This window comes from Puniceicoccus vermicola (assembly GCF_014230055.1).
Lineage (GTDB): Bacteria > Verrucomicrobiota > Verrucomicrobiia > Opitutales > Puniceicoccaceae > Puniceicoccus > Puniceicoccus vermicola.
The window spans coordinates 1-55864 of the sequence record NZ_JACHVA010000082.1; the positions used below are offsets into that span (position 1 = coordinate 1).

The window sequence follows — 55864 nt, forward strand, 5'->3', positions numbered from 1 at the left end:
ACTCGCTCATCACTTCACGGGCCTTTGCCGTGAGATTGCTCCCGAGATTACCCGCAACAGCGGACTCCTGGCGATCCTGCGAACCCGACCCGGGCGCCTCTCGCAAAAACAGATCCGACGCCGTCAGGAACTCTTCGACAAGCACCCAACCCTCGAGCCCCTCTATCTCAAACGATGGCAAATCCACTCCCTTCTCTGCCAGAAGTCCTGCACAGCAAAGAAGTGTCGATCAAATGCCAAAGAGCTCTATCGACATATCGAAGAACTACAACAACAGGGCTTTGCACAACTCAAAACCCTCGCCAAGACCCTCCAACAATGGATCGAGCCCATCGCCACCATGTGGCGATTTACCAAAAACAATGCCATCACCGAAGGCTTCCACAGAAAAATGAAACTCATCCAAAGAAGAGCCTTCGGCTTCAGAAACTTTGAAAATTACCGACTGCGCGTCCTCGCTCAGTGCCAATGAACACACACAATAATCCTAAAGAAAAATAATCACAAATTATGCCCGGTCCCCAAACTTTGGAGTAGACCCACCCCCGGTCCCCACACTTTGGAGTAGACCCAGCATGGTGCGGGCGGAGGGAGTCGAACCCTCGTCTCAACCTTGGGAAGGTCACATAATAGCCGTTATACGACGCCCGCTTTAACTTGCTGATTTTCAGCTACTTACGAAACTATTCTTTTGGAAATTGCTCAAAATTGAGCAGAATTTAGCCAATATTTTCCAGTTTTTAGCACTTGTAGCACTTGGAGTAGCACTCCAGTTTGGGACCAATGAAAGCGACGATCCCAAAGATTCAGAAGAAGAAATATCCAAGTGGAAAACCATATTGGCTAGTGTCCTTTTCCGCAGATGGGAAGCAAGTCAGAAAAAAGTTCACGGATCAAAATTCAGCCGATGAATTCAAGCGAAATCAAGTTAGGCGCTATCATGGAGGTCTGAGTTTGGGCGCTCAGGATGAGGCGAGGGAGGGATACGAGATATTTCGGGCGAAATGGGGGGTTCACCCAAGTTTGGAGAATCTGGGATTTGCCGATTTTGTGCGTCAGGCGCTGGAAACATATCAGCCGCCCAAGGGGGATCTGGAGGAGATAGTACGGGAATTTCTGAGAATCAAAAAAACTCAGGGGCTAAGAACTATCACTTTGGAGCAAATCGAAAGGTATATGTTCTGCTTCTTGGATGCGTTTCGAGGTGTAGACCTTGCCCGAATCTCCAAGGCTGATCTTGAGGACTATTTATTTCAGCCAAACGCCGCAGGGAAAAAGAAACCAAATCAGAATGAGATCGACACGATACGGAGCTTTTTCAATTGGGCCACGGGCGAATCTCCAAAGACCCCGATTGAGAAACCTATTCTTACAAATAATCCTTTTCGGGGCTGGGTATCGAGGCGAAAGGACAAAGAAGCCCTGATCGCCGTTCATGACTATGAGGAGTGCCAATTGCTACTTGAGGAGGCGACAAATTGCGGGGGGCAGAAAATGGTTGCGTGGATGCTTCATACGGGAATGCGGCCAACGGAATCGGTCAAGTTTTGGAAGGTGTACAGCTGGGCGAATATCGACAGAAAAAATGGGCTTATCCATGTGCCAGGAGCGGTGAGTAAAACAAGGAGGCCCCGCGAGATCGTTATTAGCCCCGCATTAGCGGCATGGTTGGACTTCTACGACGGGGAAAAGTTTTTCACGTTTAAAAATGAAAAAACTTGGGCATGGCACTATGTCCAAATCCGAAAGGTTATTCCCGAGAAAAAGCGGGCTAAGGATACGCTGAGGCATACCAAGATATCAGTTATGATCCGTGAGGGGGTGCCCATCGATGTTGTTGCAGCGCAAATGGGCAATAGCAGGGAGATTATTCAGAATCATTATTTGCGCCTTATGAGCGAGGAGGAGGCCGAAAAAATTGCAAACCTCACTCCCGAGCAAGTTCCCGCTCACGATCCCCGCAAGCGGAAATAACGTTCCAGTTGTCCGGTCTCCCAGCGTAAGATCTTTCTTCCCGCGCCGATTTGATCTGCCCCAAGGAGGGGTGGGGGAAGCTGGCCACGGCGGCGCATTCGGTCCACCGTTGAAGATGAAACCCCTAGCATCTGTGCTAGATCATCTTTAGTGAGGAGTTCCATTGCGGATGCGTTCAATTCTTTCCAGTTCTTGTTCGTACGCTGCCTTCTTGGCTATTGTTAGCTGCTTTTCTTTTTTGATATACTTCAAAAAGCTGTTGTAAATTGTTGAATAAAAATATGATACGGGGTTTTTCCTTGTGTTTATATCAAACTTTTTCGTAGCTACTGCATTGATACAACGCTCCAGCGCGTATCCCTTCATTTCGTCTAAATACGAATAATCTTTGAAATTCTTCCGGCTCCCAGTCTTTCCAATCAAATCGGTAATGATGACTCCAAGGCAGGGGGAGAATACGTCATTCTCATAATATCGGCGAAGTTCGCCCAAAAATTCACGGTTTGAGATCCTCATGAGACTTTTAGTTGGGGTTCAATACCCGTTGTTTCGAAGCACTCGTTCCAAAGGTATTGAGTGGTTAGGCCGATAGACGAAGATCCAACTCGAATGGAATCATGGATCGTCAGGCAGGGGATGTTGAGTTGGCGCAATTTCTCGACCACCGAAAAGATTATCTGGGACTCCTTTTTCTGAAGCAGACAGGCGAAATAGCTATTTCCCGTCTTTTCCTCGCCCTTCCCGTTGGGGTTAGCTTCTTTGAGGTCGAAAATAATTTGCCATAGTTCAGGGAGTTTTTCTTTCAGTTTTTTGCCATAGGAGCCGTTCATATATTTCGCTGCTCCAAACAGGATAGATCGGTAGGCTTTCTTTTTGACCTCATCCCGAGATTCGTCCTCGCCGAAAATATCAATGTAAAAATCTCCCTTTTGAATGAGGAGAATATATTTCTCCTTCTCCGTGGAATTCGCCGGATAAAGGGTGGCGAGCAAGTAGGGTTGACAGCAAGCTATGTCTACTTCTTGCGTCTTTTCGCCCCCGAGAAGGGCTTGTGAGCGGATCGAGGAGGGTTGGAGCGCAAAAGGGTAGTAAAGCCTTCCTGTGGGGCTCAGGGTGTGATCAAAACACTTAGCTAAGGTGTGGTAGTCCTCGCAGTTCAGTTCCAACACGTCCAATGAGCCTAGAACATGCTGGTATCGGGACCGGGTGTCTGGTCCTCGTTTGACCTTGCAAGAATAAGCCGCCTTCCGGGATAGGGTTGAAGCGCCCCGCAGTTTTTCGATCTTTTTTGAAATTTTCCCCCTAGGGTCTAGCTCGTGAGGAGCCATTTTTGCCGAAGCGTAGGGTTCGCACAGTTCATAATGATAGCATTTTTTTCCTTTTTTGTAGCTTCCATCGTTTTTTATTATCTTATTTTTCTTTAAATAGCTCATTGCTGGCCCGTATTGGCGGGTTCCAAGCATTTTAACTAGGGAGGAGCTAGGCAGGTAGACATACTCATTTTTATAAATTCGTTTAAAAAATAGAATTTGATGAACGACGTAGGCGCAATGGTCAATTAGGCCAGTCGGACAGCCTTCATAGGAAAGGTTTTTTGGTTTTAATAACTTCATACCCGGTATTACACTTTTTTAGTGCCTTCGTGACGCAAAATTTGAACTTTTTTCTTCATTTTTCTAATTATCAAGGCGAGGTCCGGATTTTTCATCGATTTTTTGAAGAAATTTCCATAAATTCTGCAAAGTGTTGATAATTAGCAAAATAAAGAACATTTATTTTTTGAGCGAAAAAGCCCTTATAATTTCGTAAATGCTTAAGCCCAAGGGCTTTATTCCCGAAGGGAATACAAAATGTCTATTATTATGTTATTGTTAAGTATATATATTTGTACTGTTATAGTATAAGTATTGTTATCATATTATTATATTATTAAGTATGTTAGTATTGTTGTTTTGTATTTTTTAAGTAGTAAAAAAGTAGCCGGATTTTCTTTGAGTTATTTAAATTTTACGGAAAAACTGGTCTTCGATAACAGAAACTCAATTATTTTTAATTATTTTCGGAAATCCCTTCACAAAATTTTTCGTAAGTGTAATAACTTATATGGCACTTCGAAAAATTAATTCAAATTACTCCGCCGATTACTGGCAAAAAACAAAAGCTTGGGCTGACCGTTTTACTCCCGCTGCGAAACGAATTTTGGGCGAATACCTTATTTCCGATTCCTCGTTCGACGACGACATGAAAAAAGGTTTCGACCTTGAGGTGAAGTCTGCGACATTCGCGCTCCGAGTGCGGAAGCATTCCTATTTTGCTAACCCCAGAACGCGAGGTGACATCACCATTCGAACCTCGTGCAACGCGACTGAAACTGAGATCGATAAGCTCAAGACGGGCCGATGCGCTGATTACTATTTTCTTGGCTATGCAGCTAAAGAAGGGGCGGATCTCGCAGAATGGGTGATTTTGGATACCCGAAAGCTCGCTGATTTTCTCGTGAAGCACGAGGCCGATTATCAGCCCATCCGTTCTTCTGCCAATGGAACCAGCTTCATCTGCATCAACGTTCGAGATCTGCCCGGAGAAGCCATTTTTGCCGCATCGGAGGGGTTGTCATGGAGCTGATTGTTGCTGGTTTTTTCCTGTCTTTGGGATTGGGCTTGGTTTTCGCGCTCGGACAAAGCCGAAAGGAGAAACGATTTTTGTTTCTTCTTCTACTATTGGGGATATGGGCAGGAGGTCTGATATGAGCGAGCTCTACGATCCAATTTTGCAGCTTTTCGAATGGATTGGGGAGAACGAGGGGAAAGAAGTTCCGCTGAGGTTTGAATGCGTGTGCCAGTTCCTTTTTCCCGCCTTGGCAACCTATGAGTTGGATTTGCCAGCGGAACTGACAGACAAATTCCAGAAAAAATTTAATCTGAAAAAACGGAAATCCAGGAACAGGACAAAGGAAGCGAGAATTATTCAACTGGTTGGCTTGCTGGATCGGGCTATCCAGAAAAATGAAGGGGAGGTGCCTGAGCCCGTGTTGACGACGCTAAAGCGATTGTCAGGAGGTAGGAGGCTGAGATGCAGCTATCCGGGTTCCTGCGAGGGGTAAATATTTCCAATGTATGGACATTGGGATATATCCGAAGTGGGGGAGTTTGATCCGGCCAATTTCTTTGGATTTGTCTACCAAATCAGTTTGTGGATCGGTGGGGAAACCTTCGTCTACATTGGACGTAAGGCTTTTTCCTCCTCTCCAAAGTGGCAAAACTACAAATCCTCCTCCTCCAGCGTCAAAAATCTGAGGAGGGAAGCTGAGAAAGTGGAATATACGATTCTTGAGCTTGCAAAGACCAAGCGGGAACTAACCTATCTGGAAGCCAAATATCTGTTTACGAATAACGTTTTGGAGAGTGACCGATTTTTGAATCGAAATATTCTCGGGCGGTTCTTTTCGCAAAAATAGTAAGGTAGATTTATTTCTTATATTTTGCTCGCTTGTTTATCTTTCTTGCAGCTTCTAGGTCAGTCACAAACGATCTTAATTCTTCTACGTTTGGAGGGGTGCTCATTCGCAGGAATGATTTTATGTTTTGATCGAAAAATATTTCGATTTCGTCATGTGCCGAAGTAAAGAACGATAGTAATTCATCTGTGTAATGGTCTTGTTTTTCGGAGATCAAAACAAATTCCGGGGAAGGGAGGAGATGGTGTACTAGCCAATTTCGCTTGGATGAAAGCTTGTTTAGAAGTTCGTTTCGGATTCCCTTCTTTTTGAGTTCTCGAAATTCTTCAATTAGCTCCCCCATTGATTTATTTCGGCATTTGGCAAGTTCGTCGGTGATTTTTTGGGAATTGTATTCTTTTGAGTATTTGTAGAAGCATACTGTTATTGCTAGTTTTAACTCAATTAATTGGCAAACAAATAAGCATCTACCTATGTTTTCAAAGAAACGACGGTTGTGTTCGTTGTCTTCGTTAGGTTTTTGGTTGGTCTCCATAAGGTTTTGTGGGTTTTAAATCTTTTCGGTGTATTCCTCTCCGATGATATTCTCGAATTTGCAGGTGAATAGAATTTTCTCTCCTTCTTTAATGTCGAAATGAGGGTAAATTTCTTCTCCCATGGGGTGCCAGCATGGTTCTTTATCAGGAAAGGATTCTCGTCTTCCCCATCTTTTATGCTTGTAGCCTTGGTTGTCGGATAATTTAAACAGATAGTCTGACTCTGATAACTTTACGACTGCGACGTATTCAGTATCTTTTTCGCCGAAAATGTTATCATAATCAGATTCAATTTGGATTTTTTTAAATCCATACTTTTTTTCTTCTTTTGATATTTCTGATGAGTAAATGGGATTCATGGAAGTTGATTGTTGGTGATTGGGTTTTGATTTATTCTGTCGAGGTTGTATTTATGGTTAGCGAGAATATATGTAAAAGAATTGTCTAAACAGAATTCTTTTTGTGTCGATAGATATTTGGATGCGGCTCCAATGTACTGTTTTCTTTTTTCTTCAAAATACTCTCCCATGGGATTGAGGTCTTTTGTGTCCTGCATTCTTGCGGTATGATATTTTCCGCTAGGGTAGATGTGGTAGATTAGATCTTTCTCCTTTTTCGCTATTTCTTTTAGTTCTTCTGTGTCGAATAGATTGGGTTTACTTTCTTCAATTCTGGGAATAAGGTTGTCTATTGGCCCTTCTATAAGGGTGGTGAAAGTGGAATTAGCTAGTTTCTTATCCGTTATGTCTTCGTTCTCGCATACTATCAATGTCGCGATACAAGATTTAATTGCTTGGAGGTTTATGAGTGAGCGACCAATAATTTGATCAATTTCGATTTTGTAGTTCATGGCGATTTCCTGTTGGAGTTGTTGGGGAGTCATGTTTAAGTATATGTATTGTTCTAGGAGATGAATATATGCAAATAAATAAATAATTCTCAATTTCTTGGATAGTGGAAAATATATGGGGAGGGGTCTAGTAGGCTTCTAATATACAGGAGGAGGAAGTAATATTTAACGGGTCCTTTCTGGGCGGAAATAGGTCCACAGGTGATTCGAGCAGGCCGTCGTTTTTGAAAATTTTTCGCTCAGGTAAATAGGTTTACATGAGTAAACCCCAGAAACTTTCGCAAAGCCAGATCGCAAGCGCCCTTGGAGTCAGTCGCCAGTATGTCAACAAATTGAAGAAGCAAGGCATGCCTGTTGACAGTGTTGACGCGGCGAAGGCATGGCGTGATGAAAACTCCCAAAGGGGAACGGGCTTTCGATCCGGGTCCAATACCGATGAAATTTCCATTCCTGAAGACGAATTGGATACTTCGCCTCAAGCCGCATTGAAACGCGCTGAGGTGGCAGAAGCAAAGATTGGTTGGATTCTGGATTCGGCCATCAAGAAGGGCGACACGGGAAAGATTCAATCCCTTCTGCGTCTTCACTCCCAAGCAACAGCTTCACTGACAGCGGCAAAAAAGCAATTTCTAGAAATCCAGGAACAGGAATCGCGTCTCATTGGGTTCGAGAAAGTAGCGATAATAGCGGAGCAAACCCTTTCAACCCTGATTGTTTTACTTGATGCATTGCCAGACGAATCAGCCGCGTTGATCGCTCCAGACGAACCGGAACCCGTTCGGAAGGTCATTGCCGATAAGGTCTCGAAGCTCAAAAAGACGATTCGCGCTCAACTGGAAGAAGTGGGGAAGGGGGAACCCGAAGATTAATCCAGCCGCTTCGATCTTTGCGCGATACTTTGAAGAACCAGAAATAATCCAACCTTCGGAATTCGCCGATAAGTATTTGTATCTTGCAGGACCGCAAGAACGCCAACAGGGGAAGCTCAGTTTAGATTTTTCTCCCTACTTGCGGGGAATGCTGGATCTAGCCGCTGATCCCCAATACCGCGAAACATGGGCTGTATGCGGTTCCCAGATTGGGAAGACCCTATTTTTGCGCGTTCTGATGGCTTATTATGCCTATTTCTACGGCGGGCCGCAACTAACTGTTTTTCCTACCCTGCAAAATGCGTTGGAATTCTCCGAGCACCGTTGGCAAACGCTCGTTGAAGCTTCGCCGGTTCTTCGTGAGCTAGTTCCCGAAGCCCGTTCAGATTATAAAAAGCTTTCCCAGATTCTAGGAAGGGCAAAGATCAATTTTACGGGTGGGGGCTCATCTGCGAATCTCCGTTCCCTTTCAATTCGTTGGCTGTTTCTGGATGAAATAGAAGCTTTTTCAGATGGCTTCAGTCTGGAGAAAGAAGGGGAAACCACACCGCTTGAACTAATCCGTGATCGTGTTAAAGCCTTTGGGAACTTCGCGAAGCAGTTCTACGCGAGCACCCCAAAAACGGACGATGGCCCAAGTTGGAGGGGTTATTGCCGGGGAACACAGCACCAATATTTTGTTTCTTCTCCCTATGCGCTCGATGAAGAAAAATTTCTGTTGGAAACTCCAATGGTTAAATGCGATCCCCGCGCAAAGGTCGAAAACGGTTATGATTGGAAGCGGTTGAAGGAAAATAACGCCGTCTGGATTGAATGCCCCTATACGAAAAAGCCGATCTATAGCGCCCAAAGAAACGAAATGCTTCACGGTGGGGAATGGAGGCAGACGAATCCTGACGCGGAACCAGATATTCTTTCTTTGAATATTTCTTCGCTGTATTCGCCGACAGTTTCCCTCAACAGCTACTTCATCAAGTTTTTGAAGGGGCAGGACAGCCCAGCGGCCATGCAAGCTTTCTGTAACGGGTATGAAGCGCAACCTTTCAGCTTAGACTATAAATCTCAGCGAAAAGAAGAAATCCAGAATTGTATTCTTCCGTATTCGAGGGGTGAACACGAAGACGCGAAGTACAGAATTATCACGATAGATGTTCAGAAGGATTGGTTCTATTTCGTCTGCCGTGGCTATGGCCGAAACGGATCTTACCTGTTGGATTATGGGAAGCTCTATACCCATGCGGATATAGATGATTTGATAGAAAAGTATCAGCCGATCATGACGGGCATAGACAACAACTATGCTCAACGATCCAATGAGATGAACAAATTCGTCTATGATCGAATCTCCAAGGGGCGAAAGATTTGTACGCTCAGGGGTTGGGAGTCGATCAAGTCAGGGAAACCTTTCGAGGAAAAATATCTGAATCCGTTCGTCGGCACCTCAAAGCAGAAATGGACGAAGAAGATTCTGAATATTTGGATCAACAACGATATTTGGAAATCTGAGGTCCACAATGCCAGAAGCGGAAACAGCAACCGTTGGTTTGTGTTTGATGGGGTAGGAGACGATTACGTTGACATGTTGTTTGCTGAGTCTCCGCGTGAGATATTCGACAAGAACGGAAAGAAAAAAATCGTTTGGAAGCAGCGTCGAAAACGAAACGAAGCCTTCGACGTGGAGTGCTACAATGCGGCATTAGCCCTTTACTGTGGGGTTGAGAAGACGATTCAGCGGGAAATTACCTTGGCGAAATCTCAGGAGCCCGAAGAAATTTTAGAATCCGTTCCCGAGCCGGAACCGAAGAAAAAGATCACCCTGCCGCCGCTCGTTGGAGCTGGTAAATACTGACATGCTCGAATTTGAAAAAATAGATATGTCCCAGTTTAATCGCTATGCGAAGGACTTGGCAGCGCGTTTGAATGTCGAGATTCCAGACGCAATCAAGGCTGAGGCAGCTTCTGTTTTGAAGGTCGCAGGGGGAATGCAGTTTCGAGAATCCGCAAAACCAAAGCAGATTCGAACAGATACCCGTTGGCGCGAAATGAAAAGTCTGGAATCCGATGGGCTCAAAATCACGGCTTCGAAGAAGAATGGCAAAATCTGGGGGAGTATGGACAAGATTAATTGGATCCTTCTTGGTCATCATTCCTTGGAGAAGAATTTTAAATTCTCAAAAGACGGGCACAAAATCGCCAAGAAGGATTGGCAACGATTCTGGAAGCTGTGGCAGTCAAGTAGCAAAGATACCCGCGAAAAGATTCGGAAGGCGCTCGGATCAAGGGGGCTTGGTGCAAAGTCGTGGTTTGATCTTGTCGAGTTGCTGGGATTTGACGCTGAAAGCTTGTCGCCGAAGCAGCGCGGAGTTTCCAAGGCACTAGACGCCAAAACCCGCAAAGGAAGCAATCCCCCGCGAATGGGATTCGTCTATGACTCAGGGCAAAACGGAAAATATAAGCTCACCGTTGGAAATACGTCTGTAATTGCCGTGAATCAGAAGGGAAAAAACCATATTCAGGCAGCTATCAGAAGGCGGGCCGCTGCATTCAGAAACAACGTAAAGAACGATATTTTTAAAGACGCTGATCAGGTCGCGGCGCGTTATCCTGGTATCCGGTCCCGCTTGTCTCCCTAGCGGTAAATAGGGGTATGGATATATCCCAAATCGAAGAATTACTAGCGGAGATCGAAGAAGAAATTACGCTCATCAAGCGCAGGTTCAATATTGCCCATTCGCTGGGGGATTCAAACAGCGCCAAGGGCATTTCAGCTACCTTTTCTGATCAGCAATTTTGGCGTAAGGAGCTTCAGAAGCTTCGAGCACGAAAACGCTACTATACCCAACTTAAAGCTTTCAGGGAGGGTGCAGGACCAGCGCCGTTTAACCCATCAACCCTTTCAACCAACATCGTATGAAGGGGCTAGTTTTAGATCAGTTCGGCAAAACGGCTTCGTTTTCGCGCATCAACCCTGTTCAGCCTTCGTATGACAATGCGTTTAGGGGCGGATATCATCCATACACGGATACGGAGCAATTTCCATATAACAACCGAATCAAGGTAATCTCCTATCTTCGCGAGGAAGCAAAGACCAATGCCATCCTGGCAGGTATTATCAATGCTTGGGTGAATACTGTTGGGGTTCCCGCCTTTAAATCAGTGTCTTCGAGCAAGGAATACAATGAGGAGAAGGAAGAATTTTTGGAATCCAGATTTTCTAACCTTTGCAAAACCTACGATTTCAGAACCTTTGTTCGCCTAATCTGCAATGAGTATGTTCTGACGGGAGAAGTATTCGTGTATTTCTTGAAGGATGGGCACGTAAAATTGCTTCCAGCGGAACTTATCGGATCAGACCCGAAAAACGAAGATCCCAACGAAGTAGATGGAATAATCTTTTCTGCGAACGGCTATGTTGAGGGTTACAGGCTTGGAAAGCGTATCAAAAACAAGATTTCATTCTCGAAAGAAGATTCTCAGGTCATTCCGGCCAACTTCGTGAATCATCTTTGCCGAAGAACGCGAATCGAACAGGTGCGCGGCGATATACCTATGATGCCCGCGATTCAGGCAATTCAAGACCTTTCGGAAATTACGAAAGCAAAGGTCAAAAGCATCAAGATTCAGTCATCCCTTTCCTACGCGATCATCAAGAACAATGCTCAGGAGTATATTGAGATGCTCCAAGCCGCTGTTTCTGAAGGTTCGGTAGATGCCCAAGATGCTTTGAATTGGACTACAGCGCGTTCCAGCTACTCCAGAAATGCAGTTCAGGACATTGAGCGCGGTTCGATGCTGTATCTTGAGAACGGAGAAGACGCCAAACCGCTTTCTACGAACTTCCAATCTGGTGATTTTTCGGCATTCGAACTGATGACCATCAAGCGGATCTGTGGGACTATAGCAGTTCCGCAGCAAGAAATACTTGGGTATGACCAAAGCAATTATTCTTCTTCCCGCGCTGAAAAACTGAAGTTCGCCGCATTCGTCAAAGAATTCCGCAAGGATGCAGTTCAAACGATTCTTCTTCCCCTTCAATCATGGCTGGTTCGTAGGGCAGTATTGTTTGGAGACTTCATTGCCGGACCAGAAGGTGAGGATAATAAGGTAGAATATATCTTTCCCGCCTTTGCCACAATCGACGAGAACAAGGCAGTTCAAGCTGCTTCTGAACGATTGGCTGAAGGATTGACTTCGAAATCGCAGGAAATCGCGGCCATTGGAGGCCAAGCTGATCAGGTTCTTCGGGATCGCATTCAGTATGCCGCGAAACAAGCCCAGTTGATCAAGGAAATGGCAGTGGAATCCGGTCTGACGGAAGAAGAAATCAGAACCGAGTTGGAGGCGGGTAAATAGTGCAAATGAATAGCTTCAAATTTGAAAAAACGGTCGAAGATACCCGCATCGACAAGGAGAACGGTATTTTAAAAGGAGTTACCCTGATGCAGGTTGGCGAAGCCAAAGGGCATGGGGTGAGAATTACCAAGAAAACCTTCGGCAAAGACTGGATTGGAAAAAGTTACAAATGCTTTATCTCCCATGACGAAATTTCCCGCGATGTGACCGAGTGTATTGGTGTTTGCTACGGGCTTCGGCTCGAAGAAGACGGGACGAAGCTCCGCGCTGATTTCAAATTCTTAGATTCTTTCAAACTTAACCACAAAGGGGACTATGAAACGCTATTGGAACTTGCTGAAACCGCACCTGAGCTATTGGGCATTAGCCTTACTACAAAAGGATCTTTACAAGAAGAAGATGGGGAAGACCTTCCTTTCTTTATTCTGGAGGAAATCTACTCCGCTGATTTTGTCGGGCATCCGGCAGCGACTACGACCCTTTTCGAAGAAGGCAAAGAAGATGATCCAGAATCTGAAGATAAGCCTTCTTCTGAAGAAAAAGAAGATCCCGAGCCCGATGAAGCGGAAAAGGAAGTGGAAGTAGAAATTCTTCCCCGAGTAGAAGCCCTTGAAGCGCAAATTGCTGAAATTCTAGAAAAGCTCGATTCCTTGCAATCTGAGAAGGAAGACGCCGAAACCGCCAAGGAAGAAGCCGAAAAGAAAACCGAGGAACTTACCGAGGAGAACAAAGAACTAGCCGAAGCCGTGAATAAAGCCAAGAAGCTGGCAGAAATTGGAGGCGATGAAGTGACCTTCGGTGAGAAACCCAGCGGAAAAGAAGGCGAGGATCTTCGAAAGCAGATGAACGCAATTCCTGACTTTGCCGAACGTTTGAAGTTTTTCCGTGAACACAAAGCGGAACTGAAGAAGTTTGAATCGGGTAGGGGGTAAATAGTAGCACTATGGCAAATACTTTTTACACTAATACCGAGTTCTTCGATAAAGGCTTATCCGCTTTCGCAGGGGAGATGAGCTTCATTGAAGGATTTTCTACGAAATTTGAAGTTTCTGACATTGCTGGTTCCAGCGTGTCCGTTCCCCTTATCGACGCAGGTTCTGCCGGAGTCTTTTCCGGTGTGTATCAAAACGATTCTGATACTATGACGGAAATTGATGTTGGGGTTACCCACGTTTACAAGAAGTTCTCGGTGAACGTAACCGAAGCTTCTACCAACGCCGCTGCTACCCTTGAGAATCTTTACGTTTCCAATATGCGTAGTTTTGCCGCGAAAGTCTCAGAAACGATCTTGGCTGATGTTGCAAATTACACTGATGCAGTGACGGGGCTTTCTGTTGGATCTTTCGATTTCGACGACGTTAAGTCCGCAAGTATTGAGTTGGATGATAATGGGGTTCCTATGGCGAACAGGAGCCTTGTTCTCAGCCCTTCGTTCAATACTGCCCTGCTTCCTTCAACCAGTGATAATCTAAAGCTCACCCCTGAAGACTATGGCTTTGCTTCATACCGCAATGCGTATCTCCCAAGTGGAGTTCACGGGATCGCGACTCACGCGGGATCTTATGCCTGTGCCGTTGCCCTTCCAAAGAATCCGCTGATTGGTAGTTCTGCATTGATCGACCATGAAGTAATTATTGAACCCACCCTTGGAATTCCGGTTCAAATGCTTGTTTATGGCGAACCGAACGGCGGAAAAATCAGCGCAGTTTTTGAAGCCCTTGTAGGTGGAAAAGTCGCTCAAGACAAAGGCGTGAAACTTACCGCTTAAACCTAACCTTAACTAATCTCATGAAAGATCCTGCCTCGTTCTGGGGTGGGATTTTTCTTCTTGGAAATGGGGTAAATAACTACGTGAGCTTTCCTATCTATGCCGCCGATATTCGGAAGGAACAATTTGTTCTGAATCTTTCCTACAAGCCAACTGACGCAATCTTTCGAGGGGAAGAAGTTTCAGTGCGCATAGATGAGCCTTCGTTTTCCAAAAAACTTCAAACCTACGGATATGAGGGCATCTCGGAAGAAATTGAATGCATGATCTTTACGACCGGCGTTCGGCCAGAAAGTAGGGAGGATACCCTAACGATTGGAGGGATCGGGTATGACATTAGCGAAGTCAGCGATGATCCCGGTTCAGGCTGTTACAACCTGACATTGCGCAAAAGAAGGGCGGTAAAATAGTGGCTGCATACAATACAGAATTTCTAGCGAAGGTTTTTAACTTTCAGGAAAACTTTGAGAATTCTTTCGCTGACTATTTTGACGGGCTAGACGGGCTAAGATGCTTCACAACCTTTGCGGATGAGGAATTGCCGGAAAACTTTCTTGCGGTTCAGTTCGCGTTGGGTGGGGCCAATGGAGGGGAATCTACGGCGTTGCTGAACTACGACAACGGCCAATTAGAAGAAGATATCTTCAATGGGGAACTTACGGTTCAGATTGTTACGCGCAGAAATGATGCGGAAGACCTGAATGAAAACCCTTTACCTTCGATCATACGCTTTCATTCGCAATTGCGGGCAAAGGTTATGGCTAGAATGCTTCGCGGCCAGCTTCACGGGGTGAATCTCCCTTCCTTCTATTCGATTGTGACGCTGAATCATGCGGGGGTTGGCGTATCCATCGAAGAAGACAATTGGGTAGATATCAGCGCGGTCCAATATAACCTTCAGTTCCAGATTCGCCAATGGGACGAGTAGGTTTCCAGAATTACAGCCGATCCCGTCAAATTCCGGGGACTTGGCGCACAGAACAGATTCTGAATGACACAGTGTATTTTGTTGAATCTGAGGAGATTCGAAGGGGCATTGAAGATTTCTTTGTTCTTCTCGAAAAGCTGAAGGTTGACGGAAAATATTTCATGCCTTTACCCCTTTGGTTTGAGTTTGAAGGCCGAAAGCTAACAGTTTGGGGAGGATTTAAAACAGACTATGCGTCTATACCCCGTGGTTTGTGGTTCCTTCTAGCGCCAAGGCAGATTCGTAGGGCGGCAATTCTCCATGATGCGGGATATCGAATACTGGGATTTTTGCGTGATCAAAAAATAATCACAAATAGGCAGTTTTCTATTTTTCGCGAAACCTTCGATGATCTTTTCTTCGAGGCAATGGGCCATGTGGACCCATCGATTTCGGCCTTTAAACGTTGTGCCGCCTTTCGCTCCGTTCGGGCCTTCGGTTGGATGCGAGGCGCGGGACTGAATGACGCAACGATTATCCAGAATAATTTTCCGGTAGTGGATCGTATAATTTCTCCGTTCTGAAAGTCTATTCAGTGGCGGGGTAAATAAGGGTATTATGACCTATAATCCCGAAAGCGCTATCGTCCATACATCTCCCTTGGTTGTGGATACTGATTCCTACGTTGTAACTGATTTCTCCTACGACCTTGGGGCTCAAGTTATCCCCATTAAAGATTCTACAGATAAGGTTACTTCCTATTATATTGATGAAACCAACGAAAACGCTGGTTCCATCACGATTGAACTGAAAGACGGTGAAACCGGAATTTTCGCGATAGGCGACGAATTTACCTATGAATCGAAAGATTGGATTGTAGCTGGCCACGGCCAATCAAGAAGCCGAGGTTCCCAAGCTACTGCTACCTACACAATCAACGAAAAAATCTACAGTGCTTCATAGGTCCTATACTGAAATCCCAGGATTTCAGGAGGATTACCAAGAAGCCCAAGAAAAGCAGCGACTACAGCGCGATTCGTCCTTTTTCTCAGAAGTCCCCCTAGAAATTCTAAGGGGGATTTTTGTTTCTCCGCTGACCCTTCGAAAGGTCACGTTGCTCCAAATTGTGGGCAATCCGTATATTTGTGGCGGTCCTGTTACGCGGGAAGATTCCATTTCGTTTTTATGGATAATTTCCAGCGAGCACGTTCCCAACAATCCGCGATTAAAAAAGGAATTCTTCAAGAAGACCCGTTCTCATTCATCTGAGACTTTGGACGGCGCAATCTGCCAGTATTTGGAAGATCAATGGATGGAACTTGAGGATTCCGCGCCTTCGGATTCGAAAGGAGTCAGACGTTCCATTCCGCTTGATCAAGCTTCGACCGCCGCTTCCTACGTGCATCTACTCGCAAGCAAGTATGGTTGGGGGGAGCAATACATTCTGAATATGCCGATTTCCCGAATTCTTCAGTATCGGAACCTAATTATTTCGGAGATCGATCCACAGCACAAACCCGCAAGTTTGGCGATGAATGTAATTCGGGAATACAATGAGCGATTCAGTCGGATGCTGAAAGAAAGTAAATAGTTTCATGCTGAAGAATGCGATAACTATGTATTTCGGAGCCGATACAAAAGGAGTCGAAACCAAGATGGGGAAACTCAAAAGTTCCATCAAATCTTTTGCTGTATCTATGGGCCTAGTTTTATCGGTCGCCTCAGTCAAAAAGTATATCGATCACCTGACCGAGTTGGGCGAAACCGCGCAAACCCTCAACATGAACGTGGAGGAGTATCAGCGTTACATTTATGCGGCAAAACAGTCAGGTGTTGAAACCGCTGCTTTGAATGACGGCCTTCTTGAGATGCAAAAAAGGTTTGGTGAAGCCATGGAGGGAACGGGCCAGATGTATGAGGTCATGAAAAAGTACAATCTTTCCATGGAGGATTCTGAGGGAAAATTGAAAACCAATGATCAGCTTTTGGGCGAACTTGCTGATCTATATTCTTCGCTACCCAATTCGATTGAAAAGGCTCGAATGGCTGATCAGGCATTTGGCGGATCTGCAAAGGAAATGGTTCGTCTACTAGATGAAGGGGCCGAAGGGTTTGCCCGTTTGAAAAAGGAAGCGGACGAATACGGCGCGATTGTAGAAGAAAGGGTGATTCGAGCCGCTGAAGAAACTAGCTACAAACTAGAAAAGGCAATGTCTCGAATTGGAGCGTTTGGAACGAGTATCGCGTCGGGTGTATATGACGCCATGGACGCTACTGGAAACGCGGTTGGGTCTTTCTTCTATGGAACTGAGGCCGCAGCTGATGCTTATAACGAATCCCAGTCCCAAATGGAGGAGGCGATTACCAAAAAGCAGCAAGCCGAAGCCAAAAAACGCCAAGCTCAGTTTGAGGCCGCGCAGGAAAAACGCCGCAAAACCATCGAAGAAGCCAATCAGAAGATTTTGGATTTGGAGGAAGATTTTCGCTTCAACCAACTTTCTGCCATAGGTCAGCTACTCCAGAAGGAGAAGGAACTAGCCAAACTTCGCGGAGAATACGTCACAGGGCGCGTACAGGGCGATTTCTCCGAGCTTGAGGGGCTGGATAAGAAAAAGGAGATAGCATCCCTAGAAATCGATGTGGCAAAACGCCGCGCCGAAATCGATAAGGCCGCCGCAGCGGAGCAAATGCGTTGGGAGGAGAAGAAAGCCAAAATGCTCCGAGATCATGAGTTTTCGCAAATGAAAACGACTCAGGAAAAGATCGATTTTTTGCAGGCTGAAATGAACGCCATTGAGAAAAAGGCGACCAAGGAAAAACTATCATACATTGAGCGCGAAAAATGGCTCACGAAGGCCATTGAAGTTGAGGATCTACTTGCTGAAAAGAAGCAGAAGATCCGAGACGACGAACAAGATGCAGTCGATAAGCGGAAAGAAACCGAGGAGGATATTCTAGATTTGCGCAAGAAAGCAGCAAATATCAAAAGCTCAGATTCAGGGTCAGATTACGAAGGGCGCGGCCAAGCTTCCTTATCCGAACTGGTTGCCGGAACTCGCGGTTCATCCAATGATCAGCGCAAAGCCCGAAGGGTACAAAGGTTTGAGGAGCGAGCGAAGGAAGCGGCAGACCGAGGCAACTACGAAAAGCGAGATGAATTGTTCGGTAAAGCCGACAAGCTCCGTTCCGAAATTGGAAACCTCAAAGAATCAGACCGGATTCTCCGCAAGCAGGAAGAACTCCAAAAAAAGCAGTTCGAGGAACTGGAGGAGATCAAAAAACAAATTACGAAACTAAACGAGGACTTAGCAGATGAATCCTAACCTTAGAACGCCAGTGCCCAATGGTCCCGCGAATGTGTCTTATCCTTTGTGGTCGAAAAATGACACCGAACATATGGAGATCGCACAAAAATATATTGTCGCGAAAAATGAATATAGCCGTGAACCGATAGATACTCGGATAGATCTAAACGCCGTGAACCTTACGGATACCTACATTTACAACGGGATTGGAAATGCCTATCTTGTCGAAGAAACTCCACCCGTGGAACTTGGCTTTAATCTGGTCGAATTCACGAGGCGATGGGTAACGAATCCGAAGGATAGAACGGAGTATAGTTCCTTTTCATATGTCTTTCCAGGAAGGGAGGATGATACGGATTTCTTTTCATATTTTATTTCTCCCGCAAATCAAAGTTTTGAGTTCAGAACCGCGAATGGGAATGTTGTCCGCATTTCCGGGAGTTTTGACCAAATTGACGAAGGAACCAGAATCAAAGTTTACGTTTCGAATTCTAACATCGATTACTACTACAGAACAACTGTACTTGCGAAAACCGCGAGCTATATAGACATACCGCTTTCGGTGAACTCGACGATATCTAAGATAGTTGGAGAAGCTCCGCTTATTGCTCCGCGATCAAGCACGGTTGGAGCAAGGGTATTTCTCCAATATTTCAACACTTTAGACCCATCGACGATTCCGATTCAGGGAGTTTTCACCGTTGTTGATGGTGCTAGCGGGACCGTTACGGAAATTCTTACCAATACTTCGACACCAACTATTGCTGAATATGAGGCTTTGGAAAATATCTGTGTGTCTCCGACAGTTATAAAGCCTTATCGCGGCTGGCATAACCTGTGGGAAGCTTCCACAACCTATGTTACTCCTGAATAGCGGGGTAAATAGGGGTAGTGATTACATTACCCATACAGTTAGACGAGCCGAACAAGAAAAATACCCTTGTTCGATCAATTGCGGATCAGAATAACCGAGGTAGCTTGCCCTCGTTTGTTTTGGGAAACAAGATTGGAATCAAAGTTGTTCTTCTGGATTCGACGGGCGCGATTGCAGACGAATCGGGCAATGAAGATTACCGCCTTGAAATGGCGGTTGGACGTATCGAGAATGCGCCAACAAGCGGAACATTCACCCTTTCTTATGGCGGGAATACCACTTCAAGCCTTGCCTATGATGCTTCAACTTTGGACGTTGAAACAGCGTTGAACGCCCTTTCATCTGTTTCCAGCGGGGGCGGCGTTGATGTTTACGGTTCAGCGGGTCTTTATTCCGTCAATTGGCGCTCAAACGGTGCTAGAACCGAGATTTCGGCGACTAACGATCTAAACCCGAAGTCGGGAATCTCAATTATTGAAGCGAGGGAAGGGGACGGGAGCACTGCTTCGATTTCATTGGTTCGTTTTGGACGTGTTGCAGCGGCATATTCGGGATTGGGAGATTGGACTGAAATTTCAAGCGGCGAAGCGGGTTGGACCACTGAACTAGATCTGGATACAGACCAAGCGGCACTTTATGTCGGAAACAGCAAATCTGTTTCGGCAGATTGCGAAATTGCCCTGATTGATAGTAGTGGAAACTATACTACACTATACCAAGGATCTACCAATATTTTCAAAAATCTCATCAATGATGCGGTTTTAGGGAGTATCAATCTTCCTTCTGTTGCTACCCAGCAACAAATTGAAGCAGACCTTGCAGCGGCTGAATCCGATATTGACGATCTTGAAGCCAACAAGTCAGACGTTGGGCATGGCCATGTGATTTCGGACACTACAGGATTGCAGGCGGAGTTAGATGGAAAACTTGCCCAATCCAGTAACCTTTCTGACGTGGAAAACGCTTCAACCGCGTTCGGAAACATCAAGCAAACAGCAACGGAGGCTGCTACAGGTGTAACAGAATGGGCAACCGAAACCGAAGTTCTTCGGGCTTCTAATGTGAATTCGGTTGTGCGAGCAAAACACTTACGTTTGAAGATTGAATCTAACGGGGCCGTGATTGTCGGAGACCTTACCGGAAATTCAAGGGGTATAAACGGCTTGGACCTTCAAAGTAGTCGAGGCGCAGCAAATCAGGTTGCAAGTGGGACTAGTTCGACTGCTGTTGGTCTTAGTAATACTGCGAGTGGATCTGAATCCACTGCTGTTGGTTATAATAATGCGGCAACCCAAGGTGGCGCTACCGCTATCGGGCACAATAATACTGCCAGTGGAGGAAATTCTTCTGCTATAGGATACGGGGCAAAAACAACCACCGCCAATACGTTTGAAGCTGGTTATTGGTCAGGCTCAACAACTCGATCTTCTGCAATTCGTATGCATCCTAACGGACAAGTTGCGATGACAATCGCAGATTCTGCTTCCGCACCAACAGACGGCGGGGCAACAGCGGGAAGCGAAGCAGATGGAACATTGGCTAGAGAAATGGTTTCTATCAGACGAGATGGAGACGACGTATACATCGATGTAAATATTGGTGGAACAGTTAAGACAGTATCATTGGGAACAGCGGTATAATATGGCACAAGTAAGAAAAGAAACAACAGGAACAAATGTACCTTTGAATGGGGAAATTGTTGAATATAACGGGTATCAATGCGTTGGAGACGGAAGTACAAAAGTTCAGAATCTAGGAACTTTAACTCCGAAAGTACCCATAGAAGTTGGTCAAAACTCTGATAAGCTTGCACTTACGGATCTATCCGCAGGACAACGAGTCCTCGTTACTGATGAGGCGAATCGCGTCGAAGAATATCTTGGTGACATTGCGGATAACGAAAGCATCACACGAGTCCAATTAAGCGGTGCTGGAACGATTGGGTTTGATGGGTTTTACGAAAAGGCTAGTCCGGCTAACGGGAAAGATACTTTTTACGGCATAACTACAGGTCAAGAAATCACTTGGACCGGGACTCACTGGCAGGTCTATGATTTTGGATTATTCGATTGGGCTTACCGTTCTTCTGATGACACGGCATATCCTTGGCAGGCTACGACCTGGGAAGCGAATACCGGATACGGTGCCGTCCCGGATGTCGAGAAGGTTAGTGCGTCTGCGAATGACAATTGGGCGATTATTGGGCCGAACACGTTCGAGCTGACCGTGACGAACAACGAAGCGAGTAGCATTACCGTAAATGGAGTCTCGGTCGGAGCTTCTGCAACGGTAAATGTTGGTTGGGTTAGAAATAAGTTCACTCACTCAAATCCAAACTTCTATGAATCATATTACCGAGTTCTGCACTTAGACATACCTTCATCGGCGCGAGTTTATCCGAGCGACGAAAACGGTATCTATTGGCCCAACTTCGGAGGGAGTGGTTCCCACATTTTCATACCAATAGTAATTCCAGACCGGGGCGCAGCTTATATTGGAACTTTCGGTGGATTCTAGAATTCAATAATACTATGGACCCCATCGAAAAACAGAAGAAAGCCCTTGTCGCGGCAACGGCTAAACTGAATGAGGTAATCGAGGCGGTGAATCCGCTTTTGGATATACAGGTAAAATTTGTTCCGGATATTACGTCGCCGAAAGTTGAATACTCCGAGAAAAATCTTCTTATTTCGATTCCTAAATCGATAGGAGGTGCGGAAGAACTTGAACTTTATATTTGTGAGAACGGGGTGCCTGTTCAGAAAACATTTTTTGTTTCTTCTTCGGACGAGGAGACCGAATAATGCCCCTAGCTTCGCCATTCAAGGCACTTGGTAAAGGCAACGGGTTTCCCTTTTGTGTGAATCAGTTGGATGTGTCCGATCTTGACGATTGGCTAACGCTCGGAGGAGTCCGCAAGGGTGATGATCCTACAGACATGGAAATTGCTGACTCACATCGTAATGCTATGAAGTTATTCTGGAATCTTTCGGGCATTGATATTTCCGCATCATCATACGGTGTCAGCGTAGACGGGTTGGAGATCGAGACGGAACCCCGTTTGCGTGTTTGTGCAGGTAGTTCGGATGAATATTCTGTTGATAAGTCCGAAACAGACACGGTTTCGGCTAGTATCGCGTGTACGATCTATCTTTATCGATATTTCGAAGATGGAATTTTCGTAGGTTATGGTATTGGGGGCGGTTTTCCTTTGGAATCCTTTTTGGTCGCAGATGCATTGGGAATGGATAGGGAGGCTACTTGGATAACCAACGCCTTAAATGGGATCTATCCTGTTGGGTCGGTAGTGACCGAAACAACGCTGAACGATATTCCGTTTCTAAAGGTCCGTTTGGAAGCCTCCGATAGCAATGTTTCAGCGGGAATCAACGGTCTTGGCTTCTACACCTACGAGTAAATAAAAGTATGACCAAGTTTCTAAAGTTTATCCCGATTCTGATATACTGCCTTACCCTGCTAGTGGGCGCTATTTCCTATGCATTTGTTTACGGGGCATACACGGAGGGGATAGACAACGAAATCGCGGCTCACGAGAAGCGGCTGGAGAAGGTGGAAATCTTTGTGGTGGATGCTAGAGGCGAGCTTCGTAGCTTGGACAAAAGCAACGCCGAAACCGCCGAAAAGCTGAACTCGATATATCAGCTTATGGAGCGTCAGGAGAAAAGTTTGACGCGCATCGAAGACCTGCTTCTGGAACGTCCCTGAATTTTTTTGTAAATAATATCGAATCAGACTGGCATTCAGTCGTGTTCCCGTCGTAGCCTAGATATCGTCAAGGAAGGCTCCTTACTTATTATCTTGAATATCTAGTTATGAAATCAATCACGGAAATTGTAGATGAACTATGTGTCTTGGCTTTGGGTATTGCCCATGAAGGCGCGGTCTCGAAAAAAGGAACATATATATGTTGGCGAGTCGAAAAGGAGGGCTGGTTCTCGGGTAGGTGTATCGGGGTATCCGAAGAAAGCCGGGACTGTATCAGATTTACCACAGGAGAAGGGGTTTCTTTCCCTAAGAAGATCTTTCCGTTCCGTATTACCTATTCCGATCCTTTAGAAAAAGTTAAAGTGATAATCCATCAGGATGAAGTTGATAGAAATATGCTGAGCTTGATTCTAGCCGCTGCTGAGAATTCGCATTTGAAATTTGATTCAGAAGTGTTTGAGCCGCCTTACAATATTCCGAGTGATGCTTGGAGCAGGAAAGCTTTGCAGCAGCGAGAAGCCAACCAAATGAAAGGAGGGGCATAGAAAATGTCATCAGAAATCATAGGTGCTTTGATTCTTGCTGGTGGAGCGTTACTGGGAATTCTTCTCAAGTATCGGTTGGACAATCAGAAGACGTCAAAAGTGCCGAGTGCAGTTAGCGCACAAAAAGATGAGTTCGTAACATCCAAGCCTTTGACGGAGGAGCCTATTCCTGAGCCTGTATCGGTAGACGCCCAACGTTGTTTTCTTTCCCATTCCGAAATAGTGCAGGCTATTGAATCCCAGGCTCCTTATCAGGAGCAAAGTGTTCATGATAGCTTTGTCGGGCATCAGATTACTTGGAGTTCAACCCTTCAATCGATATCGCGTCATGGCGATTCTGTGACCGTTATGGGGAGTATTCCGGTTGAAGGTCATGGATGCTTGTTTTGTAAAACGAGCAAGAAAGAAGCGCAGATTTTCAACTTGGTTCCAAAGAAAACTTCTTTTCTAGTGACAGGAACCATTGAAAGGATAAATAGGTTCGAAGTGGATTTGAACGATTGCACCTTTGAAATCCGAACGTCTGCGGAGGCAGAATAGGCAGCGGAATGCACCATCCAGACGATCCAGATTGGCCAGAAGTTGAACGCGCTTGTTCGGACGGGTCTATTTACGATGCCGATTTAGAAACGCTTCGGAAGTATGCGCGGGTAACCAGTAGGATTCCGCCTAGCCACAATCCGGCTTTTCACGCAAAATACGCTCAATACTGTTCAACCATTCGCCACAGGATCGAACTTCTCGAAACGGAAAAATCTGAGAAAAGGATGGTATTTTGGGCGAAAGTTGCGGCTGTGGTCGCAGGAATTGCGGCGCTGCTTTCGTTGCTTCAATGGTTATTTCCGAGGAGTTAGGGCGGAGATGACCGGAATCCGGCAGAAAGGTTGAGTTATGTTTTCCAGCTTACGTACAGTCTCAACGGAGTTTGAACTGTACTGGCAATCTACTGTTACTACGCTCGTACGGGCCGATAGAACGAAAAATCGGTACAAATGGCATTCTTGACTTTCACGTACAAACCACTAGATTTTTTTAATAAGTTAAGAATTTTGAAAATTTGGAGCAAGTGGGAATCGAACCCAAGGAGGGAGGTCTAAAGGCTCCCTTGGAAGACCACTTCCGCTTGCCCCGAAAAAAAGATAGTCCCCCCGACAAAGCTGCGCCTAGTAAACAACGCTTGGAAGGGGGATTATTTTTGTTTGCGCCAAGACTATCAGATGGCGCTTTGTGTTCTTCTTGGAATCATGAGTTTTCCTTTCGCGTTAGTGGGCTAGGGGATCGGATAATGTTTAGCCCGCGGAGACTGTAGGCCCGAGCTTTTTGAAGCTTGATGGAATCCTGCCGGTACCAGTTTTGGTTTTCTCGATCATAGTGCCTTCGTCTGCAAGCTCCGACAGATAGGAACTGATATTTGATCGGTTGGCGTCTACATCTATATAGTCGGAAATTTCATTCATAATGTCGGTGCTCGTGAATTCGGAATCCATTCTGTGGATTGCCATGACGATTCGTTCCTTTAGGGTTATCCTTGTCCTGTTTCGAACGCGAACTCGGGGCAGGGAAGAAGTAGTTGGAGGAGGGGGTGGTTTTGGTGTTAGTCGTGGTGGTGGTCCATATGAGGAGACTGTTTTTGGGAGGCTAGCTTTAGTGAAGTCATCCGATGAAATCCTGATAACCCTTTCAACCGCCTGAAGGTCTTCGGTCAGCGACTTAATTTGCTGGATCAGCTCGTCTCGTAGCGTTTCTAAATCCTCGTTCATGTTTTGCAGTAAAAACAACACTACAGGATCGTGTCAAACGAGAAGTGGGCTTTTTGTGTCAATAAACTTTGGCTTTTGTGTTTTTTTTAATGTTCTTTGATTCTACTTCACAAAAGTCGATTTTCTGGCTTTATCGCTAGGTCGATTGCGGGGTCTTCTGTGCGCATTGATCTATAGTATCGGTATTCATTCTGTTTCTGCGCGGATTCTAAACCAGTAAAATCAAAGGCCAGAAACGAAAATCCCTAGCACTTTTTTAGCACTCAACTTCTGTAAGTCGTTGAATGATAACGTGTAAACGGTTCCGAAGGTCACATAATAGCCGTTATACGACGCCCGCGAAATCGTTTCCCGATTCTGAGGTTGGAGATCAGAATCGGGAACGGGAGGTTCGTCAAGGGGGAAGAGCTCCCCCGTCGACGATTAGGCTTTGGCGATGACCGCCTCGAGCTTTTCGCCGAACTCGAATACGGGTTCGGGGAGGCCTTCCGCGCGGTGGGGAACTACTTTCCAGAAGTGGGAGACGGTGGTCTTCCATTTCTTCAAGAGGGCCTTGGCGTGCGGACTTTCGGTGAGGGAGGCGTGGAGCTCGATGAGCTTCTTGAGGGCCGTAATCTCGTCATTCTTGTCGAGACGGGCGGGAGTCACCATTTCCGGGTTGTAGGATTGCTCGAATTTCTTGTCTGGATCGTAGATGAACGCGAGTCCGCCGCTCATTCCAGCGCCGAAGTTTGTGCCGGTTTCGCCGAGGACCACGACCGTTCCGCCGGTCATGTACTCACAACCGTGGTCTCCAATTCCTTCGACCACGGCCGTGCCACCGCTATTGCGGACGGCAAAGCGCTCACCGGCCAGGCCGGCGGCGAAGAGGAATCCACCGGTGGAACCGTAGAGGCAGGTGTTTCCGACGATGATGTTGTCTTTCCAGACGAAGCTTTCGCGATCCTGTGGGCGAACGATGATTTCACCGCCATTCATTCCCTTCCCGACGTAGTCATTGGCTTCTCCCATGAGGGTGAGGCGGACGCCTTGAACGAGGAAGGTTCCGAAGCTCTGACCCGCGCTGCCGATGAATTTGAGGTCCATGGTCCCCGCCGGCATGCCGTTGTTTCCGTGCATGTAGGCGATTTCTCCAGAGAGGTGCGTCCCGATGTTGCGGTGAACATTCTTCACCTTGTAGGTCTGGGAGAACTTCGGAGTCAGGTGGGTGACGGTCTCGATGGCTTCCTGGAGGATTTGGTCGTCAATCGATCCCTCACCACCGATGCGGTCGTTGCGCTCACGGGTGTGAATGCGGGAGAGGACTCCGCTTGGATCCGGGTTGTGAAGGATGCCGGCGAAGTTGATCGTTGCGGTCTTCGGATTCTTCGGATCCTGGATTTGCTCCAAGAGGTCGGTGCGGCCCACGAGTTCGTCAATGGTGGCTACCCCGAGGTTGGCCATGATCCTGCGCACGTCTTCGGCGACAGCGTTGAAGTAGTTGATGAGGTTCTCGGGCTTGCCCTTGAACTTCTTGCGAAGGTCTTCCCGCTGGGTCGCAACGCCGACCGGGCAGGTGTTCTTGTGGCAGACCCGGAACATCGCGCAACCGGCAGCGATCAGAGCACCCGTGCCGAAGTTGAATTCCTCGGCACCGAGGATGGCTGCGATGACGATATCACGGCCAGTCTTCATGCCCCCGTCGGTGCGGAGGACGACGCGACTGCGGAGGTCGTTCATCATCAGGACTTGGTGGGCTTCGGCGAGGCCGATTTCCCACGCCGATCCTGCGTGCTTGATCGAGGAAATCGGAGAGGCCCCGGTTCCCCCGTCGTGTCCGGAGATCAGAATCACGTCGGCATAGGCTTTCGCCACCCCGGCGGCAATCGTTCCGACTCCCGAGGAGGAGACGAGTTTCACGCAGACCTTGGCGCGTGGGTTGACCTGCTTGAGGTCGTAAATCAGCTGGGCCAGATCCTCGATTGAGTAAATGTCGTGGTGCGGCGGCGGCGAGATCAGAGTGACGCCGGGAACGCTGAAACGGAGGGTGGCGATGAGGTCGGTGACTTTGTGGCCAGGGAGCTGTCCGCCCTCACCGGGCTTTGCCCCTTGGGCGACCTTGATCTCAATCTCACGGGCATTTGCCAAGTAGGCTGCGGTGACCCCGAAGCGACCCGAGGCGACTTGCTTGATGGCGCTGTTGGCACTGGTGCCGTCCGGACGGATGCGGAAGCGCTTTGGATCTTCGCCCCCTTCGCCGGAGTTCGACTTCCCGCCGATGCTGTTCATGGCGATGGCCAAAGCCTCGTGGGTTTCGGGCGAGATGGCTCCGAGAGACATCCCAGCCGTGGTGAAGCGGCGGCGGATCTCGTCGATCGGCTCGACGTTCTCCAGAGAGATCGGCTTTGTCAGGTAGCGGAACTTCAATAGATCGCGCACCGACATGGACTGGTGGTTTTCACTGGCTTCCTTGAACGGTAGGAAGCGGTCAAACTTCTTGGAGTCGCCGCGGAAGATCTTGTTCATTCCTCCGACAACCTTGGAATTCCAACCGTGGAACTCTGCAGCACCACGCTTGACGACGCTGTAGTACCCTTCGTCCCAGAGTTCGGCGGGTTCCTTGCCGTATGCTTTCTGGTGGCGGGCCAGGGTCTCGTCGCAGATCTGCGGATAGCCGATTCCTCCGATTGGGCAGGCGCTGCCTCGGAAGCATTCGCGAATGACCGGGTAGCTGATGCCCACGGCTTCGAAGACTTGAGCCCCTTGGTAGCTGAAGAGGGTGCTGATACCCATCTTCGACATGATCTTGAGGATGCCCTTGTCGATGGCCTTGCGGTAGTTGGCCAGAGCGGCTTCCGCATCGAGTGGCTTCTCTTCATCGGCCGCGCCCATCTTAATGAGCATGTCCTGGGCGAACCAGGGGTGAACGGCGTTGGCGCCGAAGCCGAGGAGACAGGCGATTTGGTGAACGTCGCGAGCTTCGGCCGTATCGGCAATAATATCACAACGCAGGCGGCGTCCGGCGCGGACAAGCCCTTGGTGGACGGCTCCCACGGCCAACAAAGCCGGGATCGGCGCACGTTTGGCCGAGGTCTTGCGGTCGGACAGAAGGATCAACTTGGCTCCCCCTTCGACAGCGTCGACCGCTTCGGAAACGAGACGCTTCACCTCTTCGCCGAACTTCTCCGAATCGATATCGGCGGGGAAGGTTGTGTCGATGACGGTATCGGTTCCCTTGAAGACTTTGCTCTCACGGATGGCCTTCAGCTCACTCTCGAAGAGGAGAGGGGACTCCAGTGTAATAAACGGGTGCTCGCTCGAAAGAGGCTCAAAGAGCCCCAGGCGTCCGCCGAGATTGACCTTCACCGACATGACCGAGCGCTCCCGCAGGGAGTCGATGGCCGGGTTGGTGACTTGGGCAAAGAGTTGACGGAAGTAGGAAAAAAGGAGGCGGCTGCGCTGTGAGAAAACGGCAAGCGGAGTATCGTCCCCCATGGAGGCGACGGCTTCCTGTCCGGTCTGCACGAGCGGCTTTAGGACCATTTCTTCCTCGTCGGTGCTGTAGCCGAAGCACACCCGCAATGGGGTGATCTCCTTTTCGTCAATGGGCTCCACTTCCCTCTTCTTTTTCTTGGCGATGAGGTCGGAGAGGGGAACGAGAGAGCGCTTGCACCAGCTGACGTAGTCTTCATCGCCTGCGAGGACGTTCTTGATGTCGGCGTCGCGGAGAACGGTGTGCTTCTCAATGTCGACAGCGATCATGCGTCCTGGTCCCAGTCGACCAGCTTCGATTACGGGAGAACCCCAGTCGCGAATCAATCCTGCTTCGGACCCGAGGACGATGAATCCATCTTCGTAGATCTTGTAACGGCAGGGGCGTAGACCGTTTCGGTCAAGGGTCCCTCCGACGAAGCGGCCATCCGTGAAGGCGACCGCAGCCGGACCATCCCACGGCTCCATCATGGCTGAGTGGCAACGGTAGAAGGCGCGCACGTCTTCCGGCAGGTTCGGGTTGTTCTCCCATGCGGAGGGGATCATCATGCTCACTCCATGGAAGCAGGTGCGCCCGCCGACGCTCAGGAGCTGGAGGGTGTTGTCGAGGCTGGTCGAGTCCGACATGTCCTGCTGAATCATCGGGCTGAGATCCTTGTAGCGATCGCCCCAGACGCCGTGATTGTTCGAAAATTCCCGCGCCCGCATCAGGTTGCGGTTACCTTTGATCGTGTTGATCTCACCGTTGTGGGCCAGCATCCGGTAGGGCTGAGCCTTCGTCCAGTCGGGGAGGGTGTTCGTCGCGAATCTCTGGTGGAAGACCGTAAAGGCGGTTTGGTAGAGCTCGGAACGCAGGTCGGTGTAAAATTGACCCACCTGCGGAGCGTTGAGAAGCCCCTTGTATGTGATGGTCCGGTGCGAAAAGCTGACAATGTAGAAGTCCGGGATGTTTTTCTCCCCGGCTTCGCGCATGGCCGTCCGCATCGCGAGGAAGAGCGCCCGTTCATAGGCGTCGCCGTCCATTTCCGGGGCTTTGCCGATCAGAACTTGGACGATTGCCGGACGAGTCAACTCGGCTTTCTTGCCGAGGCACTCCGGGTTTACAGGCACGTCGCGCCAAGCCAGGAAGTTCAACCCCTCCTTTTTGATCGCGTCCTCGATGATCTGCTTTGCGTGATTGCGGGCATACTCATCGTCGCGGGGCATGAAGACCATGCCCACGCCGAGATCGCTCTTTTCGTAGAGGGTTTTGCCTTTTTCTTCGAGGAAGCTTTCGAAAAGCTCGTAGGGGATTTGGGTCAGAACCCCAGCTCCATCTCCTGTCACTGCATCGGCGTCGATCGCCCCGCGGTGGGCGAGGTTTTTCAGTCCTTGCAGGGCCCGGTCCAGAGTCGCGTAAGAGCGTTCGCCATTAATGTTGGCGATGAACCCGACGCCACAGGCATCGTGTTCTTGGTCCGGGTTGTACAGTGGAGATGGATTGTCGAAAGTCATACGGTTCTAATTCGTAGTTTAGCCGCACGACGAAGCGCCATGCGGCTGTTAAGAGTCCGGGATCAGGAAATCCCGATCCCGGAAGTGGAACAAAGCATTTTTTTTGCTAATTCCTCGAACTTTGCCGAGGAAATTCTTTTTTCCAGAAAAATTCTAGAAAAAGCGCACCGTCTGCGGGTCTTCGCGGCGGTGGGAAGAGCAGGACTGGTTGGTCGGATAATCGACGTCAGCTGCGCTCTTCTCGACGAGTTGGTTGGCGACGAGGTAGTTCTCGACTTCCTCACCGCTCACATCCGCGAGCATCACCCCGTCGATCTCGACGCAAGGGGAGAGGTGCTGGCCGGACTTTGCACACATTTCCTCGTAAAGCTCGCGATTGTTGACGATGTCGAGGTCGGTGTACTCCAAATCATATTTCTTGAGGATGGCACGGACTCCGCGGCTCCAGCCGCATGTAGGCTTTAGGTAGGCTGTGATTTTCATAATAGTCTTAGATTAAACGTGTTTGCGAATGACGAACCCCCTCTAACAAGACGGGAAATCGGTTCTGTGCAAGTATGGGGAGCCTTCGGGGGGCAATTTTTTCAAAAATCGGCCCTCTCAGAAGATCGAGGGCAGTGTTTGCTTGCCTTGTCCGGTCGCCGTCGGTTTAGGTTTGGGGTTTTCACGTATGGGATCATCCAAATTCACCTTCGGGGACACATGAGCAAGGTCGTTGTCACGGGCTTGGGCTTCATCACGAGCATCGGCAATAGCCGCGATGAGGTTCAGAGCAGTTTGGAAAATCTTCGATCGGGGATTGAATGGTATCCGGGCTTCGATGATCCGAAGATCCCGATCCACGTTTTGGGGACGATCAAGGACTTCGATACCGCCTCGATGGACCAAGAGGATTGGACCTTCCCGTCCCAGTATCGGATCAATCGGTCATTTTTGCGAAGTCTTTCTCCGCACGTGCTTTACGGTTATTGCGCCATGAAGGATGCGATCGAAGACGCCGGTTTGCAGACGGAGGATATCTCCAATCCCGACACCGGGATGTTCACGGCCTCGGCCGGATCTACCTCTTCGCTGGTGTACCATGTGAATCACCTGCGGGAGTATGGTGCCGAGCGCTCTCAGCCGAAGGCCATCGTCGCCTCGATCGCGGGGACCATGAACTTTAATCTCGCCAGCCATTTTCACATTCGTGGGGCGACTTGCGGTTATGTCTCGGCTTGCGCTTCTTCCGGCCACGCTCTCGCGGCGGCCTTCGAAGAGATTCAGTCCGGCCGCCAGAAGCGGATGGTCGTGGTGGGCGCCGAAGACGGCAATACGGAGTGCATTCTTCCTTTCGCGTCTATGCGGGCTCTTTCTCTCAATCCAGATCCGGCAACCGCTTCGCGGCCCTTTGACCGCGATCATGACGGGTTTGTCGGAACCGGCGGCGGAGTCGCCATGGTCCTCGAGGCGGAAGATGTCGCTGTCAGCCGCGGGGCTTCGATTTACGGTCGTATGATCGGCTATGGCCAAGCTTCCGACGGGTTTAGCGCTGTTCTTCCGCAACCGGAAGGGGACGGCCTCATCCGCGCCATCGAAATGGCCCTGAAGCGGGCCGAAATCGAGGTTTCTGATGTCGATTATATCAACGCCCACGCGCCCTCGACGCCGATGGGAGATATCGCCGAAATCAAAGCCCTGCGAAAGGTTTTTGCCGAAAAGGGAGTCTCGCCGATGGTGAGCAGCACCAAGGCGCTGACCGGTCATGCTCTTTCGATGGCCAGCGTCCTCGAGGCCGCGATTTCCGTTCTTTCCTTAAAGAAGGGATTTGTTCCCGGGTCGGCCAACTTTGTGAACCCGGAAAAGGGTGCCGAAGATCTGAATATTATTCCGACCACGGAAAAACGAGAGATCCAGCGCCTCATTACCAACAGTAGTGGTTTTGGTGGAGCGAACGTCAGCTTGGTCTTCGAGCGCGCGTAAATCGCGGATCGGGATTAAAGGTACCGGTTCGGAAGATCGGGCGTCCATCTGGTTTGGAGAAAGGAGAGAACGTAGTGAGTGATTTTTCCGACCGTTTTCCGACCGCCATGGTCACTGGAGGCAGTTCGGGCTTGGGCCGTATCCTGGTGGAAGGTCTCCTCGCTGAAGGCGTTGAGGTCTGGGCCGGAAGCCGGAGTGTGGCCCGCGTTGAGGCCACGGGTCTTCCGGTTCATCCGGTAGCTTTGGATTTGGCGGATCGCGAGTCGGTGAACCGATTTGTCGCCACTCCACCTTGGGAGAAAACGCCCGTGCTCCTCATCAACAATGCGGGTTTTGGCCAGTTTGGTGGAATCGCTTCCATTTCTGTGGACGACTTAGCAGGGCAAGTCACCGCCATGCAGGAAAGTGCGATGAAGCTCTCCAAAATGTTTCTCGATTCGGTCGGGCAGGGGAGCCGTGCTCCGGCAGTCGTCAATGTTTCCTCCCTTTCCGTTGAATTTCCACTCCCTTTCCTCCACGGCTACAACGCGGTGAAGGCGGGGCTCTCTGGGTTTTCCCGTTCCTTGGCGATCGAGTTCCCGGGGGGAGTCGGGCAACCCTTTGTTCTCGATCTTCGGCCGGGAGATTTTCGCACAGGGTTCAACGATGCCGTTCGCGGATCCGCGGAGCAGGGCGATCTGGCGAAAGTGTGGGAGGCTCTCGAGCACCATTTGCAGCAGGGGGCGGATCCGAAATCGATCTGGCCTCCAGTCCGGCGCGCCCTCCTCAAACAGCGTTCGCGCACGGTTCGGGTGGGTACTTTCTTCCAAGCCAAGCTGGCCTCGGTCTTGGCCCGGCTTTTTCCAGAAGATTGGGTGGCGATGGTCCACAAGCGCTATTACGGGATCAAGGGTTCGGGATCGAGCCATTGAAATTCGGGGGAAGCCAGCGGTGAGGATTTTGGCCATTCAGGACTACCTCCGAGTCGGTGGCACGGAGTCTCAGTTTCTCGACCTCACGGCCCGCTGGTCCGACGAGGGCCACGAGGTGCAGCGCCTCGTATTTCGCCGTGGGGGTGGCCTGTTCCCTCAGAGCCAGACTCGAGGACCAGCCCCCGAGTTCCTCCAGCCTTTCTCCACACCGTGGAACTGGTGGTCTCCGGGCCTCATGCGGGCGATTCGAAAGTTTCAGCCCGAGCGAGTCATCGCTTTTGGACGCAATGCCCACTGGTCTCTCGGGCGCAAGTTCCGCCAGGAGAGGATACACGGTCTCGTTGCCACCATGCGGACGGGGCGACCCTTGCCGGGAGGGTATCGGCGCGTTCTTGCCTCTGCCGAAGCGGTGGTCACCAACAGCGCTTTTGCCAGCCGCCTCGCTGAAAAAGAGGGAGCCGCGGCGGACCGAGTGCGTGTCATCGAGAATGGCTGTCGTCTTGCCGGAATCCCTTTGCCGAGTCGTCGAGAAGCCCGCGACGACCTTGGAGTCGGGGAGGACGAATGTTTCCTTCTCTGCCTCGGTTCTTTCGTGCCCGGTAAGGCTCAGAATCGTTTTCTAAAGATCTGGCAAGAAGTGGATCCGCAGGCCCGGAAGCGAATCCGTCTCTGGTTCGTCGGCGACGGCCCTCGCCGCTCTGCAGTGGAGTCAGCTTTTCAATCGCTTCCCGACGCTAACCGAGTTCGCTTTTGGGGAAGTCGTAGTGATCCGGAGAAATTCCTCGCAGCTGCTGACGGATTGGCCTCTGTCTCCCAGGAAGAATCCTCGCCAAACGCCCTTGTCGAAGGCCTCTGGTCTGGCGTTCCCGTCGTAGCCACCCGCTGTGCCGGGGTCGAAGAACTGGTAAGTGAAGAGGCGGGTGGATGCCTCCTCGAAGATTCGCCGGAAGGAGAGACCCAACTCGCGGCTTGGATCAGTAGTTTGCCCGGCAACGCCTCGAGCCTCAAAGCCAGGTCCGAAAAATACCAGTCCCAAGCCCAATCACGCTTCGACCCGACGATCCGAGCCCGAGAATACCTAAATCTATTTCAATCGCTCGGGAGATTCCCGTCCCTTTGATCCATTGGCCTCCCGGTAGGCGCCAACCCTTTTCGCCTCGATTCACTCTTTCTGTGGCCGACTCTGCGTCGTACTGGCAAAGAGTGATCGTTCGGATTAGGGAGTCGGAAGACTTTTCTGGGGCTGGTCCCTCCAAGTCGACCACCGGGAACGTTGGTCCTGAAGGTTCAAATCGAATTGGGCTCGTAGGGCCTTCCGACGTTTTTCGAGTTTTTCTTTTTCGGGAGATTTGAGATCGGAGTCGGAAAGTTGTTCTTCGAGCTCTTGTAGATCCATTTGGATGAGTTGGTTGGCTTCGAGGCGTTCCGTCGTGGATTCTTGCAATCGAAGACGCATAAATGTCCGAGCAAATGATTTCTCGACCTCATCCGGATATTTTCCGATGCCGAAAAGGAGTATTTCCCCCCGGTTGGGATAAACTTGAATTTCGAGGATATTGAACAGGTTTTGGGGCACAGGACTCTGGGTCGTCTCCTCCAGGTGCTCGTAGACCGCCTTCTGGAAGTCGTTTTCGAAGATCATCGCGAACCCTTCCGTAAGTGCGAGGGAGTCCTCCTCCGAGGCCGGATCGAAATTCTCCATCTTCAGAAAGGTTTTCGAGAACAACGAAGCCGTTAGGAAGAAAATGAGAGGGAGGGCAGGGAAGAGGATTTTCATTTAGACAGATTTGTTCTGTATCCGGTGCATGTCAATCAAGGCTCGTTTTTGTAGTGGGGTCTTCGCCATCCGATTCACTCCACACCGGTCAATCCTCGGGCAATAGCGAATGATGCTCAAGGAATCGATAGAACGGATGCTCTTTGATCCCGTCGGGGGTGGGGAATCCGAAGTGGAGGCCGCACTCGGGGCAGTCGAGGGATTTGGGAACGGTCGTCCCGCAGGCCGGGCAGGTCCCCTCGAACGGTTCTTGGGTCCCGCCACTTATCGAGAAGTAATCCATCAGGAGAGCGCAGGTATCGATAAAATCCTCGTCATGGACGACTAGAAAATACTCGGTCGTTCCGCCGATCGCGGACGCTCCCATACTGACCCCTTCAAGGTCGAAGGGGATATCTTCCCCTTGAAGCAATTGGATCAGACCCTCTAGTTCCGTAACGGCAAATCGGGGAATCTTTTTCATGATTCTGAAGTGTCGTCTCGGGATTTTCTAGGGCCTATCGTTCTCAGTAGTTTTACAATTATTCCCGATAAAAAAAGTATGGAAACGATGATTATCCACTTTTCTTCCTCCTTCAATATGGCAGTGACGATGCAGTAGGAGAAGGCGAGGGAAAAGAAAAACAGAGTAGACCAAAAGATTTTCGGCGAGTTTCTTTGAGTGAACCTTCTTTCTCCGATTTGAGGCCCGTTTCTGGGTGACCCAAACCGTAGGCTCCAATCGACAAAACCTCGTTTTACTGTATTCACCATGAAGTAGAAAAGGAACGTAGCGATCAGCAGATGCGCGATTTCATTCCATGGAGAGGGAAAATCGGATGGTGAGATTTGGTCCATTTGTAGGCGCTATCGTTTTTGGAGTCTTGGTTTCAAGACTCTTTGAGTTTCGATATCACCGCTGAGGAGAAAATGAGTCCATGTGCCATATTTATCTGAAGGAAAAGTCGAGGCTGGAGTCAGTTTCTTTTTGTGAGTTTTCGACTGATCGATGAGCTTGCATAGGAAAGCAGTGATACCGTCAGGAAAATCCAGAGCGGGGATGTGAGAATTAGCCCGAATACAAAGACCATCAGAAGAGGACCGAGCACAAACATCCAAATAATAAGCCAAGCGCTGTAGAGTCCTTCTGCCATATCTCACTTATTTGCGCGATGCCGGTGACCACGGCAGAAGCTCGAGTCGCTCTCGAAGATCCTCGACGGTCGTCTTCCAGCGCTCGAAATCATCGCTCTCCTCCCAGCAATCCTTTAGGTTTGAGTTCGCCAATATTGCTTCAATGGCCGCCAGAGCTCTTGTCGTTGTATCTGGAGCCAAGTGAATCTTGGGAATGGTTTTCAACTCTTCAGGATTCGAATTTGCTGGATGGCCAGAGATGGTGGCAACGACTTCTCCAGCGGCCAATACCTCATCTCCTTCGAGTTCCTCCGTAAACTTCTCAGGCTTCTTTCCCATTAATCTCCCCATCAGGCTTGGCTGGATATACGTGGTCTCTGCTGAGAAAGCTTCGAGGATCTTCTTCTCCGATGGGGCGTCGAGAAAATCGTCAAGCCAATCCAATGCTCCGTCGTTCTCGAATGTGTTAAAGCCCCAAGCCCCCATGATGTTTTTTGTGTTTTTGGATGAAGGGTGCGGCAGCAAGTCCAAGTGCGATCCCTCTGTTCTTTCTCACGCCATTCACTATATTTTGTTTTTCCCCCGACGGCTTCGTGGGGGAATTCTTGAAAGGCATTGTGGGCGGATGATGGAGGCGGAGCAATGACTTTTGCTCTGGGATACGGGACCTTTCAAATTGCCGCCTCGCTCAGACTCATTTCCCATCCCGCCATAACTATCAAAACTTCCTAAATTCGGTATTAGAGACCCATGAGTTGAGAGTGTTTTAGGAGGAGGAGATGAGCTGTGGCGGAACGAGCTAGCGTCATCGAGAACGGATGCCGCAATCGCTGGAGTGCCTCTGCCAAGGCTTATGGAAGCCCGGAGGTGAATTCGTCTCTGGTTCGTGGGCGATGTTCCCCGAGGAGCTATCGTTGAGTCGGCCTCTCAATGGCCTCCCGACGCTGACCGAGTTTGCTTTCTGGGCCGTCTCAGTGGCCCGGAAAAGTTCTTCGCTACCGACGACAGAATGGTCTCTGTCTTCTAGTAGCAATCCTCCTCAGATGCTACGGTCGAAGGGCACTCGTTCGTCCCGCTACGCGCCGTGACGGGGGACGAACTTGATATCCTGGAGAACCGGGAGACGATTACGAGGAGCTGTTCTGCCAACCGTCGACGATCGCATTAACGTTTGACCGCATCATGTAGAGATACCCTTCTCCGGATGGGAGGCCGTTCCCGTCGGAGAAGAGGGGGGCACCGACCTGGAGGCCAGCTTCCTTTGCGATCGTTTCCAGAGCCTTGGGATTGCTTCCGTATTCAGGAAACAAAACGGTTACGTTTTCCTCGCCGAAGTAAGAAATGATTTCGGCCAGCCCTCTTGGCGACGGGGTGTCTTCCCGGTTTAGGCCTTGGATGGCAACTGCAGTCAGATCATACTTGCGGCAGAGGTAGCCAAAGGCGAGGTGAGAGGTTGCGAGCTCGCGTTCGGACGGAGGAAATTCCGCGAAGCGAGACTCGATCCAATTGTCGAGGGTGCGGAGTGTTTTTGCATAGGCTTTGGCATTCTCTTCGTAGAACTCCGCATTCTCCGGGTCGAGATCACCAAACTGATCCGCTAGCTCATAGGCCGCCCGTCGCATGTTGTCGGGATCGTGCCACCAGTGTGGATCGATGATGCCTGTATGGCGGTGGTGAGCACAGCAGGGCGCAAGGTTCCCATCTGCGGCTACGAGTGAATGAACGCCTCGTCCCACTTCGAAGATCTCCTGATTGGGCTGGAGAGCGTCGGCTAGCTTCGGGAGGTAGTTGGATTCCAGTCCCTTCCCGGAGGCAAGAATGATGGGGGCGTCGGCTATCGCCTCAAAGGTTCTCGGACTGGGATCGAATACATGAGGATTGTCTTCCGGGCCGATGAGCTCGATGACCGTGACCCGATCCTGCCCGACTTGACGGGCAAGATCGGCCATAAGAGGATGAAGGCTCGCTACCTCCAAGGCGCTGGCGGCAGCGGGGAGCAACGCTGCTCCCAGGATCGCTGAGCGCAGGAGGGACAGTCGATGACTACGCAGTCGGAGCGCGCTTTGAATGCGCCCGAGGAGAAGAGCCGGTTTGGTCAGAGAAGGTAGATCAAGCATGGTTTGGATGGTTGACGTTTCAGTGGTAATTCGGGATTCCATTAGTGGGAGCCCCAAGCGATGCCCAATTGCAGCCAGATGGAGCTCTCTTCCTGCGAGGGGAGGACGTCATAGTTGTATTGGAGACGGAGGGAGATGTTGCGTTCTTCGTTTGCCCACCAGGTCACGGCTGGAGAAAAGCGCCAGCGTTCGTCGATCTCAGCTTTGGAATCGCCGGAGACATAGCCAATGCGGCCTCCCAGGTCCCAGCGAAAGGAGGGAGAGTAAATCGCTTCGGCTAGGAAACCAAAATCGGTTCCGGATCCTTCTTCTCCGTGTTCATCATGCTCATCGTGGTCGTGATCCTCCTCATCGTGCTCTTCGCCCTCATGATCTTCTTCGTCGTGATCGTGCTCTTCCTCGTCAGCATGATCATGCTCGTCGTGGTCATGTCCACTTTCGGAAAGTGTCCAGGATCGACCAAAAAGCTCAAGGGAGCTTCGGAAGCGAGCGCCACCGGGTTCATATCCGTTCTCGAGCCATTCGTAGGCGATTCCGGTTGCGTATACGACCGAGGGTCCCCCGGACGGGTTGTCGCCCATGGCAATAGAGGCGTGGGAACCCCAACGGTGGAAGTCATCTTGATTCCAGGGCACGAAAAGGCGGGTCGAGGCGGTGAGTCCGTCAAAGAGAAGCTCTTCGTCTCCGGAGTGTTCATGGCCTTCATCGTGATCGTGCTCTTCCTCTTCGCCATGGTCGTGGTCGCCGTGATCGTGGTCATGTGCGACGTTCTGGCCGAGAGAGAAGGAGAGGTTTGCTCCCCAGCGGCTGGGAATGTCGAATTGAGCCGAGACACCGTCGGTGCGCAAACCGTGGTCGCCAAGGAAGCGTCCGTAGGCGAGAGGCATATCGATGAAGTCCCAGCCGTGGAGGTGGGTTTGATTTCGGAAACCAAATGCATTCAGGTATCGGCCTCCACGGAGATTCAATCCGGGAAGCTCGTAGATTCCATAGCCTTCCTCAAATTCACCGTCCAGGCGGTTGTTCGCTTCGTCTTCGTAAACGTTGTAAACAGCGGCCGCGCCCAAGCCGTTTTGAAATTCAAGAAGACCGGAGAACTCCAACCCCTGTAATGAAAGTCCATTTCGATAGGGGTCGTGGGCTCCTACTTCGAGTTCTCCCGGGTCAGAAACCGTGCTGTCCCCAGCGACACCGTTCAGAAAGACCGCCGGACGGAACGTCGCGAACCCGTCGAAAAAGTTGATGGTCAGGTTTTCCCCCGTTTTCCAGCTCTCAGTCTCGACTGTGACTGATGATTCCCCTGAGAGAGGAAGGGCTGCGGGCAGGAATACTGCGGCGGAAGATAGAAGATGTTTTAGAGTTGGTTTCATGATGGATTGTTTCGGCTCAGGTAGATCAGATTTTTGCCTAAATGAAAGACACTAACAACAAGAGCTCGTGAAGCGGAAGCAATTTCTGAACCATTTTTCAATCCCTTGGTTTTCTCGAGTGCCGCAAGCCTCCGGCTTTGTATTCGTTCCCTTTGGGTCGGGAACGGAGGAGTGTATCCAATGTACCCAAGGCCCGAGCAGGGTCGGTGCGCAGAGTTCTTTCGCCGAACCGGAGGGATGTCGCCACTTTTCCCCTTGCTCGGGGATTTGCCCAATTCTACCGTCGGCCCTTATGTGTTCTCGGCTTTTGGGTATCCTGATGTGTGTTATTTTCACGGGGCTTTCGTACGTGAGTGCGGGTTCGCGTTTTCAGGATTCGCTGCACGAGTTGGAGTCGGTGAATGATTGTCGGATTGGGGTTGCGGTTCTCGATGCGGGGGACGGACGTCGTTGGGGCTATCACGCGAACGAGCGGTTTGCCATGGCGAGCACCTTTAAGGCGTTGCTCGCCGGGGTTGTCTTGGCACGGGTCGATGCCGGTCAGGAAGACTTGGAGAGGATCGTTTCCTATGATGAGTCGGATCTGCTCTCCTACGCGCCGGTGACGAGCCAGAATTTGAAAGACGGTGCGGGGGGCATGACCGTTTCGGACCTTTGTCAGGCTGCCGTGGTTTGGAGTGACAATACGGCGGCGAATCTTTTGCTGATCTCGATCGGTGGACCGGAGGGGTTCACCGAGTCTCTGCGAGAGTCGGGAGATCCGACGACGCGGTTGGACCGGATGGAGCCGGATTTGAATACGAACGAGCCGGGTGATGATCGGGATACGACTACCCCCGTAGCCATGGTCGATTCCCTCGAAAGATTTCTCGTCGGAGCGATCTTGTCGGAAGACTCCCAAGACCTTTTGGCCCAGTGGATGATTAATTGTGAAACCGGACGTCAGAAACTGCGGGCTGGTTTGGACGATTCTTGGAAGGTCGGAGATAAGACCGGTTCTGGGGCGCGGGGTGCGAGTAACGATGTGGCGATCGCGTGGCCCCCAGGTCGTGACTCGATTCTCATCGCAGTTTTCCTTTCCGGGCCGGGGATCGAGCGCGACGAACAAAACGCGATCATTGCTCAGGTTGGGCAGATCATTACGGCGGAGCTTGCGGAATGAGCGATTTCGGCGTCAGCAAAAGGATGTCGTCTGACGGGAGGATCGGCTCATGATGGAAGTGCGCAATCTCACGGTGCGGGCTGGAGGACGCTCGGTCCTGCAGAATGTTTCGGCGCGTTTTCGCAGTGGATGCATGAATGCCGTGATCGGGCCTTCAGGATGCGGAAAGACAACCCTCGTCCGCGCCGCCGTAGGTTCGGGGGCGCTGCAGGCAGATGGGGAGTTCTGGCTCGAGGGAACCAAGTTGACGAGCCGCGGAGATCGGGTGGGGCGGGTCGGCTACGTTCCCCAGTTTTGCCTGGCTCATCCGGATTTGACCGTTGAGGAGTCGATCCTTTACAGCCTCAAGTTGCTCGACATGGGACCGGAAGAAATCTCCCGACGTGCGGACCAAATCCTCGCGGAGACGGGACTGTCGCGGTTGCGCACGCGGTTTGTGGGGAAGTTGAGCGGAGGCCAGTTGCGCCGGGTGGCCTTGGCCTTGGAACTGGTGGCGGATCCCTCGCTTCTCTTCTGCGACGAGGTGACAGCTGGGCTCGATCCAGAGTCCGAGGATGGTATTCTCGATCTGATCCGCACGCTGGTCGAGCGGCAGGGTAAGACGGTGGTCAACGTCATTCACAACCTCCATCACCTCCACCGGTTCGACTGGATCGTTGTTTTGGATGCCGGGGAAAAAGTTTTTGAGGGCCATTTCCCAGCTTTCCAGAAATGGTTCGAACTTGAGGATCCGGTGAAGTTGTTTCGGCTTTTGGGCGATTTGTCGAATCCGCGGGATTGGGCTGCTCTTTGGCGGGAGAAGGGCGAAGAGCCCGCCAAATCCGTCGAAGCGGAGAGACCGCCTTCCAAGAGAAATACAATTCCGGCGAGTGATTTTTCCCAAGCCAAGACGCTTTTGCAGCGGCGGTTTCGGCTGTTTCTCCGCGACCGGGGTTATCTGGCCTTGACCGCGGCCATCACCATCGGATTCCCGCTGCTGGTGGTCATTTTCGCGCTCGATGGGATCCCGCAGCTGACGCGGCTCTCGATGGATTCGGGGCTCGGGACTCTCGGTCGTCTGCAGGGAGAGATCGCTTTTGCCAAGGAGGCGGCAGATGTCGGCTCGCTGGTCAGTAGTCTTATTCTCTTTCAGGTGGTTCTCCTGACCCTGACCGGGAGCAACAACGGCGCCCGCGAAATCGCTCCGCAGGCCGGGCTGTTTTTCCAGGAATCTCTTCGCGGGTTGCGACCCGGTCCGTTCTGTTTCGAAAAGTTGGTCTTTACCGGGGGAATCGCCGTGGTTCAGGGCATCGTCATGACGGTGGTGGTGAAGTCGGTCGTTCACTTTCCCGGCAGTTGGTGGATCCAGGGGATTACTCTGGTCTTGGTTTCGTTGGCTTTGTCGTGGTTGGCGCTTGGGTTTTCGGCTTGGTTAAAATCCGGTGAAAAGGCTTCGCTGCTCGCGGTCTATGTGGTCGGGTTTCAATTGCCGCTCTCAGGGATTGTTCTGACCCTGCCCGAGCCGTTGACCGATCTCCTCCGTTCAGTGATTACGACCTATTGGGGATGGGCCTCCTACTTGGCTTCCTTCCGCAATACGGGTCTCTACGATGCCGCGGTTTTTGTTAGCGGAGAAAAGGTCCCTCCTTATCTCCTGTGCCTACTCGTGCTGCTCATTCATGTATTTTCGGCAATGATTCTGGTTGCCTCGGGCGTCTTTCGGATGCATCGAACTCGTTAGCCCTCATGACTCCTCAATTCATCTGCTCCAGGGAGGGTTTTCTCTGGAACCCTCCCGCGGACTGTGACAACTTCTTCAAATTCTCATGAAGAACACCTCGGTTCGCTTTCTCCTCTTGTTTCTCCTGCTCGTAATTATTGGCCTGGCGGGATTTCAGTGGTACCGGGTTTCTGAGGTGAGTGGATATCCAGAACCGCTTCCAGTGAGCGCATTTATGGAAAGGCCACTTCAGTTTTCCGGAAACCAGTATCACCTCGATGCGTCGGTGGAGAACGTCCTCGCCTCCGAGGAGCAGGTCGGCAGGATCGTCTTGGTATCCGCCGATTTAGACGGCTCCTCACTCCCCATTTTTCTCCCCTCGGATCTCCCCGGAAATGTCGAGTTTCAGCAAAAGTATCGTTTCAAGTTGTCCGTCGAGAATGGCGGGCTTCTTTACGTCCATGCTATGACTAAGAACTGATGGACGCAGGCAAAATTAGAAGAATGTGTGGGCCGCGGTTACTCTGCTTCCTCGGAGGATTTTTGCTCCTGACGGGGGCGTCCGCTCAGCTCCCAGGAGCCCCTACCATGGGAGCTGGGTCTTACGAGAGTGACACCTTGCAAGCGCTGGTCGACCGAGTCTTTGATGTCGAATCCGATTCGTTGGACCCGGAAGAGGGAGTTCTGAATTGGAAGGGCCGCTCTTTTCAGCTGGGGCAGGGGAGGATGATGCGCGCTCGGTTTGTCCGGTACCTCAATACGCCGGTCAATTCGATGGACTCCCGTCTTTATCTCTCTCTCTTGGATCAGATTCAGGGGCGCCTCTCGACCCTGAGTCAGGCGAGTGACCAGACGAATGAGGAGGATCCGTGGAAACCGGTGATTTCTGCGTGGAAGCTTCTCTTTCAGGCGACCGAGTTCGATGTCGATGGAGGAAACTCCGGGGTCATCGCCAATCTGGTTTACGACAATTGGCGGGATCGTGAACTGTTCTTGAACCGTCAGTTCCGTGAGGATATTGAGGCGGCTGAGCGGGACCGTTTGGAAGATTCAGTTCTCATCGAAACTCGCAAAGAAGAAACAAGGCGTGTTCAAAAGGCTGAAGAATTAAGCCGCTTGCGTCAGGACGGCATTGACGCGCCAACCCTCGATGGGGGAGGGCTGACGCCGCTTGCACAAGCCATGAAACGCCTCGCTGAGCAGGAAGCCCAGCTCGCGGCCCAAGGACTTAAAATCGAAGAAATTGGCTTGAAGGCTCGCCTGAAAATGCAGAGCCAGATCATTTCCTTCCTCTCCCAGAGACGTTTTAAGCACGCGCTCATCCTCTGCTCGTTCTATCGCACCCTTTTTAAGAGCAGTGCACAGGACCTGGAGGTGGGCGGTGAACAGCTGATCTCCTACATGCCTGAGCTCGAGATGATCCCGACCGTCGATTCACTCGAGTTCATCGCCCTCCAAGCGATTGATGATGTCCGGACGGGGATGGACTCCGTCAACAACGCCTATGACCAAGGGCAATTGATCTCGGCCCTCGAACGCTTGCAGGAAACCTTTTTTCTCGGTGAGTATTCACTCGAGGTCGTGCTTTTCCCCGAGGAGAAAAAACGTGTCCTCCGCGAGCTTTACTTCGATCTCGACGAGGCTCAGCGCTTGGTGGAACTCAAGGATTTTGGCGCCCTCGAAGAGTTGATTTTTTCAATCTCCCGGATGGCCGACGACTTCCCGGATCGTGAAGCGTTGTCCGCCGTGCGGGTGGCCAAGCAGGCCAGCCGAATGAAACTCCTGGGGGCTCGGGGAGCGCTTCTGCGAGGAGAGGTGGAGGAGGCCCAGACGATGCTGGACGAATCCTTCCAAATTTGGCCCCTGAACCCGGAAATCGAGAATTTCATGACCGAAACGGTGTCCAGTGCCGATCATGTGACAGATTTTGATGTCGACTACGAATCGGGGGACTACCGCCGGATTTTCGATCAACGCGAAGCCTACATCGCGGCTCTCAGCGGCGATGAAGTACGCGCAGAGCGTCTACGCGAATCGATCGAGATCGTCCAGACCATTGACTTCGGTATTCATGCTGCCGAAGAGCGTTTGGATCGCGGAGAACCCTACGCAGCTTGGGAAGTCCTGAAGGAAATCGAAGAGGTGGCTGGAGACGACCGCCGCTACCATCGCACTCTCTCTTCGATTGTCCCGGGGATCGCCCGTTTTGTGGCCGCTGTCGACGAGGCCGAGTCGCTCGAAGAGCAAGGCAATTACGCTGCGGCCCTGACCAAATTTGCGGCCGCACAGAAGTTCTTCCCCGCCAGCCAGGTCGTCGCGCGTGGCATTGAACGCCTTGCCGGTCAGATGCTCGACCAAGCCCGCGAGATTCAGGAAAACCAAGAAGCCGCCCCTCCAGTTCCCTGAGTCTACCGCTTCACTTTTTTCGTAGAATCAAGCGGCCAGACGAATGACAGGGAGGCCAATCAACCGGCCGCACCGCTTCGCAAATCCCGGAGTTGCTGCAACCGTTTCGGGTCCAGATCTTTCGTCCTGAGGAGTGCACAGAGCCGAAGAGCTCTGAGCCACTGAAATCGGGCTGGCCCTTTCAATCGGCTAACGGGCAACCTTCATGCCGCAGGCCATTCTCCGCGCCCAGTGTCGCGTTGGACCCCAAGGGCAATTTACGAGCAGCTCACAAGGGGGCTGGTCCACAAACAAAACGGGAGGACATTGCTGCCCTCCCGTTGCGAGCCAGGGAATGTCCTGGCGTTTGAATTTCTTTCTCTGGAATCTTAGCGATTCAAGAGTTTGCCGAGAATTTCGTTCATACCCTTCACGACCTTACTGCTGTCGTCTTCGAGGCCTGCGCTGAGGCGGGCTCCGGAGAAGACTTGTTCGGCCACCGATGCGGCGAGGTCTTGGTCCGTGGACTTGAGGGAGGCAATGCTCTTGATCAGCGGGTGCTTGGCGTTGAGCTCGAAGCGCACCGGAGATTCCGGCATGTTCCCGCCGTCCTGATTCATGGCCTTCATCATGCGGCGCATTTGCGGAGTCATGGAGGCGTCGGAATTGAGAACCACGGCAGGGCTTTCGGTGAGGCGTTTGCTGATGACCACGTCGTTGACGCGCTCACCGAGCTTCTCCTTCACCCACTTGCTCAGCTCATCGCCTTCTTCCTGCGAGAGGGCTTCGCCTTCGCTTTCTGGGGCATCTGGCAGCTCGACGTCCTGACGGTCGGCGGAAACGAGCTTCTTGCCGTCAAACTCGCCGAGGTGCGACATCACAAACTCATCGATGGGGTCAGTGACGAAGAGGACTTCAAGGCCCCGGGATTCAAAGGCTTCCAAGTAAGGACCGGAGGCGATGCTCTGGCGGCTGGATCCAAAGAGATAGTAGATATCTTTCTGGTCCGCGCTCATCCGGGTTACGTAGTCGGCGAGGCTTGTGATCTTGCCTGCTTCGGTGCGGGAGGATTCGTAGCGGAGGAGCTTGGCGATGCTTTCGCGGTTGCTGGCGTCGGAGACGACCCCTTCCTTCAGGTATTGGCTGAAGTTTTGGTAGAAGTCGCGGAAGGCATCGGGATCCTTCTTGTCCTTCTCGCCAAGCATCTTGAGGAAACGGCGGGTCAGGACTTTGCTCAGCTTGCGCACGATCGAGCTGTCCTGCATCGATTCGCGGGAAATGTTGAGCGGAAGGTCGGCGCTGTCGACCACTCCGCGAACGAAACGCATCCACTCGGGGAGGAGGCCTTCCGGGTGACGGTCGATGAGGACCTTGCGGCAGTAGAGGGAGACGCCCGGTTCCATCCGGCCGATGCCAAACTGCTCCATGTTCTGCTGGGGAGCGAAAAGCAGGGAGTTGATCTCGAGAGGCGCGTCGGCGCTAAAGTGCAGCCAGAAGCGGGGCTCGTCGAAAGCGTTGGCCTGGAATTTGTAGAACTCCTTGTACTCCTCCTCGGTCACTTCGGAGGCGCTCTTCAACCAGAGGGCTCCGACGGTGTTGATCTTCTCACCGTTGAGGTTGAGGGGGAAGGGGACGAAGGCGGAGTAGTTCTCGAGAACCGACTTTACGCGATCGCTCTTGGAAAATTCCTTTTGGTCTTCCTTCAGTTTGACGACGATCTTGGCTCCGCGGCGCTGGCCGTCGGCTTCCTCGATCTCATAGACGCCGGAACCGTCGCTCTTCCAGCAGTAACCCTTCTCGTCGGGTTTCCAGGAATGGGTGTAGACGAGAACTTCGTCGGCGACCATAAAGGCGCTGTAGAAACCGACCCCAAATTGGCCGATGAGGTTCTCGTTCTTCGATCCACCTTCTTTGATGGCTTTGAGGAAGGCTTTGGAACCGGAGTGGGCGATCGTGCCGAGATTCTCGACCAGTTCGGCTTCGTTCATGCCGATTCCGAAATCCTGGATCGTGATCGTGCCGGCCTCTTCGTCTGTCGTGACGTTGATTTCCGGCTCCAACGAATCGTCGAAGACGTTCTTTTCCGTCAACTGAAGGTGGCGGAGTTTTTCCAAAGCATCGGAAGCGTTCGATACAAGTTCGCGGATGAAGACCTCGCGGTCTGTGTAAAGGGAGTGAACAACGATATCGAGGACTTGCTTGACCTCGGCTTGGAACTCTCTGGTTTCTGGTTTCTTTTCGCTCATGGGTGTTTGGTTCTTCTGTAAAATAATTCTCTCGAAATGATCGAAAACCTTCTGGGACAAACCAAAATGGGCCGGCATTCAATCCGAAAAATCCATTTTGTGCCCGCAAAGGCGTTAGACGACGGCGCGATTCGCGGTCATCGGCCGGGATTCAGTATCCGCCGGACGAACCCTCTGTCGAAGACTCGCTCAAGACCGCTTTGGCCGAGGAGAGTCCGATTCGTGAGGCTCCGGCAGTCAGAAAGGCCTCGACCTGCTCTCGGGTGCGAATCCCGCCGCTGGCCTTGATTTTCAGGTGGGAGGAGGTTTTTGCCTTCGCCCACAACTCGATGTCGGCCAGTTGGGCTCCGGCGCTGCCGAATCCTGTGGAGGTTTTGATGAAGTTGGCCCCGGCTTTCTCGCAAATGTCGAGCATCGTCAGCTTTTGCGCTTCGTCGAGATAGCAGGTTTCGACAATGAACTTTGAAACAAGACCGACCTTCCGGCAGGCCTCCGCCAGCTGGGACGCTTCCTTGCGGAGGGCTTCGGTCTGTCCTTCGATCAAAGCCGGATAATTGAGGACGATGTCGACTTCTGAGGCGCCCATCGCCGAGACCTCGTCGATTTCGACGATCTTCGAGCGTGTCGAGTAGCGGCCACTCGGAAAGCCGATCACGGCGGCTATCCCAACGTCTCCGGATCCGAGGATCTTTCGGCAGAGTGGGACGTTGGTTGGATAAACGCAAACGGTCGCAACACTGTGGCCCAAAGCATCGTGGCAGAGGGCTTCGATGTCGGCCGCAGAGGCGTCGAGTTTTAGGTTCGTCGCGTCGAGCGCGCCGGCGATTTCGGAAAGAGAAAATGGCATGGGTGAGGGTCCATGAAAGGGGAATGGCCGGAGAGTTTCCAGCTTAGGATTCAATTTCCTCCAATCTCGCCATTGCGGGAGCCGTTCCCTGACGAGTGACTGAGAGGGCTGCGGCCCGGTTGGCAAAGCGGGCTGCAGCGGGCAGGTCGCCGGGAAAGCGCTGCATCCCGGCGGCAAAAGCTCCGACAAATGCGTCGCCCGCGCCGGTGGTGTCGACGACTTTTACGCCCTCGACGGCGGGGATGCGTTTATTGTGGGTTTCACTCCAGAGGTGGACGCCGTGTCGCCCGAGAGTGACGAGAACCGTGGGAGGGCCGAGCTTGCGGCAGAGGTTTCCAAGTTCGTCTGGAGAGAGGTGGGGCAGTTCTTCTTCGGTGGGAGCGGAACTTTCCAAGCGTTCCAGCAAGCCGATGAACTCGGTTTCATTGGGAATGAGGATGTCGGTCGATTGGAGGAGGTCCAAGGGAAGCTCTTCGCGGAGGGGTGCCGGGTTGAGAATGCGGGTGACCGAGTTTCGGCCCGCTCGCTCCAGGACAGATTTGACGGCTACGAGGTTGCATTCAAGTTGGCAGACGAGGATTTCACTCTCCGCCAGGAATTCATCCGGGATGTCGTGAGGAGAGAGAAAATCGTTCGCGCCCAGGGCTACCACGATCTCGTTCTGGCCGGAGTTGTCGAAGAGGATTCCCGCGGTACCCGTTGAAGCGTCGCGATATTCAGCGAGAGCGGCATGAATCCCTTCCTCTTGATAAAATTCACGAACTGATTGGGCGAATGCATCTGCTCCAACCGCCCCGACAAACGTGACGTCGGCACCCGCCCGGCGAGCGGCTACCGCTTGATTGCTGCCTTTCCCACCCGGTCCCGTAAAGAACTGTCCGACGACGGTTTCGCCCGGTGAGGGGAAGCGCTGGGTGGAGAAAGTGAGGTCTTGGACAAAGCTGCCGACAACTAGAATAGGAGAGGGGTTCATACGGAAAATGGTAGCTCTGAGATAGGCGGAGAGACAAGTGAGGAAGTTGTTTTCAAAAAACGACTGGTCAGGGGACGGGCGTCGGATGTAGCATTCGAAAATGTTTACTGGACTGGTTGAAGCTGCAGGAAAAGTGCTACGTTTCGAGGAGGATTCTTCGGGATTCCAGTTGGATGTGGAAATGCCCGAGGCAATTTCCGGATACGCTCTGGGAGATTCCATTGCCGTCAACGGTTGTTGCCTGACGGTGGCGAGGCAGGGGGAGGGCTATGCATCCTTCGACCTCCTGGCCGAGACGGTCCGCCGCACCTCCTTTGCTGGACTGACCGCCGGGCGTTGGGTCAATCTGGAGCGAAGCCTTCTCCCCACCACTCGGATGGGCGGACATTTCGTCAGCGGCCATATCGACGAGAGCGGCGTGATTGAAGTTTTCGAGCCCCGTGGTGCCGATTACTACCTGCAGGTCTCTTGTAGCCAAGAAGGGATGGCCTACATGGTCGAGAAGGGTTCGATTGCGGTCGATGGGATTTCCCTGACCGTTGCGGAGGTTCACGAAAGCGGCTTCGCCGTTTGGTTGATCCCGCACACCCTTGCCGAAACCAACCTGAAGGATCGTTCCGCAGGAGAACGAGTGAACCTCGAATTTGACCTCTTGGCCAAGCACGTAGAGCGTATGCTCTCCGCAAGAATGCCGATCGCCGCAGCCGGGAGCTGATTCTCCAATGCGGGAAGATCTACTCAGATTGATCGGAGAGGAACTCCGACTCCTCCGCGCCGAAGGGCTGGAGTCCATCAGCCTCACGGACGAAACCTTGCGTATACTCGAACGCCAGCCTCAGCCCAGGCGCACCCAGCCGGCTGCCGCCGAGCCGTCCAACCAACCGCAGGAAAAAATCGAGGTTCCCCAGATCAAACCGGAAGCCCCGCGGCCGTCTCCAGCCGCCAAAAAGTCGAAGGTAGATTCATCCCTAGCCAATCCCCCGAAAATCGAACTTCCCGAAGGATCGAAAGAGGAAAAATGGAAATGGCTCCGGGATCGCGTGCTCAATTGCGAGGTTTGCCAAAAGCATCTAAACCCCGAGAAACAAATCGTTTTCGGAGTAGGGAACCTGGACGCCGACATCTTCTTCTGCGGAGAAGCCCCGGGAGCGGACGAGGAAACCAAAGGCGAACCCTTCGTCGGCAAAGCCGGAGAACTCCTGACCGGTATGATCAAAGCCATGGGGCTGAAAAGGGAAGAAGTCTACATCGGCAACATCATGAACTGGCGCCCCCAGACGGGAAATTCCTTCGGAAACCGCCCCCCCACCGATGACGAGATGGCCTTCTGCCTCCCATACCTGAAAGCCCAGATTGAAGTCATCCAACCCAAAGTCATTGTAGCCATGGGCGGCACCGCCGCAAAAGGCCTCTTGGGGACCGAAACCAAAGGCCAAATGGGACGATTGAGAGGGAAGTGGTACGAATTCTCAAAGACCCCCATGATGATCACCTATCATCCCTCCTACCTGCTCCATCAAGAATCGGTAGCCAGCAAACGCAAAGTATGGGAAGACCTACTTGCCGTGATGGAGCACTTGGAAATGGAAATCTCTGAGAAACAACGGAACTTCTTCCTAGCGGCTTTGCGGAAGTAAGGAGTAAAGTTATTTTGCGCTTAATAATAAACCAGGTTAATAGTATTGACCTGGATGAGAGATATGCTATTTTTGTTTCATGAGGAGACGAAAAATTGAGGGAGAAACAGCCTATTACCATCTGATGAGCCGAACGGTGAATGGGGAAGCCTTGTTTGGGGATCGGGAAAGGGAAGTTTTGCGTAAGATGATCTGGCAGGTCGCCGAGTTTTCGGGGGTGCGGGTGATTACGTACGCCGTGATGAAGAATCATTTTCACCTCTTCGTCGAAGTGCCCGGAGAGCATGAGGTTTCGGATTCGGAGATCGTCCGGAGGTATCGGATGCTCTATCCAAAGCCGACGCCGTGGCAGCCGATGCCAGCCAGCGTCTTGGAGAAGCATTTGGCTGAGGGGACGGATGAAGGGGATCTTTTGCGGAAGGCGTTGGTCCGGCGGATGCATGATGTTTCTTGGTTGATGAAGACTTTGAAACAGCGGTTCTCTCTCTGGTTTAATCGGTCCCGTGACCGCTTTGGTCCGCTTTGGTCGGATCGGTTCAAGAGTGTTCTGGTTGAAGGCGATCGCTGGGCGTTGCGGACGGTAGCGGCTTATATTGACTTGAATGCTGTGCGTGCGGGTTTGGTCGAAGATCCTAAGGATTATCGATTTTGTGGATATGGGGAGGCCATGGGAGGCGGACGTCTTGCTCGCGAGGGTCTGGCTGTGGTGGATCGCGATATGGCCGGGTATCGGCAGACGCTCTTTGGCTCTGGATCGCAGGTAAAAGACGGAAAGACCGCGATCAGTCGTGAGGAGGCGGTGCGGGTTCTTCGGGAGGAGAAAGGGAAACTGCCGCTTTCGGTCGTCCTTCGGTGTCGGGTTCGGTATTTTACCGATGGGATGATTCTCGGGTCTGCGGAATATATTGAGGAGCAGGCGAAATTGGAGCCTGGAGGGAGGAAGAAAACCCGAAAACCTCGTCCAATGCAGGGAGCGGATTGGGGTGGTCTTTCCGTGGCAACTGGATTGAGGAAAGACCTGTTTCGATAATTCTTACGCCTTGGCCTGTCTTGCCCGGAAAATATGGTCGCAGGCTTCCCGAACGGCACCGCCTCCACCCGGGAAACGTGACACCCATTTGGTCGCTTCTCGAATCTCTTCGGCTCCGTTGAGTGGGGTTAAGGGGAAGGCAACCTTCTGCAGAAGAGGGAGATCCGGCACATCGTCGCCCATAAATGCAGCATCGCTCCAATCGAGTTTCAGTTGATCCAAGATCTTCTTTGCACAAGCGACTTTATCCTTCGCCCCGAGATAAATGTGGGGGATGCCCAATTTCTCACAGCGGGTTTGAACGGGGGTCGATGGGGATCGACTGATGACCCCGATCGGGAAGCCATCCTTGAGCAAACGGGCGATTCCGAAACCGTCCTTGATATCAAATCGACGAATTTCTGGACCTCCCGTTTCCGGTAGATAGACTCCGCCATCGGTCAGCACTCCATCACTGTCCAAAAGTAATACCTTGATTCGCCCCCAATCCATCGTTTCACCTTCATTCGGCTTCATGCCAGTAACCCAAAGGGACTTATCTTGAAATTTCGACCGCAAAAACCATCCATTCTCGACGAGTCGGCAGAAACGCTGACCGCATTTCTCAAGGCCGAGAAAATTCCAGCTTTCCGCGGGAAGCAAATCCTTGAGTGGGCCTACAAGAAAGGGGTTCCGGATTTTGCGGAAATGAGTAACTTGCCGCTCACGATGCGGGAGTCGCTCGGGGAGAAGTTTGCCGGAAATCCGGTGACTCCAGTGCTTTGGAAGCGCTCTGGAGACGACACCCATAAGTTGCTTTCTCGACTCGAGGATGGAGCTTTGGTTGAGACGGTCTTGATTCAGGCCCCGATGGTCGGAGTGGGGCAGGAGAAATCCCGAGCGACGGTGTGCGTTTCAAGTCAAGTTGGCTGTGCGTATGGATGTAAGTTCTGCGCATCCGGTTTGGCTGGGTTTAAACGGAATCTGACTCGGGGTGAGATTCTCGGGCAGTTCTTCCGCGTAGGAGAGAGAAAGGATGAATCGGATACGCCTTCAGCCGTGCGGGAAGATCATGTTCCCTTCGACAATATTGTCTTCATGGGCATGGGAGAGCCGATGGCTAATTTTGATGCGGTCGCCGGTGCGATCGAGTCGCTTCATAGTGACTGGGGATTCCGCTTCGGAGCCCGTCGGATCACCGTTTCCACATCTGGACTGGTTCCAGAAATTCGCAAGCTTGCGGACCTAGGGATCCCCATCCGACTCGCGGTTTCGCTGCATGGAGCGACCGATGAGGTGAGAAGCCGGATTATGCCGATCAACCGACGTTATCCGATCGCCGAACTTCTCGAGGCGGTTCGGTATTTTCGGGAGCGACACAACCGAATGGTGACTCTGGAGTTCATTCTTATTGAGGATGTTAACGACTCTCTTGAACAGGCGATCGCGCTCTCAGGTATCGCCAAGGAGCTACACGCTCACGTGAATTGTATCCCCTACAACACCGTGGAAGGACTTGAATGGAAGCGGCCCAATCTCCGGCGTCAGGAGAAATTTGCCAAAATTCTTCGCGAAAACGGTGTTTCTGTGACTCTTCGGAGAGAAAAAGGGCACGACATCAGTGCTGCCTGCGGGCAATTGAGGCTTCAACACGAGACAGCGGCGTAGTTCGCCGGATGCTTTAGGTGAATCAGCCTCTTCGTCTACTTATAATTAACCAGGAAAAAAATTAGTTTACATCGGAGGAGCCCAGCCTGACTCATCATTCAGAGAAGATCTCCGGTTAAAATCTCGACGATCGTGGATTCCCGGCTGAGCCGGACGCCAGGCAAGGGGATCAGTTACTGCGGTCCGCCATCCAGCGGACGAGGGCCGAGAGAAAATCGGTATTCGCGGAGAATTGAGAAAGCAGGTGGTCGGCTTGCTGAGTGAGTTCTTCGGCACGTTTTCGGGCGGCGTCGAGGCCTTCCAGGGTCGCCAGAGTGACTTTTCCGTTGGCTTCATCGCGGCCGGAACTTTTGCCGGTTTGTTCTTCGGTGGCGGTAAAATCGAGGATGTCGTCGATGACTTGGAAGGCTTCGCCTAGGCATACTCCAAATTGGCGAACGGTTTCGACCTGCTCGGCAGAGGCTCCGCCGATTCTGGCCCCCATGATGCAAGCGGCGGCGATGAGGGCTCCGGTTTTGCGGCGATTGATGGAGGAGAGTGTAGGGACGTCGAGGGGAATGCCTTCGTTGTCGATGTCGTCCATCTGACCTCCGACGAGCCATAGGCTTCCTGAGGCGGTGGCGAGGTCGACGACCAAGTTGTTGGCTAGAGCAGGGTCGGTGGGGTATCCTTCGCCGAGAATTTGGAAGGTAAGGGTGAGGAGACCGTCTCCGGCGAGGATGGCGGCAGCTTCTCCGAAGGCTTTGTGGCAGGTGGGGCGACCGCGGCGGAGGTCGCTGTCATCCATGGCCGGAAGGTCGTCGTGGATGAGGGTGTAAGTGTGGAGGCATTCAATGGCGGCTGCGGCGGGAAGTGGGTTGGACTTCGATGAGAAGGCCTCGGCGACGGCGCAGACCAAGACTGGGCGGAGGCGTTTGCCACCGGCTTCGAGGCTGTGGCGCATGGCGCTGTGCAATTTGGTGGGTTCGGTATCCGCGGAGGGGACCCTGTGGTCGATTTCCTTTTCGATTTGGAGGCGCCAATTTTCGAAGCGCTCGGTAAACTCTTTTGGGTCCATTGTTTGATTGTTGTCGATCAAGTCTTGCAATTTTTCAATCCGGTTCCCACATTTCTCCGTTTTTTCCAGCAATGCCAACTTACGACTACGTTTGCTCTTCCTGTGGCCATGAAATGGAAGCCTTCCAATCGATGAAGGATGCGCCTCTGAAGAAATGTCCGAAATGCGGAAAGATGAAGCTGTCCCGAATGATCGGAGGCGGCTCCGGTTTGATTTTCAAGGGATCAGGCTTTTACGAGACCGATTACAAGAGAAAGTCGGGATCGAATTCCTCCAGTAGCTCGGAATCGAAGCCTTCTTCGTCCTCGAAGGAGTAGAGGGAATTACTTACCTTCCCCGATGCAGCGGATTTGCAGTTCGGTGCTGAGGGAGGAGATTACCTGGGTCTGGGCGAAATAGCGTCCGCCGATGGGGGTCGTTTCATCGGGATTGACGGCGACGGCGCAGGGCACGAAGGCGTCATCGGTGAGGATTCCGTTGGTCGGATCCATTCCAATCCATCCGGCTCCGGGGAGGTAGACCTCCGTCCAGGCGTGCATGGCTTCGGCGCCTTGTAGGTCTCCGGTTTCGAGCAGGTAGCCACTGACAAATCGGGTGGCGAGTCCTTCGTACTGAAGCAGCTTCTGGAGTAGGGCGGCAAAATCCCGGCAGGAGCCTTTGCCCCGGTCGAGGATTTCTTCGGTGGTGTAAATCCCCGGTTCATCCCGTGGCTCATATTCGAGCTTGGTATGTATATTCTGATTAAGGGCAGCGAGAAAGGATACCGTCTCTTTCTCCTCGGGAATGAAGATCTGAGCGGCTTTTTTGAGGATGGGATCCTGAATTGCGCTAGGCTCGAAGTAGCCCATGAGGGCCTGTTTCTCGCTGTCGTTGTATACGATAGGACGGGCGAGGGCTGAGGGGCCGAGTAGAAAGTTGTAGGGATTGGCCCCCGAGCGAATGATTTTCATCCGGTTGGTGAGCGAAAGCACCTCTGTCTGACCGATGTATTCAAAGGAATACGTTGGATTCTCGAAAGCGTCCCGCAGGAAGCGGAGATTGCCGCCGGGTTCCGTCTCGAGGGTCTGATGAAACCGCCGAAACCGCGGAGTAATCCTCAAGGCCTGCAGTGAGAGGGAAACGGGTCCGTCGTAGTCATAACGGGTAACGTGATAGACCTCGTAGAGGCGGTCTCCGGATTTTAGTGAAAAGTCTTCCATGGTTCTTCCGGGACTTGGCAACGATCGAGTTCGTACCGTGAGAAAAGAAAAAAGAAATCGGAGAGTCGGTTGCCGAAGGAGAGGGCGGCAGGTGGTACGGGATAGTCCCGGTGAACGGTGGCCATGCGTCGTTCCGCCCGGCGGAAGACGGTGCGGAGGACATGACAGAGCGAGGCGGTCTCGCAACCTCCGGGAAGGAGAAAGCTCTTGGAGTTGGACTCGAGTTCGGATTCGAGTTGATCGATCCATGATTCGAGCTCTTTGGTTTTTTCAGGCTCGAAGACATATTTGTCCCGCATGGACTCTGGACTGGCGAGGACGGCCATGAAGGTCATGAGATCTTTCTGCAAGGTCTGCAGCCGTTCCTGCCAAGGGTGATCCATTCCCAATTTCACACGGAGCATGCCTAGGAACGAGCAACCTTCATCGTAATCGCCATAGCACTCGACGCGTGGATCGTCCTTGGGGACGCGGGAACCGCCGATCAACTGACAGGTGCCGGCATCACCAGCACGTGTGTACACCCGGGATCGTTTTATCATTGCCCTGAGTATTCGGTGTCTTTCATCAACCAGTCAAGTGCCCCTTGAATTTCCCGGTCCCAATGGGCCCATGAATGATCCCCTGGGCCTTCACTGTATTGAAGAGGGAGGCTTGCTTTCTCTGCCGCTTGGCGGAAATCGGAATTACTTTCGTAAAGGAAGTCTTCGGTTCCGCACCATTGGTAGAATCGAGTCGGTTCGTTCCGTGGTTGCTTTAGGAGATGCAGGAGGTCGGCATCGCTTCCGGGAACTTGAGAGACATCGCCAAAAATGGCGTTCATCTTGGTCCTGCGAACGGGAT

60 protein-coding genes and 1 tRNA gene (1 of these 61 cut by a window edge) are annotated in these 55864 nt (G+C 51.4%); 38 read left to right on the forward strand and 23 right to left on the reverse strand.

Annotation, left to right across the window (positions count from 1 at the left end; translation table 11 throughout):
• Positions 1-472, forward strand: a 472-nt coding sequence (locus H5P30_RS09770; RefSeq protein ID WP_185691582.1) for a transposase, incomplete at its 5' end; no start/stop codon positions are given.
• Positions 473-576: 104 nt separating this feature from the next.
• Here H5P30_RS09770 and H5P30_RS09775 read toward each other — a convergent pair.
• Positions 577-651 (reverse strand) — tRNA-Gly (locus H5P30_RS09775).
• Between the two features lie 132 nt (positions 652-783).
• Between H5P30_RS09775 and H5P30_RS09780 the strand changes: the two genes are divergently transcribed.
• Positions 784-1974 (forward strand): tyrosine-type recombinase/integrase, encoded by a 1191-nt coding sequence (locus tag H5P30_RS09780; protein ID WP_185692763.1) that lies wholly within the window; start codon positions 784-786, stop codon positions 1972-1974.
• Here the strand turns inward: H5P30_RS09780 and H5P30_RS22660 are convergent.
• The 3 genes from H5P30_RS22660 to H5P30_RS09795 are packed head-to-tail and all read right to left on the reverse strand — an operon-like array spanning position 1950 to position 3587.
• A complete protein-coding gene (locus H5P30_RS22660; RefSeq protein ID WP_185692764.1) occupies positions 1950-2138 on the reverse strand; it encodes a helix-turn-helix transcriptional regulator in 189 nt (62 codons plus the stop codon). The two genes, H5P30_RS09780 and H5P30_RS22660, sit on opposite strands and share 25 nt — an antisense overlap.
• Positions 2122-2490 (reverse strand): hypothetical protein, encoded by a 369-nt coding sequence (locus H5P30_RS09790; RefSeq protein ID WP_185692765.1) that lies wholly within the window; start codon positions 2488-2490, stop codon positions 2122-2124. Before H5P30_RS09790 ends, H5P30_RS22660 begins: the two co-directional genes overlap by 17 nt.
• Positions 2487-3587, reverse strand: a complete 1101-nt coding sequence (locus tag H5P30_RS09795; protein WP_185692766.1) for a hypothetical protein — start codon at positions 3585-3587, stop codon at positions 2487-2489. The genes H5P30_RS09790 and H5P30_RS09795 overlap by 4 nt, the downstream gene beginning before the upstream one ends.
• Positions 3588-4077: 490 nt before the next feature.
• Between H5P30_RS09795 and H5P30_RS09800 the strand changes: the two genes are divergently transcribed.
• From H5P30_RS09800 to H5P30_RS09810, 3 genes are all read left to right on the forward strand, one after another.
• Entirely contained in the window at positions 4078-4599 is a 522-nt protein-coding gene (locus tag H5P30_RS09800; RefSeq protein WP_185692767.1) for a hypothetical protein, read from the forward strand.
• A gap of 121 nt (positions 4600-4720) precedes the next feature.
• Entirely contained in the window at positions 4721-5077 is a 357-nt protein-coding gene (locus tag H5P30_RS09805; protein WP_185692768.1) for a hypothetical protein, read from the forward strand.
• A 9-nt stretch (positions 5078-5086) separates the two neighbouring features.
• Positions 5087-5431 carry a GIY-YIG nuclease family protein gene (locus tag H5P30_RS09810; protein WP_185692769.1) on the forward strand — a complete coding sequence of 115 codons (345 nt, stop codon included), beginning with the start codon at positions 5087-5089 and terminating at the stop codon, positions 5429-5431.
• 10 nt (positions 5432-5441) lie between these two features.
• Here H5P30_RS09810 and H5P30_RS09815 read toward each other — a convergent pair whose 3' ends face one another.
• The 3 genes from H5P30_RS09815 to H5P30_RS09825 are packed head-to-tail and all read right to left on the reverse strand — an operon-like array spanning position 5442 to position 6850.
• Positions 5442-5966 (reverse strand): hypothetical protein, encoded by a 525-nt coding sequence (locus H5P30_RS09815; protein WP_185692770.1) that lies wholly within the window; start codon positions 5964-5966, stop codon positions 5442-5444.
• Positions 5967-5981: 15 nt separating this feature from the next.
• Positions 5982-6326 carry a hypothetical protein gene (locus H5P30_RS09820; RefSeq protein WP_185692771.1) on the reverse strand — a complete coding sequence of 115 codons (345 nt, stop codon included), beginning with the start codon at positions 6324-6326 and terminating at the stop codon, positions 5982-5984.
• Positions 6323-6850, reverse strand: a complete 528-nt coding sequence (locus H5P30_RS09825) for a hypothetical protein (protein WP_185692772.1) — start codon at positions 6848-6850, stop codon at positions 6323-6325. The genes H5P30_RS09820 and H5P30_RS09825 overlap by 4 nt, the downstream gene beginning before the upstream one ends.
• A 224-nt stretch (positions 6851-7074) precedes the next feature.
• Here H5P30_RS09825 and H5P30_RS09830 point away from each other — a divergent pair, with 224 nt between their 5' ends.
• The 21 genes from H5P30_RS09830 to H5P30_RS09930 all read left to right on the forward strand — a co-directional run bounded on the left by H5P30_RS09830 (position 7075) and on the right by H5P30_RS09930 (position 23704).
• Positions 7075-7686: a hypothetical protein gene (locus tag H5P30_RS09830; RefSeq protein WP_185692773.1), complete on the forward strand. Its 612-nt coding sequence runs from the start codon at positions 7075-7077 to the stop codon at positions 7684-7686.
• Between the two features lie 76 nt (positions 7687-7762).
• Positions 7763-9535, forward strand: coding sequence for a terminase gpA endonuclease subunit (locus tag H5P30_RS09835; protein WP_185692774.1), 1773 nt, complete (start codon positions 7763-7765; stop codon positions 9533-9535).
• Positions 9536-9836: 301 nt separating this feature from the next.
• Positions 9837-10319: a hypothetical protein gene (locus H5P30_RS09840; protein ID WP_185692775.1), complete on the forward strand. Its 483-nt coding sequence runs from the start codon at positions 9837-9839 to the stop codon at positions 10317-10319.
• 14 nt (positions 10320-10333) lie between these two features.
• On the forward strand, positions 10334-10600 hold the full coding sequence (locus tag H5P30_RS09845; RefSeq protein WP_185692776.1) for a hypothetical protein: 267 nt from the start codon (positions 10334-10336) through the stop codon (positions 10598-10600).
• On the forward strand, positions 10597-12039 hold the full coding sequence (locus tag H5P30_RS09850; RefSeq protein ID WP_185692777.1) for a phage portal protein: 1443 nt from the start codon (positions 10597-10599) through the stop codon (positions 12037-12039). The genes H5P30_RS09845 and H5P30_RS09850 overlap by 4 nt, the downstream gene beginning before the upstream one ends.
• A 5-nt stretch (positions 12040-12044) precedes the next feature.
• A complete protein-coding gene (locus tag H5P30_RS09855) occupies positions 12045-12971 on the forward strand; it encodes a hypothetical protein (RefSeq protein ID WP_185692778.1) in 927 nt (308 codons plus the stop codon).
• Between the two features lie 11 nt (positions 12972-12982).
• Entirely contained in the window at positions 12983-13807 is an 825-nt protein-coding gene (locus H5P30_RS09860) for a major capsid protein (RefSeq protein ID WP_185692779.1), read from the forward strand.
• Between the two features lie 20 nt (positions 13808-13827).
• A complete protein-coding gene (locus H5P30_RS09865) occupies positions 13828-14217 on the forward strand; it encodes a hypothetical protein (protein WP_185692780.1) in 390 nt (129 codons plus the stop codon).
• Positions 14217-14735: a hypothetical protein gene (locus tag H5P30_RS09870; RefSeq protein ID WP_185692781.1), complete on the forward strand. Its 519-nt coding sequence runs from the start codon at positions 14217-14219 to the stop codon at positions 14733-14735. The genes H5P30_RS09865 and H5P30_RS09870 overlap by 1 nt, the downstream gene beginning before the upstream one ends.
• A 71-nt stretch (positions 14736-14806) precedes the next feature.
• On the forward strand, positions 14807-15298 hold the full coding sequence (locus tag H5P30_RS09875; RefSeq protein ID WP_185692782.1) for a DUF1353 domain-containing protein: 492 nt from the start codon (positions 14807-14809) through the stop codon (positions 15296-15298).
• A gap of 34 nt (positions 15299-15332) precedes the next feature.
• A complete protein-coding gene (locus H5P30_RS09880; RefSeq protein WP_185692783.1) occupies positions 15333-15677 on the forward strand; it encodes a hypothetical protein in 345 nt (114 codons plus the stop codon).
• Positions 15678-15987: 310 nt separating this feature from the next.
• On the forward strand, positions 15988-16305 hold the full coding sequence (locus H5P30_RS09885) for a hypothetical protein (RefSeq protein WP_185692784.1): 318 nt from the start codon (positions 15988-15990) through the stop codon (positions 16303-16305).
• Positions 16306-16309: 4 nt separating this feature from the next.
• Positions 16310-18037, forward strand: a complete 1728-nt coding sequence (locus tag H5P30_RS09890) for a phage tail tape measure protein (protein WP_185692785.1) — start codon at positions 16310-16312, stop codon at positions 18035-18037.
• A gap of 73 nt (positions 18038-18110) precedes the next feature.
• Complete coding sequence (locus H5P30_RS09895; protein ID WP_185692786.1) at positions 18111-18893, forward strand: hypothetical protein; 783 nt, start codon at positions 18111-18113, stop codon at positions 18891-18893.
• Positions 18894-18910: 17 nt separating this feature from the next.
• On the forward strand, positions 18911-20533 hold the full coding sequence (locus H5P30_RS09900; RefSeq protein ID WP_185692787.1) for a hypothetical protein: 1623 nt from the start codon (positions 18911-18913) through the stop codon (positions 20531-20533).
• A gap of 1 nt (position 20534) precedes the next feature.
• Positions 20535-21410 carry a hypothetical protein gene (locus tag H5P30_RS09905; RefSeq protein ID WP_185692788.1) on the forward strand — a complete coding sequence of 292 codons (876 nt, stop codon included), beginning with the start codon at positions 20535-20537 and terminating at the stop codon, positions 21408-21410.
• A 14-nt stretch (positions 21411-21424) separates the two neighbouring features.
• Entirely contained in the window at positions 21425-21697 is a 273-nt protein-coding gene (locus H5P30_RS09910; protein ID WP_185692789.1) for a hypothetical protein, read from the forward strand.
• 56 nt (positions 21698-21753) lie between these two features.
• Entirely contained in the window at positions 21754-22311 is a 558-nt protein-coding gene (locus H5P30_RS09915; protein ID WP_185692790.1) for a hypothetical protein, read from the forward strand.
• Between the two features lie 8 nt (positions 22312-22319).
• Positions 22320-22619: a hypothetical protein gene (locus tag H5P30_RS09920; protein ID WP_185692791.1), complete on the forward strand. Its 300-nt coding sequence runs from the start codon at positions 22320-22322 to the stop codon at positions 22617-22619.
• Positions 22620-22726: 107 nt separating this feature from the next.
• Entirely contained in the window at positions 22727-23164 is a 438-nt protein-coding gene (locus H5P30_RS09925; protein ID WP_185692792.1) for a hypothetical protein, read from the forward strand.
• A 3-nt stretch (positions 23165-23167) separates the two neighbouring features.
• Positions 23168-23704, forward strand: coding sequence for a hypothetical protein (locus H5P30_RS09930; protein ID WP_185692793.1), 537 nt, complete (start codon positions 23168-23170; stop codon positions 23702-23704).
• Between the two features lie 749 nt (positions 23705-24453).
• Here H5P30_RS09930 and H5P30_RS09935 read toward each other — a convergent pair.
• The 3 genes from H5P30_RS09935 to H5P30_RS09945 form a co-directional block, all read right to left on the reverse strand.
• Positions 24454-24924 carry a hypothetical protein gene (locus tag H5P30_RS09935; protein ID WP_185692794.1) on the reverse strand — a complete coding sequence of 157 codons (471 nt, stop codon included), beginning with the start codon at positions 24922-24924 and terminating at the stop codon, positions 24454-24456.
• 423 nt (positions 24925-25347) lie between these two features.
• Positions 25348-29889, reverse strand: coding sequence for a glutamate synthase large subunit (gltB, locus tag H5P30_RS09940; RefSeq protein ID WP_185692795.1), 4542 nt, complete (start codon positions 29887-29889; stop codon positions 25348-25350).
• A 153-nt stretch (positions 29890-30042) separates the two neighbouring features.
• Positions 30043-30372, reverse strand: coding sequence for a glutaredoxin family protein (locus H5P30_RS09945; RefSeq protein ID WP_185692796.1), 330 nt, complete (start codon positions 30370-30372; stop codon positions 30043-30045).
• 219 nt (positions 30373-30591) lie between these two features.
• Between H5P30_RS09945 and H5P30_RS09950 the strand changes: the two genes are divergently transcribed.
• The 3 genes from H5P30_RS09950 to H5P30_RS09960 all read left to right on the forward strand — a co-directional run bounded on the left by H5P30_RS09950 (position 30592) and on the right by H5P30_RS09960 (position 33882).
• Positions 30592-31851: a beta-ketoacyl-[acyl-carrier-protein] synthase family protein gene (locus tag H5P30_RS09950; RefSeq protein ID WP_185692797.1), complete on the forward strand. Its 1260-nt coding sequence runs from the start codon at positions 30592-30594 to the stop codon at positions 31849-31851.
• 74 nt (positions 31852-31925) lie between these two features.
• Positions 31926-32762 carry an SDR family NAD(P)-dependent oxidoreductase gene (locus tag H5P30_RS09955; RefSeq protein ID WP_185692798.1) on the forward strand — a complete coding sequence of 279 codons (837 nt, stop codon included), beginning with the start codon at positions 31926-31928 and terminating at the stop codon, positions 32760-32762.
• A 19-nt stretch (positions 32763-32781) separates the two neighbouring features.
• Entirely contained in the window at positions 32782-33882 is a 1101-nt protein-coding gene (locus H5P30_RS09960) for a glycosyltransferase (RefSeq protein ID WP_185692799.1), read from the forward strand.
• Between the two features lie 96 nt (positions 33883-33978).
• On the opposite strand, the gene H5P30_RS09965 is transcribed toward H5P30_RS09960, so the two are convergent.
• The 5 genes from H5P30_RS09965 to H5P30_RS09985 all read right to left on the reverse strand — a co-directional run bounded on the left by H5P30_RS09965 (position 33979) and on the right by H5P30_RS09985 (position 39139).
• A complete protein-coding gene (locus H5P30_RS09965) occupies positions 33979-34539 on the reverse strand; it encodes a hypothetical protein (RefSeq protein WP_185692800.1) in 561 nt (186 codons plus the stop codon).
• A gap of 88 nt (positions 34540-34627) precedes the next feature.
• Positions 34628-35002, reverse strand: coding sequence for a hypothetical protein (locus H5P30_RS09970; RefSeq protein ID WP_185692801.1), 375 nt, complete (start codon positions 35000-35002; stop codon positions 34628-34630).
• A 677-nt stretch (positions 35003-35679) separates the two neighbouring features.
• On the reverse strand, positions 35680-36138 hold the full coding sequence (locus H5P30_RS09975) for a DUF4259 domain-containing protein (RefSeq protein WP_185692802.1): 459 nt from the start codon (positions 36136-36138) through the stop codon (positions 35680-35682).
• Positions 36139-36779: 641 nt separating this feature from the next.
• Positions 36780-37769 (reverse strand): metal ABC transporter substrate-binding protein, encoded by a 990-nt coding sequence (locus tag H5P30_RS09980; RefSeq protein WP_185692803.1) that lies wholly within the window; start codon positions 37767-37769, stop codon positions 36780-36782.
• A 41-nt stretch (positions 37770-37810) separates the two neighbouring features.
• Complete coding sequence (locus H5P30_RS09985) at positions 37811-39139, reverse strand: hypothetical protein (protein ID WP_185692804.1); 1329 nt, start codon at positions 39137-39139, stop codon at positions 37811-37813.
• Positions 39140-39458: 319 nt separating this feature from the next.
• Between H5P30_RS09985 and bla the strand changes: the two genes are divergently transcribed.
• From bla to H5P30_RS10005, 4 genes are all read left to right on the forward strand, one after another.
• Positions 39459-40301 (forward strand): class A beta-lactamase, encoded by an 843-nt coding sequence (gene bla, locus H5P30_RS09990; RefSeq protein WP_221774337.1) that lies wholly within the window; start codon positions 39459-39461, stop codon positions 40299-40301.
• A gap of 49 nt (positions 40302-40350) precedes the next feature.
• Positions 40351-42021 carry an ATP-binding cassette domain-containing protein gene (locus H5P30_RS09995; RefSeq protein ID WP_185692806.1) on the forward strand — a complete coding sequence of 557 codons (1671 nt, stop codon included), beginning with the start codon at positions 40351-40353 and terminating at the stop codon, positions 42019-42021.
• 85 nt (positions 42022-42106) lie between these two features.
• A complete protein-coding gene (locus H5P30_RS10000) occupies positions 42107-42481 on the forward strand; it encodes a hypothetical protein (protein WP_185692807.1) in 375 nt (124 codons plus the stop codon).
• 107 nt (positions 42482-42588) lie between these two features.
• Entirely contained in the window at positions 42589-44406 is a 1818-nt protein-coding gene (locus H5P30_RS10005; protein ID WP_185692808.1) for a hypothetical protein, read from the forward strand.
• Positions 44407-44774: 368 nt separating this feature from the next.
• Here H5P30_RS10005 and htpG read toward each other — a convergent pair whose 3' ends face one another.
• The 3 genes from htpG to H5P30_RS10020 all read right to left on the reverse strand — a co-directional run bounded on the left by htpG (position 44775) and on the right by H5P30_RS10020 (position 48451).
• Entirely contained in the window at positions 44775-46631 is a 1857-nt protein-coding gene (gene htpG / locus H5P30_RS10010) for a molecular chaperone HtpG (RefSeq protein WP_185692809.1), read from the reverse strand.
• A gap of 151 nt (positions 46632-46782) precedes the next feature.
• Positions 46783-47478 (reverse strand): deoxyribose-phosphate aldolase, encoded by a 696-nt coding sequence (gene deoC / locus H5P30_RS10015; RefSeq protein WP_185692810.1) that lies wholly within the window; start codon positions 47476-47478, stop codon positions 46783-46785.
• A gap of 43 nt (positions 47479-47521) precedes the next feature.
• Positions 47522-48451 carry a ribokinase gene (locus tag H5P30_RS10020; protein WP_185692811.1) on the reverse strand — a complete coding sequence of 310 codons (930 nt, stop codon included), beginning with the start codon at positions 48449-48451 and terminating at the stop codon, positions 47522-47524.
• Between the two features lie 100 nt (positions 48452-48551).
• Here H5P30_RS10020 and H5P30_RS10025 point away from each other — a divergent pair, with 100 nt between their 5' ends.
• From H5P30_RS10025 to H5P30_RS10035, 3 genes are all read left to right on the forward strand, one after another.
• Positions 48552-49166 (forward strand): riboflavin synthase, encoded by a 615-nt coding sequence (locus H5P30_RS10025; RefSeq protein ID WP_185692812.1) that lies wholly within the window; start codon positions 48552-48554, stop codon positions 49164-49166.
• Positions 49167-49173: 7 nt separating this feature from the next.
• Positions 49174-50088 (forward strand): uracil-DNA glycosylase, encoded by a 915-nt coding sequence (locus H5P30_RS10030; protein ID WP_185692813.1) that lies wholly within the window; start codon positions 49174-49176, stop codon positions 50086-50088.
• A 79-nt stretch (positions 50089-50167) separates the two neighbouring features.
• Positions 50168-51118, forward strand: coding sequence for a transposase (locus tag H5P30_RS10035; protein WP_185692814.1), 951 nt, complete (start codon positions 50168-50170; stop codon positions 51116-51118).
• A 3-nt stretch (positions 51119-51121) separates the two neighbouring features.
• Here H5P30_RS10035 and H5P30_RS10040 read toward each other — a convergent pair whose 3' ends face one another.
• Entirely contained in the window at positions 51122-51634 is a 513-nt protein-coding gene (locus H5P30_RS10040; RefSeq protein WP_185692815.1) for a KdsC family phosphatase, read from the reverse strand.
• A gap of 24 nt (positions 51635-51658) precedes the next feature.
• Here H5P30_RS10040 and rlmN point away from each other — a divergent pair, with 24 nt between their 5' ends.
• A complete protein-coding gene (gene rlmN / locus H5P30_RS10045) occupies positions 51659-52765 on the forward strand; it encodes a dual-specificity RNA methyltransferase RlmN (RefSeq protein ID WP_185692816.1) in 1107 nt (368 codons plus the stop codon).
• Positions 52766-52934: 169 nt separating this feature from the next.
• Here the strand turns inward: rlmN and H5P30_RS10050 are convergent, their stop codons facing one another.
• On the reverse strand, positions 52935-53822 hold the full coding sequence (locus tag H5P30_RS10050) for a polyprenyl synthetase family protein (RefSeq protein WP_185692817.1): 888 nt from the start codon (positions 53820-53822) through the stop codon (positions 52935-52937).
• 71 nt (positions 53823-53893) lie between these two features.
• Here H5P30_RS10050 and H5P30_RS22480 point away from each other — a divergent pair, with 71 nt between their 5' ends.
• A complete protein-coding gene (locus H5P30_RS22480) occupies positions 53894-54139 on the forward strand; it encodes an FmdB family zinc ribbon protein (RefSeq protein ID WP_185692818.1) in 246 nt (81 codons plus the stop codon).
• A gap of 6 nt (positions 54140-54145) precedes the next feature.
• On the opposite strand, the gene H5P30_RS10060 is transcribed toward H5P30_RS22480, so the two are convergent.
• The 3 genes in view from H5P30_RS10060 to H5P30_RS10070 are tightly spaced (each overlapping or abutting the next) and all read right to left on the reverse strand, a layout consistent with a single transcriptional unit that may run on beyond the window.
• On the reverse strand, positions 54146-55021 hold the full coding sequence (locus H5P30_RS10060) for a transglutaminase family protein (RefSeq protein WP_185692819.1): 876 nt from the start codon (positions 55019-55021) through the stop codon (positions 54146-54148).
• A complete protein-coding gene (locus H5P30_RS10065) occupies positions 55003-55563 on the reverse strand; it encodes a cob(I)yrinic acid a,c-diamide adenosyltransferase (protein ID WP_185692820.1) in 561 nt (186 codons plus the stop codon). Before H5P30_RS10065 ends, H5P30_RS10060 begins: the two co-directional genes overlap by 19 nt.
• Positions 55560-55864, reverse strand: partial view of an alpha/beta hydrolase gene (locus tag H5P30_RS10070; RefSeq protein ID WP_185692821.1) — the 3' end only. It continues 493 nt past the right edge of the window; only the last 305 of its 798 coding nucleotides appear in the window; its start codon lies beyond the right edge, outside the window; its stop codon occupies positions 55560-55562. Before H5P30_RS10070 ends, H5P30_RS10065 begins: the two co-directional genes overlap by 4 nt.

Excerpts from the sequence above, each read along its gene's own strand:
- H5P30_RS09780 (WP_185692763.1), top strand. The coding sequence starts at position 784 with ATGAAAGCGACGATCCCAAAGATTCAGAAGAAGAAATATCCAAGTGGA.
- H5P30_RS22660 (WP_185692764.1), bottom strand. The coding sequence starts at position 2,138 with ATGGAACTCCTCACTAAAGATGATCTAGCACAGATGCTAGGGGTTTCA.
- H5P30_RS09790 (WP_185692765.1), bottom strand. The coding sequence starts at position 2,490 with ATGAGGATCTCAAACCGTGAATTTTTGGGCGAACTTCGCCGATATTAT.
- H5P30_RS09795 (WP_185692766.1), bottom strand. The coding sequence starts at position 3,587 with ATGAAGTTATTAAAACCAAAAAACCTTTCCTATGAAGGCTGTCCGACT.
- H5P30_RS09800 (WP_185692767.1), top strand. The coding sequence starts at position 4,078 with ATGGCACTTCGAAAAATTAATTCAAATTACTCCGCCGATTACTGGCAA.
- H5P30_RS09805 (WP_185692768.1), top strand. The coding sequence starts at position 4,721 with ATGAGCGAGCTCTACGATCCAATTTTGCAGCTTTTCGAATGGATTGGG.
- H5P30_RS09810 (WP_185692769.1), top strand. The coding sequence starts at position 5,087 with ATGTATGGACATTGGGATATATCCGAAGTGGGGGAGTTTGATCCGGCC.
- H5P30_RS09815 (WP_185692770.1), bottom strand. The coding sequence starts at position 5,966 with ATGGAGACCAACCAAAAACCTAACGAAGACAACGAACACAACCGTCGT.
- H5P30_RS09820 (WP_185692771.1), bottom strand. The coding sequence starts at position 6,326 with ATGAATCCCATTTACTCATCAGAAATATCAAAAGAAGAAAAAAAGTAT.
- H5P30_RS09825 (WP_185692772.1), bottom strand. The coding sequence starts at position 6,850 with ATGACTCCCCAACAACTCCAACAGGAAATCGCCATGAACTACAAAATC.
- H5P30_RS09830 (WP_185692773.1), top strand. The coding sequence starts at position 7,075 with ATGAGTAAACCCCAGAAACTTTCGCAAAGCCAGATCGCAAGCGCCCTT.
- H5P30_RS09845 (WP_185692776.1), top strand. The coding sequence starts at position 10,334 with ATGGATATATCCCAAATCGAAGAATTACTAGCGGAGATCGAAGAAGAA.
- H5P30_RS09850 (WP_185692777.1), top strand. The coding sequence starts at position 10,597 with ATGAAGGGGCTAGTTTTAGATCAGTTCGGCAAAACGGCTTCGTTTTCG.
- H5P30_RS09855 (WP_185692778.1), top strand. The coding sequence starts at position 12,045 with ATGAATAGCTTCAAATTTGAAAAAACGGTCGAAGATACCCGCATCGAC.
- H5P30_RS09860 (WP_185692779.1), top strand. The coding sequence starts at position 12,983 with ATGGCAAATACTTTTTACACTAATACCGAGTTCTTCGATAAAGGCTTA.
- H5P30_RS09865 (WP_185692780.1), top strand. The coding sequence starts at position 13,828 with ATGAAAGATCCTGCCTCGTTCTGGGGTGGGATTTTTCTTCTTGGAAAT.
- H5P30_RS09880 (WP_185692783.1), top strand. The coding sequence starts at position 15,333 with ATGACCTATAATCCCGAAAGCGCTATCGTCCATACATCTCCCTTGGTT.
- H5P30_RS09890 (WP_185692785.1), top strand. The coding sequence starts at position 16,310 with ATGCTGAAGAATGCGATAACTATGTATTTCGGAGCCGATACAAAAGGA.
- H5P30_RS09895 (WP_185692786.1), top strand. The coding sequence starts at position 18,111 with ATGGAGATCGCACAAAAATATATTGTCGCGAAAAATGAATATAGCCGT.
- H5P30_RS09905 (WP_185692788.1), top strand. The coding sequence starts at position 20,535 with ATGGCACAAGTAAGAAAAGAAACAACAGGAACAAATGTACCTTTGAAT.
- H5P30_RS09910 (WP_185692789.1), top strand. The coding sequence starts at position 21,425 with ATGGACCCCATCGAAAAACAGAAGAAAGCCCTTGTCGCGGCAACGGCT.
- H5P30_RS09920 (WP_185692791.1), top strand. The coding sequence starts at position 22,320 with ATGACCAAGTTTCTAAAGTTTATCCCGATTCTGATATACTGCCTTACC.
- H5P30_RS09925 (WP_185692792.1), top strand. The coding sequence starts at position 22,727 with ATGAAATCAATCACGGAAATTGTAGATGAACTATGTGTCTTGGCTTTG.
- H5P30_RS09930 (WP_185692793.1), top strand. The coding sequence starts at position 23,168 with ATGTCATCAGAAATCATAGGTGCTTTGATTCTTGCTGGTGGAGCGTTA.
- H5P30_RS09935 (WP_185692794.1), bottom strand. The coding sequence starts at position 24,924 with ATGAACGAGGATTTAGAAACGCTACGAGACGAGCTGATCCAGCAAATT.
- gltB (WP_185692795.1), bottom strand. The coding sequence starts at position 29,889 with ATGACTTTCGACAATCCATCTCCACTGTACAACCCGGACCAAGAACAC.
- H5P30_RS09945 (WP_185692796.1), bottom strand. The coding sequence starts at position 30,372 with ATGAAAATCACAGCCTACCTAAAGCCTACATGCGGCTGGAGCCGCGGA.
- H5P30_RS09950 (WP_185692797.1), top strand. The coding sequence starts at position 30,592 with ATGAGCAAGGTCGTTGTCACGGGCTTGGGCTTCATCACGAGCATCGGC.
- H5P30_RS09965 (WP_185692800.1), bottom strand. The coding sequence starts at position 34,539 with ATGAAAATCCTCTTCCCTGCCCTCCCTCTCATTTTCTTCCTAACGGCT.
- H5P30_RS09970 (WP_185692801.1), bottom strand. The coding sequence starts at position 35,002 with ATGAAAAAGATTCCCCGATTTGCCGTTACGGAACTAGAGGGTCTGATC.
- H5P30_RS09975 (WP_185692802.1), bottom strand. The coding sequence starts at position 36,138 with ATGGGGGCTTGGGGCTTTAACACATTCGAGAACGACGGAGCATTGGAT.
- H5P30_RS09980 (WP_185692803.1), bottom strand. The coding sequence starts at position 37,769 with ATGCTTGATCTACCTTCTCTGACCAAACCGGCTCTTCTCCTCGGGCGC.
- H5P30_RS09985 (WP_185692804.1), bottom strand. The coding sequence starts at position 39,139 with ATGAAACCAACTCTAAAACATCTTCTATCTTCCGCCGCAGTATTCCTG.
- bla (WP_221774337.1), top strand. The coding sequence starts at position 39,459 with ATGTGTGTTATTTTCACGGGGCTTTCGTACGTGAGTGCGGGTTCGCGT.
- H5P30_RS09995 (WP_185692806.1), top strand. The coding sequence starts at position 40,351 with ATGATGGAAGTGCGCAATCTCACGGTGCGGGCTGGAGGACGCTCGGTC.
- H5P30_RS10000 (WP_185692807.1), top strand. The coding sequence starts at position 42,107 with ATGAAGAACACCTCGGTTCGCTTTCTCCTCTTGTTTCTCCTGCTCGTA.
- H5P30_RS10005 (WP_185692808.1), top strand. The coding sequence starts at position 42,589 with ATGGGAGCTGGGTCTTACGAGAGTGACACCTTGCAAGCGCTGGTCGAC.
- htpG (WP_185692809.1), bottom strand. The coding sequence starts at position 46,631 with ATGAGCGAAAAGAAACCAGAAACCAGAGAGTTCCAAGCCGAGGTCAAG.
- deoC (WP_185692810.1), bottom strand. The coding sequence starts at position 47,478 with ATGCCATTTTCTCTTTCCGAAATCGCCGGCGCGCTCGACGCGACGAAC.
- H5P30_RS10020 (WP_185692811.1), bottom strand. The coding sequence starts at position 48,451 with ATGAACCCCTCTCCTATTCTAGTTGTCGGCAGCTTTGTCCAAGACCTC.
- H5P30_RS10025 (WP_185692812.1), top strand. The coding sequence starts at position 48,552 with ATGTTTACTGGACTGGTTGAAGCTGCAGGAAAAGTGCTACGTTTCGAG.
- H5P30_RS10030 (WP_185692813.1), top strand. The coding sequence starts at position 49,174 with ATGCGGGAAGATCTACTCAGATTGATCGGAGAGGAACTCCGACTCCTC.
- H5P30_RS10035 (WP_185692814.1), top strand. The coding sequence starts at position 50,168 with ATGAGGAGACGAAAAATTGAGGGAGAAACAGCCTATTACCATCTGATG.
- H5P30_RS10040 (WP_185692815.1), bottom strand. The coding sequence starts at position 51,634 with ATGAAGCCGAATGAAGGTGAAACGATGGATTGGGGGCGAATCAAGGTA.
- H5P30_RS10050 (WP_185692817.1), bottom strand. The coding sequence starts at position 53,822 with ATGGACCCAAAAGAGTTTACCGAGCGCTTCGAAAATTGGCGCCTCCAA.
- H5P30_RS22480 (WP_185692818.1), top strand. The coding sequence starts at position 53,894 with ATGCCAACTTACGACTACGTTTGCTCTTCCTGTGGCCATGAAATGGAA.
- H5P30_RS10060 (WP_185692819.1), bottom strand. The coding sequence starts at position 55,021 with ATGGAAGACTTTTCACTAAAATCCGGAGACCGCCTCTACGAGGTCTAT.
- H5P30_RS10065 (WP_185692820.1), bottom strand. The coding sequence starts at position 55,563 with ATGATAAAACGATCCCGGGTGTACACACGTGCTGGTGATGCCGGCACC.